53 protein-coding genes, 2 tRNA genes and 2 pseudogenes are annotated in these 56086 nt (G+C 62.2%); 30 read left to right on the top strand and 27 right to left on the bottom strand.

Features of this window, described 5'->3' with window-relative positions; all coding sequences use genetic code 11:
* Nucleotides 1-16 precede the first annotated feature (16 nt).
* From BBJ66_RS13005 to BBJ66_RS12995, 3 genes are all read right to left on the bottom strand, one after another.
* On the bottom strand, nt 17-544 hold the full coding sequence (locus BBJ66_RS13005) for a YidB family protein (RefSeq protein WP_071087512.1): 528 nt from the start codon (nt 542-544) through the stop codon (nt 17-19).
* 134 nt (nt 545-678) lie between these two features.
* The gene (locus tag BBJ66_RS13000) at nt 679-1020 is read right to left on the bottom strand and encodes a hypothetical protein (RefSeq protein WP_071087510.1); all 342 of its coding nucleotides are present in this window, start codon (nt 1018-1020) and stop codon (nt 679-681) included.
* A 202-nt stretch (nt 1021-1222) separates the two neighbouring features.
* The gene (locus BBJ66_RS12995; RefSeq protein ID WP_071087508.1) at nt 1223-1969 is read right to left on the bottom strand and encodes a glucose 1-dehydrogenase; all 747 of its coding nucleotides are present in this window, start codon (nt 1967-1969) and stop codon (nt 1223-1225) included.
* A gap of 107 nt (nt 1970-2076) precedes the next feature.
* On the opposite strand from BBJ66_RS12995, the gene BBJ66_RS12990 reads away from it, so the two are divergent.
* Nucleotides 2077-2421, top strand: coding sequence for an ArsR/SmtB family transcription factor (locus BBJ66_RS12990; RefSeq protein WP_071087506.1), 345 nt, complete (start codon nt 2077-2079; stop codon nt 2419-2421).
* A 56-nt stretch (nt 2422-2477) separates the two neighbouring features.
* Here BBJ66_RS12990 and BBJ66_RS12985 read toward each other — a convergent pair whose 3' ends face one another.
* Together BBJ66_RS12985 and BBJ66_RS12980 are read right to left on the bottom strand one after the other, a co-directional pair.
* Nucleotides 2478-2885: a GFA family protein gene (locus BBJ66_RS12985; protein ID WP_071087504.1), complete on the bottom strand. Its 408-nt coding sequence runs from the start codon at nt 2883-2885 to the stop codon at nt 2478-2480.
* Between the two features lie 199 nt (nt 2886-3084).
* A complete protein-coding gene (locus tag BBJ66_RS12980) occupies nt 3085-3573 on the bottom strand; it encodes a RidA family protein (RefSeq protein WP_071087502.1) in 489 nt (162 codons plus the stop codon).
* 196 nt (nt 3574-3769) lie between these two features.
* Here BBJ66_RS12980 and BBJ66_RS12975 point away from each other — a divergent pair, with 196 nt between their 5' ends.
* Together BBJ66_RS12975 and BBJ66_RS12970 are read left to right on the top strand one after the other, a co-directional pair.
* Entirely contained in the window at nt 3770-4468 is a 699-nt protein-coding gene (locus BBJ66_RS12975; protein ID WP_071087500.1) for a TetR/AcrR family transcriptional regulator C-terminal domain-containing protein, read from the top strand.
* A 438-nt stretch (nt 4469-4906) separates the two neighbouring features.
* Nucleotides 4907-6829, top strand: a complete 1923-nt coding sequence (locus BBJ66_RS12970) for an adenylate/guanylate cyclase domain-containing protein (protein ID WP_071087498.1) — start codon at nt 4907-4909, stop codon at nt 6827-6829.
* 235 nt (nt 6830-7064) lie between these two features.
* Here the strand turns inward: BBJ66_RS12970 and BBJ66_RS34745 are convergent, their stop codons facing one another.
* Entirely contained in the window at nt 7065-7241 is a 177-nt protein-coding gene (locus BBJ66_RS34745) for a hypothetical protein (RefSeq protein WP_161492675.1), read from the bottom strand.
* Between the two features lie 307 nt (nt 7242-7548).
* On the opposite strand from BBJ66_RS34745, the gene BBJ66_RS12960 reads away from it, so the two are divergent.
* The 3 genes from BBJ66_RS12960 to BBJ66_RS12950 all read left to right on the top strand — a co-directional run bounded on the left by BBJ66_RS12960 (nt 7549) and on the right by BBJ66_RS12950 (nt 11163).
* Complete coding sequence (locus tag BBJ66_RS12960; protein WP_071087494.1) at nt 7549-8046, top strand: DinB family protein; 498 nt, start codon at nt 7549-7551, stop codon at nt 8044-8046.
* 395 nt (nt 8047-8441) lie between these two features.
* The gene (locus BBJ66_RS12955) at nt 8442-10232 is read left to right on the top strand and encodes an ABC transporter ATP-binding protein (RefSeq protein WP_071087492.1); all 1791 of its coding nucleotides are present in this window, start codon (nt 8442-8444) and stop codon (nt 10230-10232) included.
* Nucleotides 10233-10425: 193 nt separating this feature from the next.
* Nucleotides 10426-11163 carry an NYN domain-containing protein gene (locus BBJ66_RS12950; protein ID WP_071087490.1) on the top strand — a complete coding sequence of 246 codons (738 nt, stop codon included), beginning with the start codon at nt 10426-10428 and terminating at the stop codon, nt 11161-11163.
* 152 nt (nt 11164-11315) lie between these two features.
* Here the strand turns inward: BBJ66_RS12950 and BBJ66_RS12945 are convergent, their stop codons facing one another.
* Nucleotides 11316-11846 (bottom strand): dihydrofolate reductase family protein, encoded by a 531-nt coding sequence (locus BBJ66_RS12945; protein ID WP_071087488.1) that lies wholly within the window; start codon nt 11844-11846, stop codon nt 11316-11318.
* 134 nt (nt 11847-11980) lie between these two features.
* Here BBJ66_RS12945 and BBJ66_RS12940 point away from each other — a divergent pair, with 134 nt between their 5' ends.
* Nucleotides 11981-12286, top strand: coding sequence for a hypothetical protein (locus BBJ66_RS12940; RefSeq protein WP_049735308.1), 306 nt, complete (start codon nt 11981-11983; stop codon nt 12284-12286).
* A gap of 234 nt (nt 12287-12520) precedes the next feature.
* Here BBJ66_RS12940 and BBJ66_RS12935 read toward each other — a convergent pair whose 3' ends face one another.
* Nucleotides 12521-12973, bottom strand: a complete 453-nt coding sequence (locus tag BBJ66_RS12935; protein WP_128146173.1) for a hypothetical protein — start codon at nt 12971-12973, stop codon at nt 12521-12523.
* Nucleotides 12974-13165: 192 nt separating this feature from the next.
* Here BBJ66_RS12935 and BBJ66_RS12930 point away from each other — a divergent pair, with 192 nt between their 5' ends.
* Together BBJ66_RS12930 and BBJ66_RS12925 are read left to right on the top strand one after the other, a co-directional pair.
* Nucleotides 13166-13843 carry a winged helix-turn-helix domain-containing protein gene (locus BBJ66_RS12930; RefSeq protein WP_071087580.1) on the top strand — a complete coding sequence of 226 codons (678 nt, stop codon included), beginning with the start codon at nt 13166-13168 and terminating at the stop codon, nt 13841-13843.
* A 6-nt stretch (nt 13844-13849) separates the two neighbouring features.
* Nucleotides 13850-15247, top strand: coding sequence for a sensor histidine kinase (locus BBJ66_RS12925; RefSeq protein ID WP_071087484.1), 1398 nt, complete (start codon nt 13850-13852; stop codon nt 15245-15247).
* Here BBJ66_RS12925 and BBJ66_RS12920 read toward each other — a convergent pair.
* Nucleotides 15190-16047 carry a glycosyltransferase family 25 protein gene (locus BBJ66_RS12920; protein ID WP_071087481.1) on the bottom strand — a complete coding sequence of 286 codons (858 nt, stop codon included), beginning with the start codon at nt 16045-16047 and terminating at the stop codon, nt 15190-15192. The two genes, BBJ66_RS12925 and BBJ66_RS12920, sit on opposite strands and share 58 nt — an antisense overlap.
* Before the next feature lie 141 nt (nt 16048-16188).
* Nucleotides 16189-16695 (bottom strand): hypothetical protein, encoded by a 507-nt coding sequence (locus BBJ66_RS12915; RefSeq protein WP_071087479.1) that lies wholly within the window; start codon nt 16693-16695, stop codon nt 16189-16191.
* 80 nt (nt 16696-16775) lie between these two features.
* On the opposite strand from BBJ66_RS12915, the gene BBJ66_RS12910 reads away from it, so the two are divergent.
* From BBJ66_RS12910 to BBJ66_RS35275, 5 genes and pseudogenes are all read left to right on the top strand, one after another.
* Nucleotides 16776-17696, top strand: coding sequence for a LysR family transcriptional regulator (locus tag BBJ66_RS12910; RefSeq protein WP_071087476.1), 921 nt, complete (start codon nt 16776-16778; stop codon nt 17694-17696).
* Between the two features lie 148 nt (nt 17697-17844).
* Nucleotides 17845-18318 carry a nucleoside deaminase gene (locus BBJ66_RS12905; RefSeq protein ID WP_071087474.1) on the top strand — a complete coding sequence of 158 codons (474 nt, stop codon included), beginning with the start codon at nt 17845-17847 and terminating at the stop codon, nt 18316-18318.
* A 389-nt stretch (nt 18319-18707) separates the two neighbouring features.
* On the top strand, nt 18708-19403 hold the full coding sequence (locus BBJ66_RS12900; RefSeq protein ID WP_071087472.1) for a class I SAM-dependent methyltransferase: 696 nt from the start codon (nt 18708-18710) through the stop codon (nt 19401-19403).
* Nucleotides 19404-19763: 360 nt separating this feature from the next.
* Entirely contained in the window at nt 19764-20966 is a 1203-nt protein-coding gene (locus BBJ66_RS34740; protein ID WP_071087470.1) for a hypothetical protein, read from the top strand.
* Between the two features lie 201 nt (nt 20967-21167).
* Nucleotides 21168-21359 (top strand): annotated as a pseudogene (locus BBJ66_RS35275) (kinase); the annotation flags it as partial.
* A 339-nt stretch (nt 21360-21698) separates the two neighbouring features.
* Here BBJ66_RS35275 and BBJ66_RS12885 read toward each other — a convergent pair.
* The 7 genes from BBJ66_RS12885 to BBJ66_RS12855 all read right to left on the bottom strand — a co-directional run bounded on the left by BBJ66_RS12885 (nt 21699) and on the right by BBJ66_RS12855 (nt 24181).
* A complete protein-coding gene (locus BBJ66_RS12885) occupies nt 21699-22292 on the bottom strand; it encodes a hypothetical protein (protein WP_071087468.1) in 594 nt (197 codons plus the stop codon).
* Between the two features lie 14 nt (nt 22293-22306).
* Complete coding sequence (locus tag BBJ66_RS12880; RefSeq protein WP_071087466.1) at nt 22307-22504, bottom strand: response regulator transcription factor; 198 nt, start codon at nt 22502-22504, stop codon at nt 22307-22309.
* A complete protein-coding gene (locus BBJ66_RS12875; RefSeq protein ID WP_071087464.1) occupies nt 22501-22797 on the bottom strand; it encodes a GcrA family cell cycle regulator in 297 nt (98 codons plus the stop codon). The genes BBJ66_RS12880 and BBJ66_RS12875 overlap by 4 nt, the downstream gene beginning before the upstream one ends.
* Nucleotides 22794-23189 carry a hypothetical protein gene (locus BBJ66_RS12870; RefSeq protein ID WP_071087462.1) on the bottom strand — a complete coding sequence of 132 codons (396 nt, stop codon included), beginning with the start codon at nt 23187-23189 and terminating at the stop codon, nt 22794-22796. The genes BBJ66_RS12875 and BBJ66_RS12870 overlap by 4 nt, the downstream gene beginning before the upstream one ends.
* A complete protein-coding gene (locus tag BBJ66_RS12865) occupies nt 23155-23520 on the bottom strand; it encodes a hypothetical protein (RefSeq protein WP_071087460.1) in 366 nt (121 codons plus the stop codon). Before BBJ66_RS12865 ends, BBJ66_RS12870 begins: the two co-directional genes overlap by 35 nt.
* A gap of 22 nt (nt 23521-23542) precedes the next feature.
* Nucleotides 23543-23794, bottom strand: coding sequence for an RNA polymerase subunit sigma-70 (locus BBJ66_RS12860; protein ID WP_071087458.1), 252 nt, complete (start codon nt 23792-23794; stop codon nt 23543-23545).
* Between the two features lie 153 nt (nt 23795-23947).
* A complete protein-coding gene (locus BBJ66_RS12855; RefSeq protein WP_071087578.1) occupies nt 23948-24181 on the bottom strand; it encodes a hypothetical protein in 234 nt (77 codons plus the stop codon).
* An 82-nt stretch (nt 24182-24263) separates the two neighbouring features.
* On the opposite strand from BBJ66_RS12855, the gene BBJ66_RS12850 reads away from it, so the two are divergent.
* From BBJ66_RS12850 to BBJ66_RS12840, 3 genes are all read left to right on the top strand, one after another.
* Nucleotides 24264-24911 carry a S24 family peptidase gene (locus tag BBJ66_RS12850; protein ID WP_071087576.1) on the top strand — a complete coding sequence of 216 codons (648 nt, stop codon included), beginning with the start codon at nt 24264-24266 and terminating at the stop codon, nt 24909-24911.
* Nucleotides 24912-25737: 826 nt separating this feature from the next.
* Nucleotides 25738-26001 (top strand): hypothetical protein, encoded by a 264-nt coding sequence (locus tag BBJ66_RS12845; protein WP_071087456.1) that lies wholly within the window; start codon nt 25738-25740, stop codon nt 25999-26001.
* An 11-nt stretch (nt 26002-26012) separates the two neighbouring features.
* Nucleotides 26013-26240: a hypothetical protein gene (locus tag BBJ66_RS12840; protein WP_071087454.1), complete on the top strand. Its 228-nt coding sequence runs from the start codon at nt 26013-26015 to the stop codon at nt 26238-26240.
* Nucleotides 26241-26266: 26 nt separating this feature from the next.
* On the opposite strand, the gene BBJ66_RS12835 is transcribed toward BBJ66_RS12840, so the two are convergent.
* Nucleotides 26267-26506 (bottom strand): DUF982 domain-containing protein, encoded by a 240-nt coding sequence (locus BBJ66_RS12835; protein WP_003580187.1) that lies wholly within the window; start codon nt 26504-26506, stop codon nt 26267-26269.
* Between the two features lie 280 nt (nt 26507-26786).
* Between BBJ66_RS12835 and BBJ66_RS12830 the strand changes: the two genes are divergently transcribed.
* A complete protein-coding gene (locus BBJ66_RS12830) occupies nt 26787-28370 on the top strand; it encodes a hypothetical protein (RefSeq protein ID WP_071087453.1) in 1584 nt (527 codons plus the stop codon).
* A gap of 110 nt (nt 28371-28480) precedes the next feature.
* On the opposite strand, the gene BBJ66_RS12825 is transcribed toward BBJ66_RS12830, so the two are convergent.
* A tRNA-Pro gene (locus tag BBJ66_RS12825) sits at nt 28481-28557 on the bottom strand.
* Nucleotides 28558-28822: 265 nt separating this feature from the next.
* On the opposite strand from BBJ66_RS12825, the gene BBJ66_RS12820 reads away from it, so the two are divergent.
* The gene (locus tag BBJ66_RS12820) at nt 28823-29230 is read left to right on the top strand and encodes a hypothetical protein (RefSeq protein ID WP_003587995.1); all 408 of its coding nucleotides are present in this window, start codon (nt 28823-28825) and stop codon (nt 29228-29230) included.
* 400 nt (nt 29231-29630) lie between these two features.
* On the opposite strand, the gene BBJ66_RS12815 is transcribed toward BBJ66_RS12820, so the two are convergent.
* Nucleotides 29631-32606, bottom strand: a complete 2976-nt coding sequence (locus BBJ66_RS12815; RefSeq protein WP_071087451.1) for an NAD(P)-dependent oxidoreductase — start codon at nt 32604-32606, stop codon at nt 29631-29633.
* A 259-nt stretch (nt 32607-32865) separates the two neighbouring features.
* The gene (locus BBJ66_RS12810) at nt 32866-33813 is read right to left on the bottom strand and encodes an IS110 family transposase (RefSeq protein ID WP_071087449.1); all 948 of its coding nucleotides are present in this window, start codon (nt 33811-33813) and stop codon (nt 32866-32868) included.
* Nucleotides 33814-34448: 635 nt separating this feature from the next.
* Between BBJ66_RS12810 and BBJ66_RS12805 the strand changes: the two are divergent.
* Nucleotides 34449-35645 (top strand): annotated as a pseudogene (locus BBJ66_RS12805) (TCR/Tet family MFS transporter); the annotation flags it as partial.
* 233 nt (nt 35646-35878) lie between these two features.
* Here the strand turns inward: BBJ66_RS12805 and BBJ66_RS12800 are convergent.
* The 3 genes from BBJ66_RS12800 to BBJ66_RS12790 all read right to left on the bottom strand — a co-directional run bounded on the left by BBJ66_RS12800 (nt 35879) and on the right by BBJ66_RS12790 (nt 40380).
* Entirely contained in the window at nt 35879-39274 is a 3396-nt protein-coding gene (locus tag BBJ66_RS12800) for an acyl-[ACP]--phospholipid O-acyltransferase (protein WP_071087445.1), read from the bottom strand.
* A gap of 94 nt (nt 39275-39368) precedes the next feature.
* Nucleotides 39369-39650, bottom strand: a complete 282-nt coding sequence (locus BBJ66_RS12795) for a YiaA/YiaB family inner membrane protein (protein ID WP_071087443.1) — start codon at nt 39648-39650, stop codon at nt 39369-39371.
* A gap of 43 nt (nt 39651-39693) precedes the next feature.
* Entirely contained in the window at nt 39694-40380 is a 687-nt protein-coding gene (locus tag BBJ66_RS12790) for a PspA/IM30 family protein (protein ID WP_071087439.1), read from the bottom strand.
* Nucleotides 40381-40491: 111 nt separating this feature from the next.
* Between BBJ66_RS12790 and BBJ66_RS12785 the strand changes: the two genes are divergently transcribed.
* Entirely contained in the window at nt 40492-41139 is a 648-nt protein-coding gene (locus tag BBJ66_RS12785; protein WP_071087436.1) for a TetR/AcrR family transcriptional regulator, read from the top strand.
* Between the two features lie 374 nt (nt 41140-41513).
* Nucleotides 41514-42296 carry an SDR family NAD(P)-dependent oxidoreductase gene (locus BBJ66_RS12780; protein ID WP_071087434.1) on the top strand — a complete coding sequence of 261 codons (783 nt, stop codon included), beginning with the start codon at nt 41514-41516 and terminating at the stop codon, nt 42294-42296.
* Here BBJ66_RS12780 and BBJ66_RS12775 read toward each other — a convergent pair.
* Nucleotides 42287-43120, bottom strand: coding sequence for a DUF3037 domain-containing protein (locus BBJ66_RS12775; RefSeq protein WP_071087432.1), 834 nt, complete (start codon nt 43118-43120; stop codon nt 42287-42289). The two genes, BBJ66_RS12780 and BBJ66_RS12775, sit on opposite strands and share 10 nt — an antisense overlap.
* Nucleotides 43117-43854, bottom strand: coding sequence for a HipA family kinase (locus tag BBJ66_RS12770; protein WP_071087430.1), 738 nt, complete (start codon nt 43852-43854; stop codon nt 43117-43119). The genes BBJ66_RS12775 and BBJ66_RS12770 overlap by 4 nt, the downstream gene beginning before the upstream one ends.
* Nucleotides 43855-44102: 248 nt before the next feature.
* Here BBJ66_RS12770 and hsdR point away from each other — a divergent pair, with 248 nt between their 5' ends.
* The 5 genes from hsdR to BBJ66_RS12745 all read left to right on the top strand — a co-directional run bounded on the left by hsdR (nt 44103) and on the right by BBJ66_RS12745 (nt 52463).
* Nucleotides 44103-47513 carry a type I restriction-modification system endonuclease gene (gene hsdR, locus BBJ66_RS12765; RefSeq protein ID WP_071087429.1) on the top strand — a complete coding sequence of 1137 codons (3411 nt, stop codon included), beginning with the start codon at nt 44103-44105 and terminating at the stop codon, nt 47511-47513.
* Nucleotides 47514-47578: 65 nt separating this feature from the next.
* Nucleotides 47579-49114 carry a class I SAM-dependent DNA methyltransferase gene (locus BBJ66_RS12760; protein ID WP_071087427.1) on the top strand — a complete coding sequence of 512 codons (1536 nt, stop codon included), beginning with the start codon at nt 47579-47581 and terminating at the stop codon, nt 49112-49114.
* A complete protein-coding gene (locus tag BBJ66_RS34100) occupies nt 49111-50631 on the top strand; it encodes a restriction endonuclease subunit S (protein WP_116429633.1) in 1521 nt (506 codons plus the stop codon). The genes BBJ66_RS12760 and BBJ66_RS34100 overlap by 4 nt, the downstream gene beginning before the upstream one ends.
* Before the next feature lie 31 nt (nt 50632-50662).
* On the top strand, nt 50663-51532 hold the full coding sequence (locus BBJ66_RS12750; protein WP_116429632.1) for a GIY-YIG nuclease family protein: 870 nt from the start codon (nt 50663-50665) through the stop codon (nt 51530-51532).
* 7 nt (nt 51533-51539) lie between these two features.
* A complete protein-coding gene (locus BBJ66_RS12745) occupies nt 51540-52463 on the top strand; it encodes a restriction endonuclease (RefSeq protein ID WP_071087421.1) in 924 nt (307 codons plus the stop codon).
* Nucleotides 52464-52665: 202 nt separating this feature from the next.
* Here BBJ66_RS12745 and BBJ66_RS12740 read toward each other — a convergent pair.
* A tRNA-Gln gene (locus BBJ66_RS12740) sits at nt 52666-52739 on the bottom strand.
* Nucleotides 52740-52905: 166 nt separating this feature from the next.
* On the opposite strand from BBJ66_RS12740, the gene BBJ66_RS12735 reads away from it, so the two are divergent.
* From BBJ66_RS12735 to BBJ66_RS12725, 3 genes are read left to right on the top strand one after another with little or no spacing between them, the layout of a single operon-like run.
* Nucleotides 52906-53814 (top strand): MBL fold metallo-hydrolase, encoded by a 909-nt coding sequence (locus tag BBJ66_RS12735; protein WP_071087419.1) that lies wholly within the window; start codon nt 52906-52908, stop codon nt 53812-53814.
* A 21-nt stretch (nt 53815-53835) separates the two neighbouring features.
* Nucleotides 53836-54285 (top strand): thiol-disulfide oxidoreductase DCC family protein, encoded by a 450-nt coding sequence (locus BBJ66_RS12730; protein ID WP_071087417.1) that lies wholly within the window; start codon nt 53836-53838, stop codon nt 54283-54285.
* On the top strand, nt 54282-56003 hold the full coding sequence (locus tag BBJ66_RS12725; RefSeq protein ID WP_071087415.1) for an SDR family oxidoreductase: 1722 nt from the start codon (nt 54282-54284) through the stop codon (nt 56001-56003). Before BBJ66_RS12730 ends, BBJ66_RS12725 begins: the two co-directional genes overlap by 4 nt.
* The last annotated feature ends 83 nt before the right edge of the window (nt 56004-56086 follow it).

Raw genomic sequence — 56086 nt, 5'->3', positions numbered from 1 at the left:
GCCCCTTAGAGCAAACCTAAATTCCACCCGGCCGCGACGTGGTCGAATTGCTCGCCGACGACAAAAAATCCTCTTCTGGTGTCGGCAGCTTCCCCTCGGGCGTCAGGTCGTCGACGGCTTTGGGGAGATCGCGGCTCAGCCGGCCGAGAATCTCCTCTCGCGACAGGCCGGTGTTCCGCGCGATCTCGTTCAGCACATCCGGGCCGAGGGCTTCGGCGAGCTGGCCGTCGTTGATGTCGGCATTCTGCCCGGGTCTCACCCATGAGTCGATTTTGTCGCCATGGCCGTTCTGCTGGAAGGTTTTCAGGAGATCGCCGAGGCCGCCGCTGACGATGCTGCCGGAGGTCAGCCCGCCGAGAAGTCCGCCTAAACCACCGGAGCCGCCGAGCCCGCCGAGGATGCCTCCAAGGCCGCCGGGCTGCTGGCCTCCGGGACCCTGCTGCGGGTTCTGAATGCCGCGCAGGAGTTCCCCGATCTTGTCTCTGTTCTGGTAGCCGGCAACGGCAAGAACGGCGAGAAGCGCCTTCAATTGACCGCTCATCATGATGAATCCTCCCATGGTTCAAAGACTGCAGCCGACCCATGCAGAGCGCTGCATGGGCAGCAATGTCCGGCGCGCCCAAAGGTTCCGCGCCGGGCTCGCAAACCCGGCCCGTCCATCTTGCCGCTCACGCCATATCAGATTTGCGGGCAGCCGCGCCGGTTGGCAAAGGTCATCCGATCCGGTCCCCGGCGCGTCATCCCCTGGACGACGATTGCGCGCGGCGACATGCGGACGATCTGCGCCCGGCGAAGTCCTTCGCTGCGGGCGATATCGAGCGCATCGTCCGGATCGCAACCGCGCCGACCGCGGCGGTCATATCGGTCATAACGATCACGGTCGCGATCGCGATCGTAAACACCGACGCCGCCGGGGCCGACCCGCAATTCCAGATCTTGCGCAGCCGCGATCGTCGGCGAGATCGTCAGGCCGGTCATGGCTGCGAGGCCGACCAAGATGAATTGAAGAGATTTCCGCATGAGTTTCTCCCAGGATTTTGCGCTGTATCGCAAACCCAACCTCGCCATGCGGAGTTTGTTCCTGAAATCTGAGGGCCCGGGCCTTTAGTCGGAATGTGCGGAGGGCTTACCCCATGCGGGGCTTCTGATTGCCACGGGGAGTGGAAAGCTCTCTCCGGCGGGGAGCGCGCGCCCCGTAAAGACGCGCGCCATCAACCAACCCTTAGCGGAAACCGCCGCTGGCATTCAGCCGTTCGCCGGTCAGCCAACGGGCGTCGTCGGAAGCGAGGAAGACCGCGACGCCGGCAATATCGTCCGGCTGGCCGACGCGGGCAAGCGGCGTCTGGGCGACGATGGTCTGCTCGAAATCCGAGCCGATAACGCCGGCCGTGTGCGTTCCCTCGGTCTCGACCACTCCCGGCAGGATGGCGTTGACGCGGATCTTGCGCGGGCCGAGTTCCTTGGCAAGCACGCTGTTGATGCCATCCACGGCGCCCTTGGTGCCGGTGTAGACGGCAGAGGCGGGCGGCGCCACGCTGGTGACCACGGATGAGATGTTGATGACGCTGCCGCCCTCGCCGAGATGTTTGACCGCAGCCTGGGTGGTCAAGAGAACGCCGAGAACATTCACGTCGAACATGCGGCGATACTGTTCCTCGGTTACCTCTTCGAGCGGCGCGAATTCATAGACGCCTGAGTTGTTGACCAGCACATCGAGCTTGCCGAACTGCTTGACCGCGGCATCGACCAGGCCCTGCGCCTGCTCGGCCTTGGAAACGTCGCCCTGCACCGCGATCGCCTTGCCGCCGGCCGCATTGATTGCCTCAACCACGGCGTCTGCCCCGGCCTTGCTCGAAGCGTAATTCACCACCACGTCAGCACCTTCGGCCGCAAGCGCCTTGGCAATCGCGGCGCCAATGCCTTTGGAGGCCCCGGTGACCACAGCGACCTTTCCCGTAAGCTTAGCCATATCCAATTCCTTCTGATCCGGACTGCCGTCGAAACTGGCGGCTTTGTTCCGTAGTTCAGAAATTCGGAACTGTTGATCTTAATGTCAAGGGTCGCTATATAAAATTCATGAGACCGCTCTTTCACCCAGCCCTAGAGGACATCCGGCCCGAGGCGATCCTTTATGCGCTTTCCGATCCGGAGCGCGCCGCAATTTTCGCCTGGCTTTCCGGTGCCGGCTGCGGCGGGACCTGTTCGGCCCTTGGCCAACTCGGCGAGCGCGTCATCCCGAAATCGTCACTGTCGAACCATTTCAAGGTGCTGCGCGAATCCGGCCTGATCCTCAGCGAGCGCCAAGGCGTGGAGATGCGCAACCAGACCCGCTGCGCCGAACTCGACGAACGCTTCCCGGGGCTGATCAAGGCCATTCTGACGGCCTACGGGCAGCTTCCCGGCCAGCCGAAGGCGGATTGAACCGCCGGCACGCCGTTTGCCAAACCGCGTGCCCTGCCCGCGATGATCGAGCAAATTCACTCGTCGGCATGACGCTCGATCGCCTCGGCCAGACCGATCCAGTGCGGACGACTATTCCACCAATGAACATGATCCGGCGCGGGAAAGGATGGATCGGCAAATGTGCCGCCCGCGATGACGACCCAGCCCGGGAAGTACGCTCCGGATTTCGAAAATCCACCGCCGCCGCAGATCCGGCAAAACGCTTTCATCACATCAGCTGTGCTTTCGCCCTGCGGATACCATACGGAATAGTCTCCGGAAACGACCCGGACATTCTCCTCGCGGAACCATACATTGTGGGAAAGCGCGCTGCCGGACGCACGCTGGCAACGTCTGCAGGTGCATATGTGGTTGTGCAAAGGCTCGCCATCGACCTCCAGGGACAGGGTGCCGCAGCTACACTTGGCATGAAAGATCGGCATGTGATTGTTCCGTGTTGACAGACGGTTGTCGATCTTACGGTTCTGCAATCGACAAGGTCCATCGGAAATTTCAAGCCTTTCGATGCGAGGTCGTCCGTCCCGTACATCCCCCGCAGCAGTGCACAATTTCATGCTGCCCGCGGGCTGGTCCGCTCGCGAGCTTGCTTCGCTTTCGACCTGGCGAACTGCCGTCCCACCGCTACTCCAGAACAACGACGGCTTCGACCTCGAAGAGCATCGGGTCGATCGCCAGCTTGGGGACGGGAATCAAGGTCTGCGCCGGCAGCGCTGCGCCGAACATCTCTTTGACGTTCTCTGTCAGCACTGGAAGCTTGGACATATCGTGATCGACCACGAAGACCGTCAGCTTGGCGACCTGATCGGGCCTGGCGCCAAGCGCATCGAGGGCGCTGCGCAGATTGGCGTAGGCCTGCTTCACCTGAACGGCGAAGTCGGGCGACAAGGCGCCGGTACTGTCCTGGCCACCCTGCCCGGAAATATAGGCCAGCCGTCCTTCCCTCGGCACGATCACCGCCGTGCTGTAGCCATTCGGCGAGGGATCGTAGAGGTTTTTCGGATTGACGATAGTCAGCGTGAGATTGGCCTCGCTGGCGGCGGTTTTCGCAGGAATTCCAATGGTCATGAAGATGAGCCCTCCGATGAGCAGATGCGTGATTGCGCGTGGCATGATTTTCTCTTGAGCGTTGAAGACTGCGGGCCACCTCGCCGCGGCCGGCAGGATTGAACGTCGGTTTGTCGCCTCTACGATTGACTCGTACAGTGTACGATTAACTTGCATCGTACATCGTACGAGTCAATCCGTCAGCATCGACATTCATCGCTTTGTCGGATTAAATCGGCAATCTGATCAGTAGGGAAAACGGATGGCAGCCAAACGCAGCGGCGCCGGGAATACGCGGCCTCAACGGAAAGCTCCATCGCCCCCGTCCGGGCCGGAGCCGCGCAGTGAACAGGCCCTGTCGCCGGAACGGATCGTGGCGACCGCCATCGAGCTGCTGGATGCCGAGGGGCTCGACGGATTGAAGATGCGCCGGCTCGCCGATCGCCTCGGCGCCGGCGCGATGAGCCTTTATTGGCACGTCGGCAACAAGGAGGAAGTCTTCGACCTGGCGCTCGATTCGGTGCTGGCATATCGCGGCCCGGCGCCAGGGGATGTCTCTCAGGACTGGCGCGGGGACGTCGTTCATCTGCTCAAGGACTGGCGCGCCGCCATGCTGCGCCATCCCTGGTCGGCATCGCTCTTGCCGCGCCGGGCGCTCGGCCCGAACATCCTTGCGCGCCTGGAACTGCTGAGCAGCACCCTGTCGAGAGCCGGTGTGGCCGACGCCGATCTGAACGTCGCGATCTGGTCGCTCTGGAACTATGTGATCGGCGCCACCACCACCCGGGCAAGCTTCGACCTCTCGGACGAGGACAGAGCCGCCGGGCAGCAGCGCCTGACAGCTCTCAGTCAACACTACCCCACCATCGAACGCTCCCGGCTGCTGCTCGACAATGACTGGGACGGCGCCTTCAGCAAAGGCCTCGACTTCCTGCTCGATGGCCTGGTTCCAGAACAATGAATTTGTCGTCCGCCGCTGGTGGGGCCGGCGTGGATCCTCGGGTCAAGCCCGAGGAGGACGGAGGGTGGGGTGAACTCAGTGGCAAATCCAGCGCTGTAAGGCGCAAGAAAAGGGTCATTGCCCGCTTGGCTCTCTCCTCAACCTCCATTGCCTCCGGTCCTGTCGGCGCCCCGGCGGCGTTTGGCGAAACCGCACCCCCCACTCTCCGTCTTCCCAGGCCTTGAGCCCGGGATCCATGGCGCCGCTGGTGGAGACGGCGCGGATCCTCGGGTCAAGCCCGACGAGGACGGAGCGTGGGGTGAGCCTTGTGGCAAACGCAGCGATCACCAGCTTGTGCAAGCCTTCAAAAAGCAGTTAGCTGGCATCGTTGGGTAGCGCATGCCAGACAGACCTTGCGCTATCCGTGCTGAGACGTGTCCGCATTTCGGGGGAAATCGCGTGCGCTGGTCCAAACCGCTCAGACTGCACCTCGGCGTCCTGGTCGTCGCGTCGTTGCTGTGCACGTCGGCGCCGATCATCTGGATGGCGTTCAGCCGCGGAAGCGATGCTGCGGTCAGTGCAGGCGCGCAGCAGATGCGGGCGATGAGTTTGCGGCTGATCGAGGGATACCGCAATACACTGCAGGGCGTCACCGAGGCGGTGGCGCTGGCATCCACCCTGCCGCAGCTGGTTTCCCTGCCGCCTCAGGATATCAAGGAAAAACAGCAGTTCTTTCAGGAGGTTCTGCGAAACGTCCCCAACGCCACCAGCGTTTACGCCGGCTACCCCGACGGCTCCTACCTGCAGGTGATCAATACCGCCCGGCGCGACGCTCGCCAGACGCTTGCCGCACCCGATGGCACGGCTTTCGCGATCAGAATGATCGCACGGAGGCAGGGCCCCGACATCATCTCGACGCTGCGTTTTCTCAACAGCGATGCTGAGGTGATCGGGGAGCGGAATGTCGAGGATACATCCTTCGATCCGCGGCAACGCCCATGGTATCGATCGGTCGTTCAGGACGGCGTGCCGGTTTCCGTCGGCCCCTATGTCACCGGCACCCTCAATGTTCCGACGCTGACGATCGCAGCCCCGATGCGGGACGATGGAAAAGTAGTGCTCGGCATCAACATTCACCTGCTGACCGTCAGCCGCCTGCTCGACGCCGGGGAGATTTCGCCAAGGGCGCGGGCCTATATCATCGATGCCAACGGCAATCTCGTCGCCCATTCCGACCCTGATATCATGAGCAGGATCATCGGCTTGTGGTCGAGAACATCAGGCGCCTTTGGCGCGACGGCAAACCGTTTCGACCCGAGCCTCGAAACCGTGACGCGACTGAGGCAGGATCCGGCCTTTGCCGGCGGCGGCCTGGCACGGGTCGATTTCGATGGCGAAACCCATCTGGTGCAGATCGCTCCGGTCAGCGTCTCCGGCCTGTTCACGGGAAGCGTGGCTGCCATCATCGTGCCGCTGGCGGATCTGGTGGCCGAGGCCAATCGGCTGCTCCGGCGCAATCTGTTCATTGCCGCCGCGTTCCTGCTCGCCGGTGTCGCCGCCTCGGTGATGCTGTCGCGCATGGTCAGCCGCTCGCTCTACCGGCTGGCCGACGAGGCGCGCAGGATCGGCGATCTGGAGGTCGGCGAGAAACCGATGTCCCACTCCTGGATCAGCGAGATCAACACGCTGGCGAGCGCGCTGTCGGCCAGCCGTCATGCCATCGGTCAGTTTGCGCTTTATGTCCCGCGCGAAGTGGTCCGGCAGATCGTCGATCCCGAGACGACGATCGTGGGAGCGAAGCGACAGGAGGTGACCGTACTGTTCACCGACATCAAAGACTTCACGACCATCTCCGAGCAACATTCGCCCGAGGAGGTGGTGGACACGCTTTCTGCCTATTTCGAACTGCTGAACACCATCGCCGAGCGCAACGGCGGCACGGTCGTGCAATATCTCGGCGATTCCATTTTCGTCATGTGGAACGCCCCGGTCGACGATAGCAGACATGCCGAACACGGCTGTCGATGTGCACTCGCCATGAAAGCGGCGGTCGACGGCTTGAACGAAGCCAATCTCAGGAATGGCCGCCCGGAACTCCTGACGCGATTCGGATTGCACACCGGCCCGGCCGTCGTCGGCAGCTTCGGCGCGATTTCGCGTCAGCAGTACACGGCCATGGGCGATACGATCAATGTCGCGTCACGGCTCGAAGGCATGAACAAGGCGCTCAACACATCGATCCTGGTCAGCGCCGCCACCCGCAACGCCGTCCCCGACCGCTTCACCTTCCGCCCCTTCGGCCTCGCCCCGGTCAAGGGACGCGCCGAGAAGGTCGACATATGGGAGCTCGTCGGGGAAATCGGCGCCGAGCCGCCAAGATGAGGCGTGCCGAGGAGATGATGCTGTGCCTTGTAATGGCAGCGCAGCAAGATAGACCAAGGCTGACGGCTGAGTTTGGCGAAACCGCACCCTCAATCTCCGTCATCCCAGGCCTTGAGCCTGGGATCCATGGCCCCGCTGGTGGCGGCCGACGTGGATCCTCGCGTCAAGCCCGAGGAGGACGGAGGGTGGGGTGAGGTTCTGGGCAGGTACCGCGCGGTATTTTCCCAAAGAGAATTTAATTCTGGCGGTTGGCGCGCCTTCTCGCAGCTACCGCGGCATTGCCTGTCAGCATCTTGCCCGTCGATGCCTCATAAATAGGGGCGTCTTCCGCTTGCTTCGTCGGCGCGGAGCAGCACATCTTGTCAAGCGTGCAGCGTATCAAACCGGTCTGGTCGCGGATACCTTCAGCCAAGCAGCGATCCATATGTCGTTTGACCATAGCCTCCCGCTGTTGAGGGCTGAGTTTCCCGGGGTGTCCGCAGGCTGTGAGAGCAAATGCGATCGGGATTAGAAGTGCCAATTTATATTTCATGACCGCCTAATGTCGAAACTATCAGCGCCCTTATAACCAGGGGCGACCCGCTTACAATCAGACGATGTAAATCAAGCTTGACGAACAGTGAAGGTGGCCTAGATCCATTCCATCGGCCTCAGCCCCTACGGGTTTTCTCTGCGTCCGCCGATCTCCCCAACACCGCTAACCATCGGAGTCCGAGACAATGATCTCAGCCGGATACTGCCGACTCATGGCCCGTTACAACAGCTGGCAGAACAGCTCGCTGGTCACCGCCGCCGATAGGCTGACGCATGCGGAGCGCTGGAAGGATCGCGGGGCGTTCTTCCAATCGATCGCAGCGACGCTGAACCATCTTTATTGGGCCGACGCCCTGATCCTCGCGCGGTTGAAGGGCAATGAGCGGCCCGAGGAAACCATCACGCACTCGCTGACAAGCCCATCCGATTGGGATGCATTCAAGAGCCTGCGTCTGCAACGGGATGCCGAAATCGAAGCCTGGGCGAGAGAACTGCGCGACGCCGAGCTCGACGGCATGCTTGTCTGGTATCCCGGCGACGGTGCAACGCGGGTCCAGAAGCCGAAGGCGAACTGTGCGATCGAACTCTTCAACCACCAGACCCATCACCGCGGCCAGGTCCACGCGATGCTGACGGCAGCAGGCGCAAAACCGGAGCCGACCGACCTTTCGCGCCTGCCATAACGTGTCCGGCACCGGCTCGGCGAACCCGGCAAGAAACGGCGGCGCGTAAACCTGCACGTTATAGATTGTGGCGTTTTCGCATCACTTTCTGTCAGGTTGCAAATTCCCGGTTGGCAAGGGCCGTTGCCTTCGCTACAAGAAGCTCACCGCGTCAGATCGAACAAAAGGGAGGCGTTGCATGACATCATCAGCAATCACCAAAATCCTCCCGTGTGGAATGTCCCGACACTAGGTCATTTCCATTCGCGGCCCGCCTCAAGCGCGCCCGACATGCGGTTTTCACTCCCTTCATAGCCCGATTGATCTGACGGGATTATTTCGTCTCCCGCTTGGGCTGTGCCAATTAACGCTCGATTTTGAGGACCGGTTGCCGATATGCGGCCGGGTTGGTTCAAATGACTCGCAAGAAGCTCGATTTCCGCGCCGATGCCTATCGCAACGTGCTCGGCTTTATCTTTCATCACTGGACCCACCGGCCTGGTTTGGTGGGGCTGATCATCGTGCTGGTGATAGCAAGCACGCTGGCCGAAGTCATGGTGCCGGTCTTTTCAGGCCAGATCGTCGATGCCATCGCCGGCGGCAATGCGGCCGACAGCGCGCTTAGCGCCTTCGTCATCGTCGTGACATTGGGCTTCACCAGCGTGGCGCTGCGCTATTTCATCTTCAACGGCATCATCCGGCTGACGCTGCGCACCATGGCGGATGTCACCAATGGCGGTTTCCACAAGGTGCAGCGCTTCTCGACCGACTGGCACGCCAACAGCTTTGCCGGCTCGACCGTGCGCAAGATCACCCGCGGCATGTGGGCGCTGGATTCGCTCAACGACCTGCTGCTCGTCGCTCTCTTGCCGTCGATCGTCATGCTGGTCGGCGCCAGCATCGTGCTCGGCAGCTATTGGCCGGTGATGGGACTGATCGTCAGCCTGGGATCGCTGGTCTATATCGGCGTCACCGTGGCGCTTTCCATGGGCTTCGTCTCGCCGGCGGCAAGGCTTGCCAATGCCTGGGATACCAAGCTCGGCGGCGCGCTGGCCGATGCGATCAGCTGCAACTCGGTGGTCAAGGCGTTCGGCGCCGAAAGCCGCGAGGAGACCCGGCTCGGCCGGGTGCTCGGCACCTGGGACAGCCGCACGCGGCGGACATGGAAACGCGGCACGTTGAGCGGCACGATCCAGGGCTTCATGATGGTCTCGATGCAGGCCGGCATTCTGGGAACCGGCCTCATTATGTGGCAGCAGGGGCTGGCGACGCCTGGAGACGTCACCTTCGTGCTGGCGATGTTCTTCGTCCTGCAGGGCTATCTGCGCAATGTCGGCCAGGACATCCGCAATCTGCAGCGTGCCGTCAACGACATGGAAGAGCTGGTGCTGCTCGACAAGATGCCGCTGGGGATCGAGGACAGGCCGGACGCCACAGCGATCAATATCGGCAGCGGCGAGATCGTCTTCGACCGCATCACCTTCCAATACGGCGCGCATCCGACCCCGCTCTATGAGGACTTTTCGGTCACCATCAAGCCGGGCGAGCGTGTCGGCCTTGTGGGGCATTCGGGTTCGGGCAAGACGACCTTCGTCAAGCTCATCCAGCGCCTCTACGACGTCAATTCGGGCGCGATCCGCATCGACGGGCAGGATATCGCCAGGGTCCGGCAATCGAGCCTGCGCAGCCAGATCGCCATCGTCCAGCAGGAGCCGATCCTGTTTCACCGCACGCTGGCCGAGAATATCGCCTATGCCAGGCCGAACGCCTCGCGGCGCGAGATCGAGCAGGCGGCGAAACAGGCGAGCGCCCACGACTTCATCCTCAGCCTGCCGAAGGGCTATGAGACGATGGTGGGAGAACGCGGCGTCAAACTATCGGGCGGCGAGCGGCAGCGCGTCGCCATCGCCCGCGCGTTCCTGGCCGATGCGCCGGTGCTGATCCTCGACGAGGCCACATCCAGCCTCGACAGCGAGAGCGAAGTGCAGATCCAGCAGGCGATGGAACGCCTGATGGACGGCCGCACCACACTGGTCATCGCCCACCGGCTGTCGACGGTCAGGGCGCTCGACCGGCTGCTGGTCTTCGACAAAGGCCGGATCGTCGAAGAGGGCGACCACCAGGCCCTGATCCGCCGCCATGACGGCATCTACCGCCGGCTGTTCGAGCAGCAGGCGCTGGAGCTGACCAAGGGCCTGGTGGCCTGAACGGAGACGCCAGGGTTTTTGCTCTGGCGTTTCCTTTTTGTGGGTGAGTCAAACTTGTCGTTGGCTTCGCGCCGTGTGGCCCCCTCATCCGCCCCTCCCCTGCTTCCACCGCTATAGACCGCGACGAAAACTTCTGGTTGAAATAACGGGCCATCTTGAGTTTGGGACCCATCAATCGCCAGGGAGCTTCGACATGCCTGAACCACGCTCGCCACGTCTCGCGGTTCTCATCGATGCTGACAACGCCTCGGCAAAGATCGCCGACGGCCTGTTCGAGGAGATAGCCAAGATTGGTGAAGCGAGCGTGCGGCGCATCTATGGCGACTTCGCCAGTGCGCGCTCGAAGCCATGGATCGACCTCCTCGCAAAACACGCGATAATCCCTCAGCAGCAGTTTCCCTACACCACAGGCAAGAACGCGTCCGACATTACGCTGGTCATCGATGCGATGGACCTACTGCATAGCGGCCGCTTCGACGGTTTCTGCCTGGTGTCGTCCGATAGCGATTTCACGCGCCTCGCCTCACGCATCCGGGAACAAGGGATCGACGTCTTCGGCTTCGGCGAACAGAAGACACCGGAGAGCTTCCGCCAGGCATGCCGGCGGTTTATCTACACGGAAAATCTGGCTCCTTCGGTGGCCTCGAACGAAGCGGACGCCGTACAGGCTGCATCGTCACTGAAGCCGCCGAGCGCCGCAACACCGATCATCAAAAGGATGATCGCGCAGATTGAGACCGAGGATGGATGGGTCCCGCTTGGCGCCGTTGGAAGTCGACTTGCCAATCTGGCTCCTGACTTCGATCCACGGACTTTCGGATTCAAGAAATTGATCGATCTGGTGAAGAAGACGAACGCCTTCGAGGTGGATCACGCCGAAGGCCGTCCGCCTCGTATCCGGCTGAAGCCTCCACCAACCAAAAAAGCGTGAAACCGAGCATCAGCAGATGACCGCGAAACTGGGATGGGATGGCCGTCCATCAAAACGAAAAGTGCCATCAACCCTTCGCAGTGTTGATGCTTCCGGATAGAGGGATCATCATTGGCACGCCTTTCATGATCGCTCTTCAGCTGCCTTCCCGATCACGCAGGCACATATGTCAATCGCACCGCATCCCCGCCGATCCGATCGCTGGCGACAAGGCGGAGCGGCGGACGGGGGCCGGTGAAGAAGGGCTTGCCGTGACCGAGCACGACGGGGTGGAAGTAGAGCCGATACTCGTCGATCAGGCCAAGCTCGGTCAGACCACCCGCAAGCTCCGGCCCGGCGACTTGAATTTCCCCGGCAAGCCCGGCCTTCAGCCCGCGGATCACCGCCTCGACATCCTCCGAAACAAGCGTGGCATTGGGGCCGACCGAGGCCAAAGAGCGCGACACGACCCATTTCGGCTGGCGCCGCCAGGCCACCCCGAAATCGCGCTGCTCCGGGCTCCATTCCGGATGGTCTTCGTCCCAGTAGCGCATGATCTCGTACATGCGGCGGCCGTAGAGGCTCCCCGTCAGGCCGCGCACCTGCTCGATCCAATGACGAAAGAGCACGGGATCGGGCGCAAATTCCTGGTAGTCGACATAGCCATCCAGGGACAGGTTCATTCCGAAGACGAGCTTCGCCATGCCATCATCCTCCACCCGGGACATCAGGATAGCTCAAGCCGCCATCGACAGCCAAGGCTCCTCACAAAGTTAGGGTTGACCGCTTTCGATGGTGAGGCGACAGTTGCACCTGCAGCAAGGCAGGAGGCAAAGCGATGGACGAGGCAGACCGCTGGCGCAGCATGGCCAGCGCACCGAAAGACGGCAGTCGGATCCTGGTGACGATCCGCCCGTCCGAACAGGGGCCGGCAGAAGTTGATCTCGCCTATTGGTCGCATGGCGATCAGTTTGGCGCAGAAAGCTGGCGCGCCTCCGATTCCTCGCCCGGGCAGATCATCGAATATGCCGAGCCGGAATTGAAGTGCTGGATGCCGCTGCCCTCGGCCAATCTCACCCGCCTCTCGATGCCCTCCCCCTGGGAAGGCGACGACGCCGAGCAGCTCGACGGATCGGGGATTTAGGAAAACGGGCCGAGTAACAAGCGTCGATAAGGCCAAGGTCGGTCAGGTTTCCCGAGAGGTCGGATTCGCGACAAGTGTCGAACCGGGACCGGCTGCCTTCGGCTTAGTCTTGGCTCTGATGGGGATTCTCAAGCCTTGTGTCGGCTGCGGCCCGTAGCGCTTGGCGAACCATTTCCTGTCAAGAACGGACGATATCCTGCGCCTCGCGCAACAGGCCACCGTCGAGAGCAAAAATCACGTTTGGAAAAAGCTTATCTGATAATCTTCGAATTCATCGGGCGATTCCGGCTGAACAAACTCCACGACGAATGTACGATCAGGAAATTGCCACCCAAGCTTTGCGATGTAGATTTCGCGCAGGCGTTCGCCCAGGATCGCCAGCTTGTCGCCGGCGACATCTATGCATGCCGAGTGCTGAATGTCAGCGATGTGAAAATGATTCATGACCCATTCGATAGACTGGCGCGTTGCCTCAGCATTTCGTTCAAAGGATCGTAAGCCCTCCAAATTGAAACCATCAACGAGAATATATTTTTCAAACGCGACGAAGCGAGGCCAGAATATCTCTGAATAGCCTACGGCGAGCGAGAAGTTCCCGCTGTTGGCGGTCCAGTCTCCGAGGCTGATCCCTCGACCATCATTCCAGGCGGCGAGCTCTGATTTCATACTATCTGGAATGTTCGCCAATCGTCCCCTCCCCGTCATGTAAACGTACCGAGACGAGAAAAGCCTAACTCGCCGCGTCTTTCAAGGAACGGTGGGAAACTCTTGGCGTCCGGTTGCGACGTCGACCCACGCCCCCACCTTACAAATCCGTAAGTTGTCGCCCAGCCGCCCGCTCCGCTAGATTGCCCCGCCATACCGGGAATGATCGGGCTGATGCGGATCCTGCTTATCGAGGACGATCGGAAGACGTCGGATTATATCGCCAAGGGCCTTTCCGAGGCAGGCCATGTCTGCGACGTGGTCGGCGACGGGCGCGATGGGTTGTTTCAGGCGCAGCGCGAGGCCTATGACGTCATCGTCGTCGATCGCATGCTGCCGGGGCTCGATGGGCTGGCGATCGTTCGGTCGCTCCGGGCTGCCAAGGTCGGCACGTCGGCGCTGTTCCTGACCTCGATCGGCGGCGTCGACGACCGGGTCGAGGGGCTGGAGGCGGGCGGCGACGATTATCTCACCAAGCCCTTTGCCTTCTCCGAGCTTCTGGCCCGCGTCAACGCGCTTGGCCGCCGGCCGCCGGTGCAGGAGCAGAAGACGGTGCTGAAGGTTGCCGATCTCGAGCTCGATCTGATCCGTCGCGAGGCGCGGCGCGCCGGCCAGGTGATCGAGCTGCAGCCGCGCGAATTCACCCTGCTCGAAGTGCTGATGCGCGGCGAAGGCCGGGTCCTCACCAAGACGATGCTGTTGGAGCGGGTCTGGGATTTCCACTTCGATCCGAAGACCAGCGTCGTCGAGACCCATATCAGCCGCTTGCGGGCGAAGGTCGACAAGCCGTTCCAGGCCCAGCTTCTGCACACGGTCCGCAACACCGGATACAGCCTGCATGCGCCGCGTTAGAAAGGGATGATTTTTCCCGACCGCACACGCTTTTCGGCATCCTTCTCCAGCCTACGCCGGAGCACGCCGTTCCGGCTTGCCGTCACCTTCGGCGTGCTCTTCGTCGTCACCTTCTTTCTGAGCGGCGCGGTCATCTATCACATGCTGGACCTCGGCCTTTCCCGCGATCTCGAACAGTCGCTGACCGAGATGAATTCGCTCATCGTCTCCACCTACGAGCCCGGTGACACCCAGGATCTGGTCAACACGCTGAACAATTATGCGAGCTTCCAGTCGACCTCGGACGGGCTTTATTCGCTGACCGACCATGCCGGCAAAAAACTCGCCGGCAATTTCGCCGCACCGCCCATCCCGAACGGCGTCTATACCGTCCGCTCGCGCGATGTCGGGCTGAAGGGGCATGAACGTTACCGCATGCAGGTGTCGACGATCGGCCCCTACAGCCTGGTGGTCGGCGAAAACTTCAACGATGTCGACGAGATGCTGCGGATCGTGCTCGAAAGTTTCGAATGGGCGGCAGCGATCGTCGTGGCGACGGCGATCGGCGGCGGCGTGTTTCTCGCCGTTCGCGCCCAGGCGCGGCTGGACAGGGTGGCCCTCACCATGAACGATGTCTCCCACGGCGCGCTCGACGCCCGCATTCCGATCAGCGGCAATGGCGACGATCTCGATACGGTGGCGATCCAGATCAACGCCGCGCTGGTGCGGCTGCAGACCCTGGTCGAGAGCATGCGGCAGGTGAGCACCGATATCGCCCATGATCTGAAAACCCCGCTGAACCGGCTGCGGCTGACGCTCGATGCCGCGGTGGCGGGCAATGACCGGCAGGCGGATGTCTCAGCCCTTCTCGACGAGGCGAGAAACGAAAGCGACCGGATCAACGCCACCTTCGAGGCGCTGCTGCGCATCTCGCAGATCGAGGCCGGCGCCCGCAAGGAGCGTTTCCAGACGACCGATCTCGACGCCGTGCTGGCGGTGATTTCCGAAGTCTATGTCGATGTCGCCGAAGATGCGCAGAAATCGCTGCGGATAACGGCCCGCACTCCCGCCATCATCCGCGGCGACCGCGATCTGCTGACGCAGCTGATCGCCAACCTGGTGGAGAATGCGATCAACCACTGCCCGGCCGGAACGGTGATCACGGTTTCGCTGCGCAGCAAAGCCGATCGCGCCATCCTCTCCGTCGCCGATAGCGGCCCCGGCATTCCCGCCGGCGAAAGGGAAAAAGTCTTCCGGCGGCTCTACCGGCTGGACAAAAGCCGCACGACACCGGGAAGCGGACTCGGGCTCAGCCTCGTCAAGGCGATCGCCGAGCTGCACGCGGCCGAGATCACCATGGCCGATAATCACCCCGGCCTCATCGTCTCGATCGCCTTTCCGCTACTCCCGGCGGAGCGGTCCTGACCCCCAATCCTCGACGCCGCGAGACGGCGGAAGCGGGCGGCAAAGCGGCGGATTTCGGCCGCCGCGCGATAGGGCAGAACGCTCCACGGCCGGCGGCGGCCGAGCCGGTAGGCCGAAAGCCCCGCCTGGATCTGCGAGCAGGCATCCGCCCGCTGGCTGACCGGCAACGGATCGACGAAGCAGGCGCTCAGGCCCTCGTCGAATTCCAGATCGAAGGCGAGATCATAGGGCAGCCGCATCGGCAGCAGTGCCCCGACAATCCAGCCCGCCGCCTTGCGGTTGATCAGATAGGCGCCGGAGCCCTTCTCGCGGGTCAGCGCAATGGCAAGCGAGCGCGAAGCCGTCAGCGGCGCCACGTGATGCTTGCGCCCGGTATTGACGGTGGAAAGACGCAGGATGTCCCAGCGCGTCGGATGCTGCAGCGCCGCCTCGAGCACCTCGGCGAGATCATCGTCGAAATCGAGGTCGTCTTCCAGAATGAGCGCGAATTCGGCATTGCCGGAGAGGAAGCGCCTGGCGCATTCGACATGGCTGAAAAAACAGCCGATCTCGAAAGGGTTCGGCCGCCGGCCGTGCCGGCTCAGATAGGCGGCTTCATCAAAATCCGGATGCGGCAGGCCGAGCCCGGCACCATCCACCGCCGCCACCCGCTCGAAGGCAAGGCCGATACGCTCCAGCAGGCGCTCCATGCGAAACCGGCGCAATGGCGCGCGGTCGAGATTGATCAGATAGGTATCGACCCGCAGGCTGACCGGATGGATCGCCGGCATCAGGGCGGCGGGCGTGGCGCGCATGTTCATGAAAGCTGGCCTTCGACTTGGCAACGACTGCGCCAAACCTGCGCCGCAAATCTCACCGGCACTTCGCCGGGGCTATACATTTTCGTAAGGTGGCGGACCTGCGCAAATCGCCGGTCCGCCATGGCTCTCGCTGGTCAGGCTTCAAACAAGGTGGGCGACGAGCCAATAGGCCACCGGGATTGCCAGCGTAAGATTGGAGAAGACAAATTTCGCCCGGGTGAAGATGCTCGCCGCCCGCACGGCGGCGTCGAGCCGACCGGGAAGCGCGGCGAGAACCCGCATCAAAAGGATGTTTTCGATGTAGTCGCTGGCGCCGGCGGAAATCGCGCAGCCGACGCCGGCCGCTGCCCAGACCGGACTTGCACCAACCCACCGCGTCCATTCGAGCGTCAGCAAGGCGAAGAAGGCCGCGTAAACGCCTGGAAATACCATGTCGATCCACAGCAGCCGCCGAAAATGGGCAATGCCGGCCGGGCCGTAGAGGGCGAGCAGGCGGTAGGTCTCGTCGGGTTGGTAGCCGAACCGAAGGTCCGGCGAAGCCTCGCCGCCGCCCATCCGCCTCAGCGCCGGCACGCCGAGAGGCGTCAGCCAATAGAGCGCCATGATCCCTGCGAACAAGGCGCCCAAGATCCAAATTTCCACTGCCATGGCTGCGCTCCGCGTTTCAACTGCGGCTTTTCTCGCGCATCGCTCTTCATAAATCCAATTCATTATTGTAATTTACTAACATGAACCAAATTGATCTTCGCCGCGTCGATCTCAACCTGCTGGTGGTGTTCGAGACGCTGATGCGGGAACGCCATGTCGGCCGCTCGGCCCAGCTTCTCGGCCTGACCCAGCCGGCGGTGAGCCACGCCCTGTCCAGGCTGCGCCACCTGTTTGGCGATCCGCTGTTCAAGCGCCATGTCGGCGGCATCAGGCCGACGCCGCGCGCCGAAGCGCTGGATGCGCCGATCGCCCACGCGCTGGCGGCGGTGCGCGCGGCCCTCACCGACGGCAGCGAGGCCGCTTTCGATCCTGCCCGCGCGGTTCGCACGCTTTCGATCGGGGCCTCGGACTATGCCGATCTGGTGCTGATGCCGCGCCTGATGGCCGAGTTGCGGGTCGCCGCGCCCGGGATCGACATCCGCCGCCGGTCGACCAGCCGGCAGACGCTGCTCGACGATCTGCGCCGCCGCGACATCGACCTGGTGATCGGCCCGCTGGCGGCAGCGCCCGAGGCCCTGGCTCTGACGCCGCTTTTCACCGAGCGTCTGGTGCTGGTGGCTCGAAAGGGCCACCCGGTGCTGGCCGCCGAGATGAGCCTGCAGACGCTCGCCGGGCTCGACCACCTGCTGGTGTCGCTCGGCGGCGATATGGCCGGCAGTCTCGACGACAGCCTGCGCGAAGCCGGACTCTCCCGCCGCGTCGTCATGACGCTGCCGAACTTTCTCGCAGCACCGTTCATCGTGGCGGAAACCGACCTCGTGACGCTGCTGGCCGAGCGCGTGGCGCTGCGGCTCGCCGACGCCGCCGCCATCGCCATCCATCCGCAGCCGCCCCCGCTTCCCGCATGGACGATCGGCCTGGCCCGCCTCGCCGGCGCAGCGCCGGACCCGGCGATAGACTGGCTTGCAGGCGCCGCAGCAAAGGTCGCCGCGACGATTTAAACGTCCCTTGACGAAACGAATGGCTCGCCGGGCGACCGGAGAACGATTGCCGCGATTCCGATCGCCGATCCTCAACCCAATTTGCAGCCCTTGGAAATCCCGCCGATTCAAGACAAAATCGTCCCGCTCTAACTCTTGGGGGACTCTGATGGAAAACCACGAGCCGTTTTTACGCGAGGCGATTGCGCTCTCGAAATCCGCGATGGACCGAGGCGACGAACCCTTCGGCTCGGTGCTGGTGAAGGACGGCGAGGTCATCCTGCGCGCCGAAAACAGCGTCTTCACCGGCCATGATATGACCAACCACGCCGAGATGAACCTGGTGAAATCTGCGGCGCAGCATTACGATACCGGTTTTCTCGCCGACTGCACGCTCTACACCAGCACGGAGCCGTGCGCGATGTGCTCCGGGGCGATCTACTGGTCGGGCATCGGCCATATGGTGTTTGCGTGCTCCGAGACCCGGCTTGGCGAGATCGCCGGCATCGGGTTGAACGTGCCGAGCCGGGCAGTGCTGCAGACCGGCGCACGCATTGTCACCGTGGTTGGCCCGACGAACCTCGAAGCCGAAGCCGCCGCAGTGCATCAGGAATTCTGGCCGAAACATCTGGGCAAGGCTTAGCCTCAGGGATTTGGCGAAACCGGGTCCCCGATCTCCGTCCTCCCAGGCCTTGAGCCTGGGATCCATGTCCGCTGCTGAGAGGGTCGTTTGGGAAAGAAATGCTTTCCTCGAACTGGGAGATTGCCGCGCGCTCCTCATCCGGCTGCCGCCACCTTCTCCCCGCTCGCGGGGCGAAGGGGATATGCCGCAACCTCTCCGTCCCTCACCAGCGTCTCGCAGGGCACGTCCCCTCTCCCCGTTTTACGGGGAGAGGGTTAGGGTGAGGGGCAGCCATGCGCTCTGCGGCGGCTTGCATCTACCAGCGTTTCTCGCAAAAATGGTACGGCTGCCCCTTAGTCAAACACGCATGACCGAACGCAATCGTCCGACACCCCACGGAAAGGCAAACCATGGCCGAAAATGACTATGATGCCTTCGCGGCGGCCTATGACGCGGATAATGAGGCCAATGCCTGGAATGCCTATTACGAGCGGCCGGCCATTCTTGCCTTGGTCGGCGAGGTCGCCGGGCTTTCGGTGCTCGATGCCGGATGCGGCGGTGGGGCGCATGCGGCAGCGCTCGCCGAGCGTGGCGCCGTGGTGACCGGGATCGATGCCAGTGCCGGCATGCTGCAGATCGCGCAACGCCGCCTGGAAGGACGCGCACGTCTGTTGCAGGCGGATCTCGGCGAAGCTTTGCCCTTCGAGGATCAAGCGTTCGAGCTGATCCTCGCCTCGCTCGTCCTGCATTATCTGCCGGAGTGGTCGGGGCCCCTCCGGGAATTCAACCGGCTGCTGCCTCAAGGCGGCCGCCTGGTTTTCTCCACCCATCATCCCTTCATGGATCACCCGTCGAGCGGCCGCGACAATTATTTCGAGACCTACAGCTTCGACGAGACCTGGCAGCGCGGCGGACAGGAGATCGCCATGCGCTTCTGGCACCGGCCGCTGCACGCCATGTTCGACGCACTCAAGACGGCCGGATTTCAGATCGATATCGTCAGCGAGCCCCAGCCCGATCCCCGCGCCGCCACGCTGTTTCCGCAGGCCTATCGGAGCCTGACGACCACGCCGCGGTTTCTGTTCTTTTCGGTCGTGAAAGCGTGAAAATTTGGAAGACGAGAATTTCTCTGGTGGCGCTCGGCTGCCTATTGAGCGCATCGGGGGTGGTGTTCAGACCTTCCTGGTTGCCCGAATGGGGCCTGCCCACCTTCATCTTCCTGGCATGGCTGATCTCGAGCCTCGGTTTCGGATGGGGAGGAAAAGACAAGCTATACTCGATCAGCTTCGGGCTCGTCTGCGGCAGCGGCATAGCCCTCGTGCTTCTGGCAACAACCTACATCCACCTTATGCCGGGCTTGGCCTATTGCTCGGCCTCCTTTATCTCGGCGCCAGAACGAAATTCTTCGAACGCTGGAGCTGGAGCAGCCACATTCCACTACTCCCGCCTACCCATGAGATCTGACAGTGACGATTGACCCTGCAATCAAGGCTGAAGCCGACAGACTTCGGGCAAAAGCGGATGAGCTGAAAGCTTGGCTTTTGGCTCATCCGCCGCAAGTTGCGGCGGTGATTGCGACGCGGGTGGGGTTTAGAGCCCTCCCGTTCGTGATCGCCATCACTCCCAAGGGCCGGTTTGGAAAGAAGGAGCGGCATCAAATCATCGCCGCTTTTCGCTATCTGGCACTTGCCAGGCTCTCTGCCATGTCCCCTGGCACAGCTCTCAATGAAACGTGCACCGCCCTCAACACGGTGGCCCCTACGTCAGGTAACGCTGCAAAGGCCACGATCGTTGAGGCGTCTTTTGCTGCTGTGGCCCTCGCTCAGGTAAAAGGCAGCGGGGCTGGCGCGGCGGCCATGCATCCAGCCAGCGATGCCAGTTACGTGGTACGGCTGGCTTCATGCATAATCGACACGGGATGGCCTTGGCACGCCGTCGAGACTGATTTGGCTTGGATCGAGGCAGGCGGGCGTCCAATCTCGCTCTTGAATGAGCGGCTCTGGCTGGATCGGAAGCCGTCGGACAACCCACCGGAGCCTAACCATACCACCTGGCACCGGCTGCGCAGCATTCTCATCAGCGACGACGCAAGCTGGAAGATCTGGACCGACTGGTACGAGAGTTGCGTGACAGGCCAGCCTCCGCAATCGGACGAGATAGAGTATTTTCGGCTGACCCTCGTTCACAATGCCCACGTGAAGGCCCGCGACAACTCGCAGGCGGGCCAACATCTTTGGCGGCAAGCGATGAATTCGAACCATAAGCTACTACAAAACGATGCCCGAAAAGCCAATCGACTTGTTGAGAAGTTCATATTGCAAAGAGCGAGCGAAGAACGACCGGTGCACGAACCCATCGTCGATAAGGCGCCTCTCATGAACCGGCTTTTCATGCTTTCCAAGCCGCAGTTTTTGTTTTTCTCAAGCATGACGCCGTCGATGGCTGTTCTATTGGTGTTGGGCTTGTTGTTGGCGGTATCGGGTGTGTGGTATCGATCTTTCTGGCTGTCCCAAGGAGGCCGATACACCTTCGCCTACCTGGCATTGCTGATCATGGCCGTAGTTTGGGACTGGGGAGGAAAAGACAAATCGGACTCCGCCCGCCTCGGACTCACATTAGCCAGCGGCGTCGCTCTGGTCCTGTTGGCCATACTCTACATCAACCTCTAAGTTGGGGTGAGCGTGTCGCTCGCACTCGTTTGTCTTGGTGACCCTTGAAGACACGCAGCCCGAAGAAGTGGGATCCAGCGCGACTGAGCAGAATTTTCCGTCCACTCGGGAACAAGAGGCTCCGCAGATCGTAAGTATTATGGGCCGTGTGGAGGTGCGTCATAACACAGCCATGCACTTCGATACTCTGCGCGGCCCACTCCTGTTACACGCCATAACAGAAGCGCGTCACATTCTTTCAGCGGCGCGCCCGCCCTCATCCTCCGTCATCCCCTGGGCGAATACGCCAGCCGCGCGCAGGAATGGAGAAGCGAGGCCGTCGGCTGGATCGCGCGGGAAGCCGATTTCCTCAAGACCTGGGAGATGGAGCGGTTTGTCGATCGTCTGTTCTGATTTCGGTTTTGGTCAGGGGAGTCTTCACGCAAAGGGGACGGAATAAGTGGATCGTCGTTGGCGCTGTGCCGTGCGGCCCCCTCATCCGACCCTGCGGGCCCCCTTCTCCCCGCTGGGGAGAAGGGGGGCAAGGCGCGCCGAAACTGCCCAAGTGAACCCATCTTTTTAAAGGCACTTCGTTCAATAGGGCCGACGGCGAAGCGGCATTCTCCCCTCTTCTCCCCAGCGGGGGTCCGAAGGACGGGTTGAGACCGGTGGCTCAACCCCGGGCGGTGGCCCGAAGGGTCGGATGAGGGGGCTGCACGGCACGGCTTTCCCTATCGCCCTACCGCCACCCCATCACCCACCCTTCGCCGCGCGCAGCGCGATCAATCCCCGCCGTAGCCAGAGCAATTGCTGCGGCGGCATCTGGCGCAGATGTTCGTAGTCCATCACCGTGACGTTGTAGACGGTGCTGCGCACCTGCGGGCCGTCCTGGCAGCGCAGCAGGATGGCCTGCAGCGCCATCATGCGGTTGCTGGCTTTGCGGGCGCGGTCGGCGAGGCTTTCGGTGACTTCGCCTTCGTGGCCCTTGACGGAAAAGAGTGATTGCGCCCTCGGGCTCGGGGCCGGGATGCCGGTGGTCTTGTGGTAGCGGGCCATGGCTTCGGCATAGTCGTCGCCGGCCTGGCGCTGCTCTGCGGAAATCAGGCCGTCGAGGAACATGCGCCCCAGCGTATAACCGGCAAACGGGCTCTTGACCGTCTCGTCGTCAACCGTTCGGCCGAAGCCGTGGATGCGGCGGCGGGCTGCTATGGCGACGCTGATATTGTCCTTCTCGGTCTCGAAAGGCTTGATCTTGCCGCAGGGAAAACGCTCGACATTTGCCTTGCGCGGCCGGCCGGCGCCCTTGTTTGCCCGTGCTGTCTTTATCTTGGCTGCTTTGCCACCCATGCTGATTGTCCTTCCTATCGAATGATGCCGTTGCGCAGTGCGGCGGCAACCAGTGCGGTGTCCTTGAAGACGCCGAGTCTCGCCTTGGCGTTGGCGATGTGCGTGTTCACGGTGATGGGGGAGATGGCGAGAATGGCGCCGATCTCGGCGGCGGTCTTGCCGGCCGCCATCCAGCCGATGATTTCGGTTTCGCGCGGGGTGGGCTTGCTCATGATGATGCCGGCCCATCGATGCAGGGCACCCGCGGCATCGTCACCTCAGCCCCCGACAAGGTCACCCGCGTGACGCGATCGGGGTGGCGGATCGGCGCCGGCGCCTCGCAGGTCTCGGGCGGCGGCCGGGTGACCTGCCGTGCGGGGAACCTGTCGCGGTTGCGGTGCGTCATGTTGATGACGGTGTTCTTCTTCGAGCCGAACAGGTTGGCGATCTCTCTTGCCGAGAGCCCCTGCTGCCAGAGCTTCTGCGCCTTGACGATCTTGTCTTCCGTCCAGAACAGGCTTCTCACCTCAATGCCTCCTCGTGTCGTGTGGCTCGTGCAATGATCGGGTTGTCGGGAAACATCTTCGCCAGCTCCCGCCTGGCGCTGCGGCTGCCGTTCGCCGCGTCGCGCAGCAGCTGCATCTTGTAGGCCGCGACTTTCGGCTGCGGCGGCTCGGGCACCCGCTCGACGCGCGGGCGGCTTTGCGCCGCGATGGCCGCCTGCTGCCGGCGGCATTGCTCGGCGAAACTGGCCGAGCTCGGTGCAAAGGCGCGGTTATGGTTCCTGACCTTTCCTGAAATGAAGAGTTTGGCCGCCTGCCAGACCGCCTCCAGCGGGATGCCGTCGATGGCCAGCAGATAGGCGCGGATCTGCATGTCGGGATCAGTGCCTGCGGATGCCGGGAAACCCGAAAGCATCCCCGCTATGATCTTCACCGGAGAGGAAATCTCTTGCGGCATCCACTGTCGTCCTTCTCGTGCTGCTGTTGATCGACCCGGCTTCCCTCGCCTTCTCCTTGAGGTACCAGTCGCATTTGATCGCCTGCCAGCCGCGGAAGATCTGCATCTCGGCGGCACCGGCCGGATCGCCGGTCAGCAGATATTCCCTGGCCTGGATGCGGGCGGCATAAGCCGTCAGCGGTTTCCTCAGCGTGCGCTTGCGATGCTCGATGACGGCTGCCGCCAGCTCCTCCCCCAGCACCGGGCTGAGGATGTCCATGATGTCCTTGCTCATTGTGTCCTTCGCCATGCCGTTTTCCTTTTTCGGTCGCTCAAACGCACCGCCGTTGCCCGCCGGCAAAATTGACCGGCGTGCCGGGCTTGATGCGGTGGGGAAACCGCCGGATCTCTGCGCTGGCATGATCCTGCTGGACCGTGTCGCCCTTCTCGGCGCTTCGAAGCCGGTGGATCTCGATTTCCACCGAAGGCACCGACAGGCCGAGAATGGCTGCGATTTCGATATAGTCCCTGCCGGTGCGGAAGAGTTCGAGCGCGTTCATGCCGATGTGATCCTTCTTGTCCATTTCGAGCGCAGAACGCCGTTGCCGCCGAAGCGGGCGCTGCCCAGGTGCTTCATGTGAATTCATCGGCGGCGCTCCAGTCGTCTGCCGAGGCCGCCCGGGGGATAGCTGCCGGCGTCGCCGAGGGAGGGCGACGACGCCGGCCACCGATAGCCGTCAGGGAGGGGTGAGGCTGTCGGGATTGGCGAGCGGCGACGCGCCGGGATCAGCGATCGGCCGCATCTCTTTCGGGCTGGTCTGCCGGCCGCAATTTTCGCAATGGCGCTCGATCACCTCGGCGATCGACAGTGCCTTGCCGCAGTTCGGGCAGCCGGTGTAGCGGCAGCTTTCGCGCTGGAATGGGCCGACTGCTGCCTCTGTGGAGGCGTTGGTGTTTTGGCTGTTTGTCATGCGCATAGGGTACATTTAATACCCTGTACGTCAAGCAGAAAAAAGCATGACATATACCCTGAAATGGGGTATTTTTTATATCATGTTGAAAGATCAGGAACAATTTGAGCGCGAAGAACGCGCAAAGCGGCTGGTCATGGCCAGAAAGAACGCCGGCTTTGCCGGGCCGAAAGCGATCGTCGATCAGTTCGGCTGGAATGCGAATGTCTACAAGGCGCATGAGTCCGGCCGCAACGGCTTCGGCATCGCCGATGCGAAGAAGTACGCCCGCGCCTTCAAAGTCAATCTCAACTGGCTGCAGTTCGGAACGGGCAATGCGCTCGATCCGGATGAGCTGCCGGTCTCCGTCGCCGACGTGCCGAAGATCTCCTGGGTCAGCGCCGGCCAGTTGAGCGAGCAGGCGCCGATCACCGACTTTTCCGAATTCCCGACCGTCGCCGCCCTCGATCTGCCCGATGGCGAATGGATTGCGCTCGAGGTCGAAGGCAATTCGATGAACAAGATCTCGCCGCCGGGCTCGATCATCTTCGTCAACCTGCGCGACAAGCGCCTGGCGCCGAACGCGCTTTATGTCGTCGCCGACGAGACGGGGGCCGCCACCTACAAGCGCTATCGCCCGAACGACAACCCGCCCTTCCAGCCCGCCTCCTACGAGGATGTGCCGCCGCCGGAATTCCAGGGCGCCGTCACCATCGTCGGCCGCGTCCGCCGATCGATCATCGAGATGTAGGGATGAGATGCTTGTTGCGGATAATCCATATTTATCAAGGAAACCAAGATGATCCGCCCTTCCTCGCGCGCCGGTAGAATCTGGTTTTACATCGCCACATCAACGATGCTTCTCCTGGCCTTCAGCGCCGCGCGCGAGATGTACGGCCTGTAGGATCTCGCTCCGACCTCCCCATCCGTCGATCGGGATCACCGAGAGCGATCGGGATCACTCAGGGCGATCGGGGCGCCCCTCCTCTGAAACGAGACATTGCGAAACTCCGGACACCACCCGCACGCCATTACCGAGGGGAATATCCTTCGGCAGCCCTCACCCACGAATCGAAATTCGGCGACCCCAAGGTCCGGGCTCGATCACCGCATCGGCGATTCCGATCTCGTTACGCCCTCCCGTTTTTCTTGCAGCACCAGACTCCAAGATAACGCTTGTTTTCTATCTCTCTGTCTTCGCTCCTGAAGGCTGGTGAGGGAGGGTTCCGGCCAAAGCTTCCCCCTACCCCATGAGCAAAGCCCATGAAGCCGGGAGAGCATTGGCCAGGGTCCTGAAGGCCGGAGCCGGGATGGGACACGTGCCAGAGGGGCCATTCGCTTCGCCCTCGTCCTGATTTTCTGACAGCGCACTTAAGGACTTTCGCTTCCCGCGCCGCTGGGCTTCGTCAGCTCGGGAGTTGCACCCGGTCGCCCAATCACTGGCGACAGACATACGCCTATGATTCGTACCTCGTCAATCCGTAAGGTATTTTTTATACCCTTTACGATTGACGCGATTGGGTATTATATATACCTTACTTGCATAGGCCGATCAGAGCGCTTGAGAGGACAGGGCGATGCAGCACATCCGCAATATCGAGACCGAGGAAAGCAGGCGCGACGCCCGCTGGAATGGCGCGCGCGGGATTGGAGACTGCAGCGCCTATATGGCGATCGAGGCCCAGCGCATGGGCGCCCTCGGCTTTGCTTTCCTCCGCCGCCCCGAACATTCGGTCCGCGGCCCCTCCTGGCTGCGCGGCGCCCGCGCCTCCGTCGAGGAGCATTACCGCTATGCCCGTGAGATTATGGGCATGACCGATCACGATCAGCTTTACGCCTGAGGGGAGCCGAGATGTCTGCCGATTGCATCGTCAAGGCCTTTTCCGGCTGCGCCTGCCGGCCGGGTGATTGCGCGGAAAAGCCCCTCACCCCGGCGCCGACAAGCTTCATCTCCTGGCGCAAGCAGGCCATCACCTGCCTCGCCTTCGGCTTCCTCGCCGCGATCGTCACGGCCGCCTGGATGGAGACGCGATTCCAGAGCGAGGACCTCTGCAATCAGGAGCAGGTGTCATGGAAGTAAGCCCAGGCTTTGCCCAGCACCGCCGATCAGGAACTATATTTGATGTCGCTCGCCTTGGCCGCGGTAATGAAGGCCCGGCGCACCTGCTCGGGCTCGGCGGCATCGTTGAACACATCAAGCACCAGCCGCTCGGCCACCTTGGCCGCCGGCGTCTGGTCGGGCCAATCGTTCAGCAAAGTGTTGCCGGCCTGGACGACATTATAGACCGTCCTCACCTTGCCATTGATGGTGATCTTCACCGGTTTGAAGCTTCGTCGCTTGCTCATGGCGCAGTATCTCACACCGAACGCGACTCAACGAATCACTTTGGGACTCGTTCCGGTTGATTCGAAAACCGGCGCATCAAACCTCGATCTGGCAACGCCGAGGCCACCACGCTGCTGCTCGATCGCGTCGTTATAACTTTCCTGCAGAAAAATTATAATTGGAGAGAAGCGCGAACTGGCGATGCCCTTCTCCGGCAAGGGACCGATCTGAAGCTGATCTAAACCCTACATCCCAAATGAGATCGTGATATGGTTGACTTCTGAGGCGGGAGAAAGAACTATGCTGAAAAATCATATAGTTCTGGCGGTTGGCGCGCTTATGGTTTTTGTGAGCCACGCAGTAGCCATTGCCGATCCGCTTCCCAAAGGTTTTGAACGCCACAAGTTCAATGGATCGGTCAGACCGGAGGTCAAGGACGGCGTGACCCGGTTTGAGATATTCGACCGTCAATGTTCCAATGTCGACTATGGAGATGGACGCGGCGAAAATGATTGCCGCAATGGCAACGTCCGCTCAACGATCCGCTATACGCGAGACATGAAGGTTGGCGAAAGCGTCGAATACAAGTTTGATTTCCGGCTCGATCCGACTTTTGCCTACAAAGGCTGGCACAACAACTCCGCCAACGGCTTTTATCCCGATGGCTGGGACAGCCATTTGCGTTTCGCCTCCTGGGAAGGACCGGCAGTCCACAATTTCATCTACATGCTGAAAGCCGACACGCGCAACGGCGTGAACTTTCTCGCCCGCCAGTGCCAAAAGCCGGAAGATTTCGGCAAATGGGCGACATTCTCGCTGAAAATCCGATGGGCAAATGATGAGAGCGGATGGGTTGCGGCCAGCTGCGACAACAAGGTGATCTACGCCGCCGAAGGCGAAGCGACCAACCAGGCCCCGCATTGCTGGGAATCGAACGAGTGCGAGCCGCAATCGAACCGCGACCCGAAATCATTCAACTTCATTCTCGGCCCGGTGATGATGGGTTGGGGGCATGACTGGAAGACCTATGACCATCATACGTCTCAGTTTGACGTGGTGCAGCCGGAGGGTATCCGCATCGATGTCCGCAATGTCAGCGTGACCCGCGGTGTCAGCGACTATTCGGCCGAACAAGCAGGTTTGCTCAAGAGGCTGCAGCAGCAACTGGCTCATTTGGGCTGCAAGCCGGGAAATGTCGAGGGCAAGCCTGACAAGGCAACACGGCAAGCCGCGCTTTCCTGCCGCAAGTTCGACAGCGGTTCGCTTCCCGAGGCGCTCAACCTCACGACGCTGCAGGCCTTCGCTGACGCCTATGCCAAGCCGGAGACCGCAAGTCTGCCTTCAGGCAACGCCGCGGCTGGCGTCGAAAACGTTTCGTCAAAACCGAGGACCTATATCAAGCTGGGCGAAATGCTTGCCATGAAGACTGGCAAGGACACCAAGGTGAATTCCAACTTCTTCGGCAAGATCAAAGGCGCCAAGAACGGGCAGAACGAGCTGGACTTCATTATTCTGGGTCAGTTCGACTACACGGACAACAGTTTCAGCCAGCTGTCGTTTCTCCTGCAGGACAATCTCTCCAAGGCCGAAGTGAATGCAGCGGCCAAATGCGGCTATGGGACGATCAGATTTCCAGACGGCACAGATCATTTGGAGATCGGCATGCAACGTTCAGGAAACACCTTCTCGTCCCCGCCAAGAACTGACTGCTTGATTCAAGCACTCGGCAAACGACCGGCATCGCAGGTTCCCTACCTCACCACAGGGTTTGCCGATCTGGCGAAATCAATGGTGTCCGACGGCGGCTGGAAGAAACTGAGGCATGAAGGTTTGAAGATTTTTGTGAAACGTGTTGCGGATGGCGAGATCACAGTCGGCGGCTGAGATCGAAGCACAGTGCCGCACGTTCCTCCCTCACGGGTTGGGGAACATGCTGGGGATTTTTTGCTGATATCAGCGGAAACGAAAAACCCCGCCGGAGCGGGGTTTCTAGCTGGTCGGAGTGGAGTGATTCGAACACTCGACCCCCACGTCCCGAACGTGGTGCGCTACCAGACTGCGCTACACTCCGTGACCAGCGGCGCTTCTATAGAACAGCCTATCTGGTTGCACAAGCACCAAATTCCAAAAATCCGGTGGAATTTTTGACGGGTTGATGACAGGGCTTGGCGAAGGGGTGCTGCTGCAAAAAGACACACCCGGAGCAAATCGTCTGGAAGTGCCACAGGGGCAATTTTCTTTTGCCGGGTTCCGCGCTAAAGGGCTCGACGGGACAGGCGAAACCGCGCGTAAACAGCCGATTCGCAGCCACTGCGCTTGAGATCAGGGACGACACGATGAAACTCCGCACCATCACCGCGGCCGGGCTTGCAATTGGGCTTGCCGGATGCACCACCATACCTTCCGCCGGCAATCCGATCGAGGCCCGCTGGGTCGGCAAATCGGCCGGCATCTTCTTTGCCGCTTACGGGCCGCCGATCAGCGACAGCGAGCAAGGCGCCACCACCGTCTACACCTGGCGCGGCGGCTACAAGACCGTGCGCATTCCGGCAAAATATGCCGAAGGCGCCGACGGCAAGCGCGGCAAGCAGATCGCGTCCGCCCGCACCGCCTATCTGCGCTGCCAGGCCGAAATCACCACCAGCTCGGATTACACGATCCGCGACATCCGCACCGTCGCCGACATTCCTGGTGTCAACGGCCCGTCTTATTGCGCCGAGTTCCTGGCGCCGGAAGAGAAGTAACGGGCAACCTGAAGACACGAAAACAGGCGGCCGATGTGCCGCCTGTTTTGTTTTGGGCTCCACAAGTTCAGCCTCAAAGCATCCGCACGGATGCAGGCGAACGGCCTCGGGCACGGAGTCACGGAACGAATGATGATGTTAGGTTGTGCCGTGTGGCCCCCTCATCCGACCCTTCGGGCCACCTTCTCCCCGCTGGGGAGAAGAGGGAGCGAGGCGCGCCGACAGTGGCAAACGAACCCGCCTGCTCAAAGGCACTCCGTCCAATGAGATCGATGGCGAAGCGGCATTCTCCCCCTTCTCCCCAGCGGGAAGAAGGTGGCCCGCAGGGTCGGATGAGGGGGCTGCACGGCAGGGCGTCAGCGACGAGAAACCATCGCCACTCGCCGAGCCGTCGATAGCCTCACCCTTCCGCCGGCCCATAGAGGCCGAGCTGGTCGAGCAGCGATCGCTGCCGGTCGGCGCTTTCGACCAGCAGGCTGGTATAACGCTCGACGATCCGGCCGCGGTGATCCCGATCGGAAACGGCCGCCAGTGCGCCGGTGATGGCGGCGATCTTTTCCGAGGCCTGGCGCAGTTCTTCCAGAAGCTCCGCCTTGCGGCCGGCCTCGGCGACGACCTGCTTCGTCACCTTGCCGATGCCGGCCGGCGTGCGGCTGCCAGCGGAAACGTAACCCTCAGGCAGGTCGCCCTTGAGATTGACGACAGACTTGAAGCGGATGACGTCGAAGATCTGGTCGACCGCCTGCCTGGCGCCGGTCACCCGCGAGGGGTGGTCGGTGTCGGCGGCCGCATGCGGCAGCAATTCGAGCCTGCCCTTGTGACGCGCTTCGAGCGGCAGGTAGGGCAGCATCGGGCCGCTGAGCGTGCCGGTCGCCGCATCCCTGAAGAGGTCGGCGTCGATCGCCGCATGGGCGATCTTGCCGGAGGCAAGTGCTGCATCAAGGGCATAGGGATCGACGACTTCGCCGCGGTCGTAATTGACCAGCACCGCGCCGTTTTTCATGGCGCCGAGCACCTTGGCATCGACGGTGCCGGCATTGGAATAGGTGCCGGTCGTGGCATCCAGCCGGCCGAGGCCGATATGGACGGAGAGCACGTCGGCGCCGCTTGCCGCTTCCACAGGGCTTGCGGCATAGTCGAAGCCTTCAGCCTCGATCCAGCGCTTGTGATGCTCACGGGCATAGATCGCCACCTTCATGCCGAAGGCCTTGGCGAGCTTGGCGACTTCGCGGCCGATATTGCCGTAGCCGAGAACGGCAAGCTTGCGGCCCTCGAGTTTCGCCGTCGGGAAATCCTTCAGCTGGCGGCCGGTATCGAAATCGCCGCCGGCGACCATCCGGTGCAATCTATCGACCGGCAGGTCGGGAACGACCTTCAGGATCGCCTTCACAGCCATCTGAGCGGTCGCCCGGCTGTTGATGCCCGGCGTATTCATCAGCGCCGCTTCGCCGCCCTCGCCGTTGCCGCCGCCCCAGGAGGCCGAGCCCATATTGCCGGTGCCGGCGCCGATGCGCACGCCGCCGAGCGGGAAGACCGAGCCCTTCGGAATGAAGGTCGCCGCCGCGATCAGCGCGTCATACTGGCCCTTGTCGGTCTGCGGCAGGATCTCCGCCTCGGTGCTGAGGTTCGGCTGATAGAAGAAATGAATGCGGCCCTTTTCGAGGCCGGCGCGATCGCCGAGCGAGCCGAGATGGAAGCTGCCGCCCTTCTCCTCGATATACGCCTTGACCTCGCTGTAATCTGGCTCGCCGCCGGCGCCGAAACGCAGGCCGACGAGATCGGCGATCAGCACCGTATAGGCGCGGTTCGGATCGTCCTTGCGCACGGCGCCATCGGCCTTGACGGGGGCCTCGAAGGTCACGCCGTGCTTTGCGAGCTCCTCTTCGAGCACGACGATCTTGGCTCTGAGATAGGCATATTGCAGGTTTTCCAGGAGGGCGACGACATCGTCCGGCTCGCGGATGCCGCCGACCCAGGCGCGGTAATCGCCGGGGGTGCCGGGGAACGCATTGACGTAGCGGGCGGCATCGAGGCCGGGCTCGTATTCGCCGTTCGGATGGGTGATGCCCTCATAGCCGAGCAGTTGCTTGGAACGGGCGATGATGCGGGCGTGGATGCCGGCATCGGTGATGCCGTCGTCCTCGACCTTCAGAAGCGTCACGGCGGCGCCGCGGCGCTCGGCATCGGTGACGGTCAGCGACAGCAGCGGATGCGACTTGACCCATTCGTCGATCACGGCGCGATTGGCGGCGGAGCGGCGGTTGAGCTCGACGATGGTGCCGACCCGGGCTTCCGACTGCAGCAGGCCGAAGGTGGTCTCGGCAAAGGCGAGCGCGCTGTAGGTGTTGATGACGCCGCCGAGCATGCGGTCTTCGCCGGCATCGTAGAACGGGCCGGCATCGACGGAGCGCTTGGCCGAAAACGGCTGCCGGGGATCGATCGGCGGGGCGATCTTCAGCTGGCGCGGGATCGCCCAGGCCGGATCCTGCTGATTCTCTTCGATCAGCGCCAGCGCATGCGGCGTGAAGGAGGCGACGAAATAGCCGGAGATACCGCCGATCGCCTTCTGGAACGGCATGAACAGGCAGCACTTCGCCATCACGGCGCTGACCAGTTCAGGCTCCCACGGCATGGCGCCGAGCATCGAGGTGGCGTCGAACACCGCATGGCGGTTGGCCGGGTCGCCGTCGAGCCAGCTCAACAGTTCGCGGATCTCGGCGCTGGTATAGGCATTGGCGCCTGTCGTCTCGTGGCCGACGCCGACGAAGATCGAAACGCCGAGGCTGGACAGTTCGGCCGCCGTCGGGATCACGCCCTCGGAGGCGGCGAAATGGATGCGGCTCTCGCAGCCCTTTTCGGCGAAACGCTGCATCTCGATCAGCTGCGTCGCCCAGGACTGGCGGAAGAAGCCGGCGGCCTTGGACGGATCGCTCTCCGGCCGCGGCGTATCGACATAGACGCGCTGGGCGGCGTCGTTGGCATTCATCAGATGCTGGATGCAGACGGTGAAACCGCTATGGCCGCCGCCGAGCCCGACCGCCATGCGGTTCGTCTTGGGAAAACCGAAATAGCGATGGATCGCCCGCATCATGTCGGTCAGGATCTTATCGGCCGGATAGCCGCGATGCATACTGCGGGAGATCTCGGCGGTGGTGAAGCCGCCGATATCGTTGCCGCGGTCGTCGAACTTGCGATAGGTCTTTTCGATCCAGGCGTCGAAGGCGATGCGCCGCAGGCGGCTATCCACCTCATCGGTCGTCGCATCGGTGATCGGCCCGACGCCGAAGAACGGGTTGGACGGCAGTTTCGGCGCGCCCGACGCGGTCTGTCGAAGGGCGTTCAATCGCTGTTCCTGCATCTGCGCGATATCTGTCATAGCCTGCCTGTCTCTGTCCGGAGCTGAAGTTCCCTTCATGGTGAAGCGACTGTTCCGGCGAGACAACCTCATATGCGCCGAACGGCAGGCGAAACGCGCCATTGGGGGTGCTGCGGTCTTGTTGGCGCGTTTGGCAGGCGACACGCACAACGATTAGCCCTCATCCTGAGGCGCCCCGCGAGGGGCCTCGAAGGACGAGGGCGGGTGGCTGCGGTGGCCAGCCCCGTCCTTCGAGGCTTCGCCCTCTGGGCTACGCACCTCAGCAACCGTGTTGTTGGGGCTCGTTCCAGGGTGTGTTTCTTTTAAGGATGGTGTTGATCATGATGATGAATTTTCGCATGGCGGCGACGATGGCGACCTTTGGCGGTTTGCCGGCGTCGCGCAGCCTTGTGTAGAAGGCCTTGATGGCCGGGCTGCAGCGGATGGCCGAGAGCGTTGCCATGTAGAGGGCGCATCTGACGGTGGCGCGGCCGCCGGCGATGTGGCGTTGTCCGCGCCAAGTGCCGCTGTCGTGGGCCATCGGTGCGACACCGACGAGGGCGGCGAGCTTCTTGTCGTCGATGGCGCCGAGTTCGGGCAGTTCGGCGATGAGCACGGCGGCGCCGACCTCGCCGATGCCCGGGATGGTCAGCAGCAGGTCGCGGCGTGCGGTCATATCGGGCTCGGCGTCGATGGCGAGCGCGATGGCGGCATCGACGCGGGCGAGCTGGGCCTTGAGAGCGGCGAGGGTCTCGGCAATCAACACGGCGACGGCTTGAGGGGCATGTTCGAGGCGGTTCTTCTCGGCGACCGCCATGTCGACGAGCTGGCGGCGGCGGGTGACGAGGGCAGCAAGCGCGATGCGGCCGTCGTCGATATGGGGGATCTGTGCCGGCCGCATCGCTCTGGCGAAGTGGCGAATGACGCGGGCATCGACCTGATCGGTCTTGGCCAGACGTCCGCTGGCCCTGGCGAAATCGCGGATCTGGCGGGGATTGACGACGGCAACGGCAATGCCGGCGGCCATCAGTGTCCTGACGATCGCCATCTCGTAGCCGCCGGTGGCTTCGACGACGACAAGCTCTGCGCCGATCACCGCGGCTGCGAGTGCGGCACAGCCTGCCGCATCGTTGTCGAAGCGGACAACGGCGGCTTTACCCTCGATGGCCACATCGAGATGGGCCTTCGAGACATCGATACCGACCATGAAAGTTTTGGGGGCATGCATGGGGTGCTCCTCCTTGCAACGCGGGCTCAAAGCCCAACCAACCGTTCGAGCGAAGATATGGCGACGGAGATGCTTGCTGAGGTACGAGTTCAAAACCCAAGGATGACACGCATCCCCGTCGCACAGCCCCATTATACAGCAACGGCAACGTACAAGGATGAGGCTGGAGAGAGGGTGTGCCGGGCCGCCCGCCCCTCATCCGGCTGCCGCCACCTTCTCCCCGTTTTACGGGGAGAAGGGGTTATCCCGCGACCTTTCCGTCCCTCTCCAGTGTCTCGCATGGCACGTTCCCTCTCCCCGTTTTTACGGGGAGAGGGTTAGGGTGAGGAGCAACTTCGGGTTTCATTTCCTGACATCAGTCTGCCGCCCCCGCACAAAACAGACTTGCCGCACGCAACCATTCGGCGTATGTCTTTTCAGTCGCGAAAAGCGACTGCCTCCCTTGATCCGCTCAGTGGCGGAGTAAACAGGTGGACGAATGGGTCGTCCAGGCGGTCGAGCACACGCCAGCCATGCGCATCAGCCATGGTTCGGCCAGCACCTCCCAGAAACCAGTGCCTGACTGAGATCAGGCCTCATCGTGAGCCTTCGGCGCACTCTGTCGGCGCTGCGCGCTCGCGTCGACCCGGAACGCACCCATGACCAGATCCCTTATCGTCATCTTCACCGCCATTGTCCTCGATGCCGTCGGCATCGGGCTGATTTTCCCGATCCTGCCGTCGCTGCTTGAGGATATCACCCATGCCGAAAACGTCGCGCCCATTATCGGCACGATGACGGCGCTCTATGCGGCCATGCAGTTCATCTTCGCGCCGATGCTCGGCGCTCTCAGCGATCGGCTCGGCCGCCGCCCCGTGCTGCTGATTTCGCTTGGCGGCGCCGCCGTCAACTATCTCTTCCTCGCCTTCGCGCCCAATCTTGCGCTGCTCTTCATCGGCCGAGCGATTGCCGGGCTGACCAGCGCCAATATGTCGGTCGCCACCGCCTATATCACCGACATTTCGCCGGAAGAGAAACGCGCCCGCCGCTTCGGCCTGTTCAACGCCATGTTCGGCCTCGGCTTCATCATCGGCCCGGTTCTCGGCGGCGTGCTCGGCGATTACTGGCTGCGGCTGCCGTTCATCGCCGCCGCCGCCCTCAATGGCGCCAACCTGCTGCTCGCCGTCTTCATCCTGCCGGAATCGCGGCCGGGCAGCCGCGAGACGATCGATCTGGCGGCGCTCAATCCGCTGAAACCGCTGCGCTCGGTGCTGGCGGTCAAAAGCCTGCTGCCGATCGTCATCCTGTTCTTCATCTTCAGCGCCACCGGCGAGGCCTACGGCACCTGCTGGGCGCTGTGGGGCAGCGACGCCTTCCACTGGAACGGGCTGTCGATCGGACTTTCGCTGGGCGCCTTCGGCATCTGCCAGACGCTCGCCCAGGCCTTGCTGCCCGGGCCGGCGGTGAAACTGCTCGGCGAACGCGCGGCGATCCTCGTGGGTGTCGCCGGCGTCTCACTCGCGCTCACGGTCATGGCCTTTGCCGGAAGGGGCTGGATGATCTTCGCGATCATGCCGGTCTTCACCCTCGGCGGCATCGGCGTGCCGGCGCTGCAGTCGCTGGCAACCCGGCAGGTCGACGAAAACAGCCAGGGCGAGTTCCAGGGCGTGCTGGCCTCGGCCGTCAGCCTCGCCTCGATCATCGCGCCGCTTGGCTTTTCCAGCCTCTATTTCCTCTTCCGGCAGCAATGGCCGGGCGCCATCTGGCTCTCGGTCGTCGCCGTCTATGCGCTCACCGTGCCGCTGGTTGTCGGTCTCAGGCTGAAGGTGCTGAAGCCGGCGTCGGCGGGATGAAATTGTTGCGCTGGTTGAGGCCGCGGCTTCGCCCAGGAGATCGGCGAAGCCTGCCCCTCATCCGCCTGCCGGCACCTTCTCCTCGCACGCGGGGCGAAGGGGGCAAGCCGCAACCTCTCGGTCTCTCACCAACGTCGCGTAGGGCACGTCCCCTCTCCCCGTCAGAACGGTGAGAGGGTTAGAGTGAGGGGCAGCCATTGGCGCCAACTGGACGGCGAGAGTTCCGCGCCCGCCTACGCCGCCTCCCCCGCCTGCACCGCACCTTCCGCCAGCTTGCGCGCCGCGACGAAATCGACCTTGCCGGAGCCCAGCACCGGCACCTTGCCGATGTTGACTTCGGCCGGCACCATCATGTCCATCGCGCCCTTGGATTTGGCGAAGGCGAGGAATTCGGCGCGAGTGGCGGTTTCGGCTTCGGTGAGCAGCACCAGGCGCTCGCCCTTCTTGGGGTCGGGGAGCGAGGAGACGACCGAGAGCGCGCCCGGCCAGAGTTCGGCGGCGAGTGTTTCAACGGCGGCGAGCGAGATCATTTCGCCGCCGATCTTGGCGAAGCGCTTGGCGCGGCCGCGGATCTTGACGAAGCCGTCCTCGTCGATGGTGACGATGTCGCCGGTGTCGTGCCAGCCGTCGGCGAGCGGCTCCAGCACGCCGGGCTTTTCGGCACGGAGGTAACCGGCCATGACATTGGCGCCGCGCACATGCAGCCGGCCGCCCTCATCGATGCCGGGCACCGGTTCGAGCTTCCACTCCATACCCGGCAGGATTTTGCCGACCGTGCCGGAGCGGTTGTACATCGGCGTGTTGATTGAGATGACCGGCGCCGTCTCGGTGACGCCGTAGCCTTCCAGGATGCGCAGGCCGAATTTTTCCATATAGGTGTGGCGGGTCGAGGCCTTCACCGGCTCGGCGCCGGAGAAGATATAGCGGATCGAGCGGAAATCATAAGGATGCGCGGTCCTGGCATAACCGTTGAGGAAGGTATCGGTGCCGAAGATGATCGTGGCGTTGGAGACATAGATCAGCTCCGGCACGATGCGGTAATGCAGCGGCGAGGGATAGAAATAGACCGGCACGCCTGAAATCAGCGGCAGCACGGTGCCGGCGGTCAGCCCGAAGGAATGGAAGACCGGCAGGATGTTGAACACCTTGTCGCCGCTGTGGAAATCGATGCGGGCGGCGGCCTGGGCGGCGTTCGACAGGATGTTGCGGTGGGAGAGCACCACGCCCTTCGGCGTGCCTTCCGAACCCGAGGTGAAGAGGATGACGGCCGGATCATCCGGCCGGCGCTTCACCAGCGGCCGGCCCTTGCGCAGCAGACCGCGGATCTTGTCCAAAGCGCCGATCTCGGCCCTGAGATCATCGAGCCAGACGATCGTCACCTGCTTTTCCAGTTCCTCGACGACGGGGCCGAGCTTGGCCTGGGCGACGAAGGCGCGCGAGGTCAGCACATGCTTGATCTCGGCGGCCTTGCAGGCGGAGAGGATATTGGCGGCCCCTGCGGTGAAATTCAGCATGGCCGGCACCTTGCCGGCGCTCATGACGCCGAGAATGGTGGCGGCGGCGCCATTGGCATTCGGCAGCATGACGCCGATGTTTGCCTCCGGGAAGCGGGCGCGGAACTTGGCGCCGAGCACGGCGGCCCCGGTGAGCAGCTTGCCATAGGTGAGGCTGCCGGTGACCGGATCCTCGACGGCGAGCTTTTTCATGCCGAATTCGTGGGCCGCCTGAATGACGCGGCCAAGCACGGTCGACGAGGTATCGGCGGTCTCGAACAACAGGTTCGACATCACCTGATAAAGGGCAGCGCCTGCCGCCGTGCGGCGCTTGCGGCCTTTCAGCTCGGCCGGCACCTCAAGCTTCACCGGCTCGAGAATGGTGACCTTGACCTTGGGGAACAGCCGGCGGCGGATCTTGCCGTTATCGAGATAGGAGAGATAGCTCTTCTCCAGCCCGTCGATCTTGACCGGCACGACCATCGAGCCTGTCTTGTCGGCGACCATGGCGGCGCCGTCATAGACCTTCATCAGCGTGCCCGTCACCGTCAACCGGCCCTCGGGGAAGATGCCGATCGGGTTGCCGTCCTGCACCACCTTGATCAGCGAACGCGTCGCCATCGGCTTTGTCGGGTCAAGCGGCAGGAACTTGCACATTTTCAGGAAGGGCCGCACCCACCAGGCCTGGGCGATCTTGTAATCGACGGCGAAGGTCGGCTCCTCCTCGGTGATGGCGAGCGCGAGCGCGCCATCGAGCAGGCTGACATGGTTCAGGGCGATGATCGGCGCCCGGCCGGCCTTCTTGATGTTCTCCAGCCCCTCGACCTCGAGGCGCATGAAGGCGCGGAACAGGATCGAGATGAAATCGCGGAAGGCATTGGTCGGCAGCGTCTTCAGCATCAACCAGGCGACGGCAAAATTGAGGATGCCGAGGCCGATCAGGATCTGCGGTATGGACGCGCCGAGCTCCTGGATGAGCGCGACGAGGCCGAGGCCGACGGTGATGAACAGCGCCGACAGCACGTTGGCGGCGCCGATGACGCGGGCGCGGCGGTCCTCATGGGCCCAGGTCTGCAGCGCGGCGAAAGTGGGAACGGCGATGAAGGCGCCAGAGATCGCCATGCCGGCGAGATCGATGGCGACGCGGATGGTATTCTCACCGGCAAAGAAAGCGAGGATCGTCGTCGCATGCGCAGTCGAGGCCAGGCCCCAGAGGTTCCAGGCGAGATCGAGGCTAAAGAGGCCGAGCAGCGCCGTGCCGACAGGGGCCGGCAGCAGCACGATGCGGCCGGACGACATCCAGGCGGCGATGCCGGAGCCGACGGCGACGGCAATGGCGAAGACGGTGAGATAGGCCGGCACGACGAGCTCGGAGCCGCCGAGCAGCTCGGTCACCATGGTCGGCAGGATCGACAGCACGAAGGCGCCGACCAGCCAGAACCAGCAGTTCATCAGCGCCGAGCGCCAAAGGCGCTTGTCGGCGCGGATTTCCATGACGAGGTTGTAGCTGGAGCGGATGACATTGCGGTCGATCTGAAGATCCGGCGCCTTCGAGCCGGTCGGCGGGATCATCCGGCTGGCCAGCCAGCAGAGCAGCGACAGCCCCATCATCATCGAGCCGAACAGCAGCACATTGTCGCCGCTGGAGAAGGCGAGGGCTGATATGATCGTGCCGGCGAGGATGGCGATGAAGGTGCCGCCTTCGATCCAGGCATTGGCCTTCGGCAGGTCGCGGCGCTCGAGATGATCGGGCAGGATGCCGTATTTGATCGGCCCGAACAGCGCCGAGATGACGCCGAAGCCGAAGAGGGCCGCCATCAGCACAAAAATGGAGGAGAAGCCGAGGCCGACGACGGCGAGCGCCGCAATACCGATCTCGCATCGTTTCAGCAGTTCGGCGATTTTCGCCTTGTCATGTTTGTCGGCCAGCTCGCCGCCGAGCGCCGAGAGCAGCAGGAAGGGCACGATGAGGATGACGCCGGCGAGCGTCACCAGCGCGGCGCCCTCGTTCGCCGACATCTTGAAGAGAATGAGGAACACCAGCGTGTTCTTCAGAAAATTGTCGTTGAAGGCCGTGAGGAACTGGGTCCAGAACAGCGGCGCGAATTTTCTAGACGTCATCAGATTGTGTTGCACGGCGGGAGTCCTTCTTTAGGCCTGCAGAGAAGGCCACAGAGTTGTTACCCATTGGTTGAATGCGGCAACAACTCTGCGCTGTGGTTAAGGAAGATCAATCTTCATCGCTACGATTGAATTTGACGAGCAGTTTTTCCGTGCGGGCATCCTCGACCTTGCGGATCAGCTTCTCGGATTCGGCATTGTCGCGCAGCGTCTTGGTGATGTTCACCGTGGTCTGCACCAGCATCAGGATGCCCATGGCGAGATAGCCTTTGCCCCAGAGATCGAGCGGCATCATGTAAAGGCCGAGCACCAGCATGAAGGCGGCGGCGCCGAAGGAGATGTAGGAGAAGCTGACCCAGCTGGCGGAGTGTTTCTGGAAACTGTCGTTCATTGCAGTGATCCTTCAATTTTGAGGGGTGAATGGTTGGATGAAATCAGGCGGCCGGCGTGATGCGGCTCTTCAGCCGGGCCAGCACGTCATCGGCCGATGAGGTGAGCGGTGCGCCGCAGCCGGCATTGGCGAGCTTTTCGATGATGCCGGCCGGCCGGGTGGTGCTTTCCATGTCCTTCAGGGCGGCTGATGTCAGCTCGTTCTGGCTCTGGCGCAGGCGAAGCCGCGCCAAGGTCTCCTCGGCCTCGTCGAGTGTCGCGAGGCCAGGGCCGGCGACCGCGACATCGAGCTTCTGCGCCTGCTCGGTGGCCCGCGCCAGCCGCTCGCCGCGCTGCAACTCCTGCAGCCGCGCCTCGGCGGCCCGGACAATGCCCTTCAGCTTGGCAATCGCAGTGGTGAATTGGGCCTGCGCCTTTTCCGATGCATCGCGCTCGGCTTCGAGAAAGGCGATCGCCTCGGCCGCTTCCCGCGCCAGGCCGTCGTTGCCCTTGCTGAGCGCCGCGATGGCGCGGCTTTCGAGATCGGCGATGCGGCCGACGATCGTCTGATGCTGCGCCCGCTCCTGCTCGTTCTGGGCGATGGCGACGGCGACGCTGCGGCGGGCCGACTGGATCGCCTGGGCGGCATCGCGGATCTGCTGGGCGAGCAGCGGCACGGCGTGGCGATCGGCAAACGCCTGCTCGGCATCATGCGCCCTGCCCCGCAGCAATGTGGAAATCAATTTGAACATTTCTTTCCTCCGGTTTATGAACGTTGTTCACGAGTGCTGTTATGGCAGAATCATGAACGACGTTCAAGATAAATTTTGAACGTCGTTCAAAAAATCGAAGTGGAATGGTGAATGGCCGGCAGACGAGAAGAAAAACGCGAGGATTTGAAGGCGCGGCTGATCGAGGCGGCGCGCGAACGCATCGCCCGCGACGGGCTGACGAACTTGCGCGCCCGCGACATCACCCAGGACGCCGGCTGCGCCCTCGGCGGCCTCTACACCGTCTTCACCGACCTCGCCGAGCTCGTCATCCACGTCAATTCCTCGACGCTGAAGGCGCTGGAAGCCAGGCTGACGCTGCCCGAGGCCCGCGACAAAAGCCCGACCGATCGGCTGCGCAACCTCGCCCAGGGCTACCTCGCCTTCGCCGTCGAGCACCGCAACCTCTGGAAGGCGCTGTTCGACCACTTCCCCCCCGATACCAGCCCGACCCCGCAATGGCACCTCGACGAACACCTCTTCCTGATGGACGTGATCGCCGAACCGCTCGCCGAACTGCAGCCCGACATGCCGCCCGAAGACCGCGCCATCCGCGCCCGCACCCTCTTCGGCGCCGTCCACGGCGTGGTCAGCATCAGCCTGGAGGGACGGTTCGTGGGATTGCCGCTGGAGCGGCTGGCGCGCGAGGTGGATGAACTGGTGCAGACGATTGCGGCGGGGGCGGAGCGCCGGAGGGAGCGGGTGAGTGAGTGCGGCCGGCGGGCTGACGGCCGGAAGTAGGCGCGTGAGCGGGTGGGTTTGGCAGCAACGCTCCCCCACCCTCCGTCGTCCTCGGGCTTGACCCGAGGACCCATGCCCGCCGCTCATGGAGCTCCGCCCAAAAAACTGCCCCTCACCCTAACCCTCTCCCCGTAAACGGGGCGAGGGGACGTGCCACATAAGACGTTAGCGAGGGACGGAGAGCTCACGGCATATCCCCTTCGCCCCGCAAGCGGGGAGAAGGTGGCGGCAGCCGGATGAGGGGCTGCCCCTCCCCGATCGTCTGCGTCGAATGTCGCACTCAAGACCCTCCCCTCTCCGTCGTCCCCGACTTGACCCAAGCACCCCTCCCCAAGCACTCTGCGCCCACCACGCCGCACGCGAAAGGAACCCCCATGAGCCGTATCTTCATCACCGGTTCCACCGATGGCCTCGGGCTTGCCGCCGCCCGCACCCTCATCAGCCAAGGCCACGACGTCGTCCTCCACGCCCGCTCCCGCGAGCGCGCCGCCGCCGTAGCAGACACATCACCCGCCGCCCTCGGCCTCGTCATCGGCGATCTCGCCAGCGCCGCCGAGACGCGTTCCATCGCCGAGCAGGTCAACGCCATCGGCCGCATGGACGCCATCATCCACAATGCCGGCATCTACCTCGAACGCAGCCGCGGCGAAACGCCCGAAGGCCACGCCAAGACGCTGGCGGTCAACGTGCTCGCCCCCTATCTCCTCACCGCCTGGATCACCCGCCCCGACCGCCTGATCTACCTCACGAGCGGCATGCACCGCAGCGGCGCCAGCAGCCTTGACGATATCGACTGGAAGCGGCGGCCATGGAACGCCAGCCAGGCCTATTCGGAAAGCAAGCTCTACATCGCCACCCTCGCCGCCGCCATCGCCCGCCACTGGCCGGATGTCTTCAGCAACGCCGTCGACCCCGGCTGGGTGCCGACCAAAATGGGCGGCGCCGGCGCGCCGGATGATCTGGAGATGGGGCATCTCACGCAGACGTGGCTGGCGACGAGCGATGATGGCGCGGCCAGGGTGAGCGGCGGGTATTGGTATCACCGGCAGCAGCGGGAGGCGGCGGCGGAGGTGGGCGATCCGGGGTTTCAGGATGCGCTGGTGGAGAGGATGGCGGAGTTGACTGGAGTTCGGTTGTTTGAAGTGCCTCAGCCGTGAACTGCTTCCAACAACTCACGTTCCTTTGTCGCGTCGACCACCTGGATGTCGCTCGCTCTGAATTGTTCGATCGCCTCCTGAAATGCCTGTCGCCGAAGCGATTGGCCTGCCGGTCCTTCAACAGCGAAAACGATATCGCGCGGCAGAAGCTTCTTCAGGCGGTTAACGGTGAACAACCACTTATTACCATGATCAAGGATGCGGCTCGGATCCTCTTGACCGAGGTAGATCGGCTTCAGAATTTTGACGGGTTTATCATCGGCGAGTTCGACAAAAGGAAATGTCGCTGAATATACGCCGTCATTGAACGAAAGCCGCTTGAAATTTCGATCGATCTCTCGAAGTTTAAGCATGGTTCGAACATGTCGCTCCAAGAGTCCTTCGCGATAGGTCGAGCTCGCGAAATTCCTTCTCACATAGTGAGCGAAGAGTTCATCGAGTTTATTCCTGGGATCCTCGGTCATCGCAAAGCGGACTTCGCTGAACCGAATTATACCTTCACGATCCTTGGTCAGCGCATAGAAGAGATGCTCGGCGTTGTCAGTGATTTCAAACTCGAACCGAGCCTGCCCGCTACCATTGTGGCCGGCGATATCTCTGATCCGCTTCAGTTCCGCGTAATAGTTTTTCAGCACCGACCGGATGGTCGTCGCTTCAACGCTGTCAAAGAAGCTGGTCAATCTGCCAAAGCGCTTGGTCTCGAGCCGAAAGTCGAGGTAGCCCATTTGCGGTGCCAGCAGCACTATTCCAATGTTGGCAAACTCTTCCGTCTCAGCGTGCGGCCGAAAACGGATTATCGCATAGCTTATTGCTTGCCGTCTCATTTTCGTTTCCAAAACGCCTGCACTTCATATCGTCTCAGCACAGCCTCAACATCTTTAAAGGAGAAGCTGATCTCGATCGTCTCGGCATCGTCTACATAGTGCCACCTGGGTGGGATGTCATCAATGATCTTTAGTAGATCAGACAAAGCCTCTTTGAACTTCTCATTGTAGTGGGCTTGGAGATCTGCTCCATCGCAAATCTCCTCCAACGCGCTCGCGAAAATATGACCCGTTAGCTGTGAACGAAGCGTTACGCCCTCATCAAAAGCCAAATTGTGATCGATTATGGCAGGTCGTTTCGTACTCTCAGACCACAAGATGTTTGGGTTACCACCCGCTTGGGAAAGAGTTCTGTCACCGTTTTTCACCCACCAATCGAACGCCGCAATATCTCGTTTCAATTCGGCCGGAAGAGAGCCGGCGTTCAAAACCGTTAACTCGTTCGAATTGGGTATCTCTTCGGAGCCAAACAATGGTCCGAAGCCAAGATCGCGCAAGTTGCCATTCCGCCCGGCTTCATAGAGTTCTCTGGGAACATAAACCAGATCGAATGGCGCTATGGGCAGGCCAAAGCGGCGAGCAAGATTGCCGGCAACCCATTCCTTAACGAGGGAGTCATACCCGGCACCCCTGCCCTTAACGTAGTACAGCTTATCGTTCGTTCCCCGACAAATGTAAGGCGCTGTTGCACCTTGCTCAGAGCGTCGCAGCACTTCCTCAATTTCAATCGGCATCGGTCCACACGCGCGACATAATCAGGAGCCGAGTTAGATCACACCATATAGTCAAGTCCAAGAGCATCGTTGTGCCGCCTGACCTGTAGTAGAGATCTTCACGACACGGTCGACCAGCTTCCCGCTACATCTTCAGCACTTAATCTATCCGAAATAATTTCCGCTCAACAATTTGTAGGAGTCATTTGCCCGCACCCAGAACGTGTGGCATGTATGCCAGCGGGGATCGGGGGCATTAGGTAGAGCAGTTGTCGGCGAATTTTGATCATCTCAGAGAGATTAGTCCCGAGCTCCACCGACTTGGTGTCCTGGCAGAGCGTTTCTTTTCGGAGGACGCCAATACCTCACTCATCAAAAGCCGTCAGTTCGGCGAATACATGGTCAAGGAAATCGCGGCTCTTTCCGGCGTCTATGATCCGACTGCACGGGAGACGGCGAACGATTTGATTCGGCGGCTTTCGGCCTCGCAGGTGCTACCCAAGGAAGTGTCGGATATCTTCCATGCGATCCGCAAGCGCGGCAATGATGCGGCGCACAGTCTGGCTGGATCGCCATCGGAAGCGCTGGCTGCGCTGAAATTCTGCCGCGCGCTGGGCGTTTGGTATCGCCGCACCTATAGTCGCGATGCCGGCTTCAAGCCGGGGCCGTTTGTGCCGCCCAAGGCTTCGGCCGCAATAGATGAGACGACCAAGTCGGAACTGGAGGCGCTTCGTCGCCAGGTGCAAGAAGCCGAAGCGCGGCTTGCCGCAGCCCACGCCTCGGCGGAAGAGCTCACCAGAGCACGCGCTGCCGCCGAGGAACTCGCTCGTCAGGCAGCAGCCGACAGCGCTGTCTTGGCGCAAACCGCCGTGGAGATGGAGGCCAATCAAGCCGAACTCGCACAAAAACTTGCCCAGTTGCAGAAAGAGGCTGAAGCCCAGCCACAACAATTGCAGATGGAGTTCAAGCAAGCGGGCCTGCAGGCCGCGAGCCGCCTGGAACTCGATGAAAGACAAACCCGGCGCCTCATCGACGTGCAGCTTGTCGACGCCGGCTGGGAAGCCGACAGCAGCACACCCGTCCATCAGAAGGGAGCGCGGCCGGAGGAAGGCCGGAACCTCGCGATTGCCGAATGGCCGTCGGAGGGTGGACGAGCCGACTACGCCCTTTTTATTGGGCTTACCTGTGTCGGTGTCATCGAGGCAAAGCGCGAGAGCGTGGATGTACCGTCGACGCTGCATCAGGCGGAACGTTATGCCCGGACGATCGAGCTTCCACCGGAGCACCAACACCGAGACGGCCCTTGGAAATATGGGATTGCAGATCCTTTCCGCGTGCCATTCGTCTTCGCCACTAATGGTCGCCCTTTCGTCCGGCAGTGGCAAACTAAGTCGGGCATTTGGTTCTGCGACCTGCGCCGTGACAAAAACCATCCGCGGCCGCTCACGACATGGTTCTCGCCAAAAGATTTGCTCGACATCCTGGAAACTGATGTCGACGCAGCCGCGCAGGGTCTGGCCGAGGAAAGCTTCGGCAATGGCAAGATGCGCCCCTACCAGGAAGAGGCAATCGCCGCGGTCGAGGATGCGATTGTCGCCGGCCAGCGTGATGTCCTCGTCTCCATGGCGACCGGCACCGGAAAGACTCGGACCAGCATTGCGTTGATGTACCGGCTGCTCAAGCACAAGCGGTTCCGCCGCATCCTCTTCCTCGTCGATCGTAAAGCGCTTGGCAAACAGACGAACGACGCGCTGGAAACGACCGAGATCGAGGGCATGTTGAACTTCGCCCAGATCTACAAGGTCGCCGGCCTGGAGAAGAAAGTCCCCGAGAATGAGGATCAGGTACAGGTCGCGACGGTCCAGTCGCTGATTGCCCGCATCTTGAACGAGCCGGACCCAGCTAAGCGTCCGACGCCCGGCACCTTCGATTGCATCATCGTCGACGAAGCCCATCGCGGCTACACATTGGATGCGGAGCTGAGAGAAAATGATATCGGCTTCCGCAATCTTGATGACTATCAGTCAGCCTACCGGCAGATCCTCGACTATTTTGATGCGGTGAAAGTGGCGCTGACCGCGACGCCCGCGCTGCACACCCGCGAAATCTTCGGGCACCCGGTCTTCCATTATGGCTACCGCCAGGCCGTGGTCGAAGGTTATCTGAACGATCACCTGCCGCCGAAGCGTATCACCACGGCACTTTCGGAAGCGGGCATCCATTTCGATGGTGGCGAAGAGGTCGAGATCATTGACCGCAAGACCGGTCAGATCGATCTGTTTGAACTGCCGGATGATATCTCACTGGATTACGACGTCGCCGATTTTAACAAGCGCGTCTATTCGGAAGCCTTCAACCGCATCGTCTGCGGTGCCATCGCGACGGAAATTCCTCCGAACAAGCCGGGCAAGACGCTGATTTTCGCCGCCCGCGATGCCCATGCCGATGACATTGTGCGCCTGCTGATAGAGGAATTGCAGGAAGAACATGGCAAGGACGCAGTGCCGCACGCAATGGTGATGAAAATCACCGGCAATGTCGACAAGGTTGACGATCTGATCCTGAAGTTCAAGAACGATCCCTATCCGAAATATGTCGTCACCGTCGATCTCTTGACCACCGGCGTCGATGTGCCCTCAATCTGCAACCTCGTCTTTGTTCGCCGCGTGAAGAGCCGCATCCTTTACGATCAGATGATTGGCCGTGCGACACGTCTTTGTACTGAGATCGGTAAAGAGCATTTCCGCATCTTCGATGCCGTTGACCTCTATGCCGAACTGCAGGAGGTGACGGACATGCGCCCCGTCGTCGTCAAGCCGGATGTCTCGCTCGGTCAGTTGGTCACCGATCTGCAGAACGCCGAGACGGAAGAGGACAAGGGCTGGGTCGCAGGACAGGTGATCGTACGCATGCGCGCGATGAGCAAGCGTATGGATGCCGAGACTCGCGAGAGCTTTGAGCGTCATACTGGCGAGAGCCCGGAGATGGCCGTGCAGCGGCTTGCCACGTGCCGCGGCGCCGAACTGCAGGACTGGCTCGCCGCCCATCCCCGCGCCATCGAACTCCTGGAGCGTCGACCGGTGCAGGCGGCAAGGGGCGACGACGGTGTCATCATCTCCACCCATGAAGACGAGTTGCTGCGCATCGAAGAAATCTTCGGCAAGAACACCACGCCAGAGGATTACATCACCGGATTCGAGCGCTTCGTCCGTGAGAACATGAATCAGGTTCCGGCGCTGATTGCCGTCACCCAGCGCCCGCGTGACTTGACCCGCAAGGAACTGTCGGAACTCGCCGGCCTTCTGGACGAGAGGAATTATTCCGAAGCGATGTTGCGCGCCGCCTATGGCAAAGCCCGCAATGCCGATATCGCTGCCCATATCATTGGCTTCGTGCGGCAGGCAGCCCTCGGCGACCCGCTGATTCCCTATGAAAAGCGCGTGGAAGACGCCATCCTGAAGATTGAGCAGTCACGGCCCTGGACGCAGAAGCAAAAGGAATGGCTGCGCCGCATTGGCCGCGCACTGAAGGACAAGCCCGTGGCGGATCCGACCCTGCTCGACCACGGCGTCTTTGCCGATAAAGGCGGCTTCAAGCGGATATCCCAGGAGTTCGATGGCGAGTTGGACGACGTCCTCCACACCTTCAACGAAGCAATCTGGGCACCACCTGCCGCCTGAGTTGACGCGAGCCTCACGCCCGTTACAAACCCACCCACCGACCCGCGATCAGAAAAGACTCAGCCATGAATGCCAATGCCATCGTCCAGAAACTCTGGCGCCTTTGCACGGTCCTGCGCAAGGACGGTATCACTTATCAGCAATATGTGACGGAACTGACCTATCTGCTGTTTTTGAAGATGATGGCCGAGCGCAACCGCGAAACGGGCAGTCTGCCGAAGGGTATGCGCTGGGCGGATTTGGTGGCGGAGAACGGCCTACGCAAGCTGGAGCATTACCGAAAGGTGCTGGTCACGCTCGGCGCCACCAGCACCCGGCTTGGGCATGACGATGCTCTTGTGTTGCAACTTGGCGAGAACGCTACGCCGGAGGAGCGCAAGCGGTATGGCGATGCTCGTCCCCTGCCGGAAATGGTGCAGGAAATCTTCGACAACGCCTCCACTTTCATCCGCGAACCACAGAATCTCACCACGCTGGTCACCGCCATCGACGAACTGGACTGGTTCTCCGAAGAGCGCGACCAGTTCGGCGATCTCTACGAAGGCCTGCTGCAAAAGAACGCGGAAGAAACCAAGCGTGGCGCCGGGCAGTATTTCACTCCCCGCGTGCTGATCGAGCTTCTGGTGCGTCTGATGCAGCCCAAACCCGGCGAAGTGATCCAGGACCCTGCCGCCGGCACGGGTGGCTTCCTCATCGCCGCCGATCGTTTCATGCGCGCCCGCACCGACAATTATTTCGATCTCGGTGAGAAGGAGCAGGAATTTCAGAAACGCCACGCCTTCCATGGCATGGAGAACGTCCCGGGCACGCTGCGCCTGCTCCTGATGAACCTCTATCTGCACGACATCGACAGCGACCATGTCGATCTGGGAGACACTCTCTCGGACAAGGGCAAGGGTCTCGGCCGCGCCAATCTCATCCTCACGAATCCGCCCTTCGGCCCGGCGGGTGGCGCGCCGACGCGCGACGATCTCTCCGTCACCGCAACGATTTCCTCCTACCAGCTTCCCTTTGTCGAACATTGCATCCGTGCGCTTCAGCCCGGTGGCCGTGCCGCCATCGTCGTGCCGGACAATGTGCTATTCGAAGACGGACGCGGCAAGCAGCTTCGCCAGATGATGATGGATTGGTGCGACCTGCACACCGTCCTGCGCCTGCCGACCGGCATTTTCTATGCGCAGGGCGTCAAGACCAATGTTATCTTCCTGACGCGCGGCAAGACCGAGACCGGCAACACGAAGGCCGTTTGGATTTATGACTTGCGCGCTCAGATGCCGAAATTCGGCAAGACCACGCCGCTAACGCAGGCCCATTTCGAAGCGTTCGAGGAGGCCTTTGGCGCAAGCCCCTACGGCACCGAGCGCGGGCCGGAAGAAGGCGAAGCCGGTCGCTGGCGCAAATTCACCCGCGACGACATTGCCAAGCGTGGTGACAATCTCGATATCACCTGGCTGCGCGAGGCGGAGGAAGAGGCGGACGAGGGCCTGACCGAACCCGACGATATCGCCGCCGCCATCCTCGGCCATCTGCAAGCTGCGACGCTGGAGATCGAGGCGCTGATGGCGGAACTGGCCGATGAGCTTCCGGAGGCGGCGGAATGAGCCCGGATATCTCCAGCATGCACATCAGAGGCAAGGCTGGGTTGGCAGTTAACAGGCCTGTGGAATCAGTCCCACCCGGTTGGGCATGGGTACCCCTGAATAGCATCGCTCGTCAGGAGACGGGCCACACTCCCAGTCGGTCGCACCCCGAATGGTGGGAAGGGGATATTCCCTGGATAGGGATTCGGGATGCAAGGCTTCACCATGGAGGTGTCATATACGACACGCTACAGACTACCAATACGCTTGGACTGGCGAACTCATCAGCGCGCTTGCTGCCGAAGGGCACGGTATGTTTGTCACGAACAGCTTCTGTTGGCTACGTGACGATTATGGGTCGAGAAATGGCGACCAGCCAAGACTTTGTCACATGGACCTGCTTAGAGGCGCTGGTCCCGGAGTTCCTGGTCAAGGCGTTGATTGCTGAAGGCGAGGGATTGCGAAAATTTGGGAAAGGGACAACCCACATTACAATCTACTTCCCCGAGATCCGTGCCTTGCATATTTGCCTGCCACCTCTGGCCGAGCAAAAGCGCATCGTGGCCAAGCTGGATGTACTGAACGCGAAATCCGCCCGCGCCCGCACCGAACTCGCCCGCATCGAAACTCTCGTCTCCCGCTACAAGCAGGCCGTGCTCAGATCCTCTTTTCTGGGAATTCTGACCTCAGACTGGAGGGCCAAGAAGCCGGAACTCGCGACTGCGTCCGATCTGATTGAAAAGACTCCAACACCCCCGCAGCCTAGAGGTGGCAGGGAAGCAACTGACAGAGTAATCCAAGGGCAGGCAGCGTTGGCGGTCAACACCCCGTCTCGCGAAGCTCCCGCAAAGTGGCAGTGGGTACCGCTAAACCGCATCGCGCGGCAGGAGACGGGCCACACCCCAAGCCGATCACATCCAGAATGGTGGGACGGTGACATCCCGTGGATAGGCATCAAGGATGCAGGCGAGCATCATGGAAGGGTGATTGAAGACACAATCCAGAACACGAACGAAGACGGTTTAGCCAACTCTTCAGCACGCCTGCTGCCCGCGGGAACCGTTTGCCTGTCTCGAACGGCGTCCGTCGGCTACGTGACGATCATGGGCAAACCCATGGCAACAAGCCAGGATTTCGTCACGTGGACCTGCACTGAAGCCCTCCTGCCAAGATTTCTGATGTATGGATTAATGGCAGAGGGGGACGAGATCAGGGAATTCGGTAAGGGAACCACACACACTACGATCTACTTCCCGGAGGTTCGTGCGATGCAGATTTGTCTCGCCCCCCTCGAAGAACAACACGAAATCGTCCGCCGCATCGAAGCGGCCTTTGCCAAAATCGATCGGCTGGCGGGGGAAGCAAAGCGCGCGCTGGAACTGGTGGGCAAGCTCGACGAGGCGATACTCGCCAAGGCTTTCCGCGGCGAACTGGTCCCCCAGAACGAAGGTGACGAGCCCGCCGAAAAACTGCTGGAGCGCATCCGCGCCGAACGCGCGGTGGCCCCCAAGGCGAAACGCGGACGGGGGCGACGTTAGCAGCGATACGGAACCACGAAGGGAGGGGAGCATGCCGAAAGTCTTTTTCACCTATGTCTGGGGGCCGCCGGGTGATCCCTGCTGGCCATTGACTTTCGGTTCCAAGGCAGCCCGCACGCAGGCGAAAAAGACACTGGACGAGGGAGATTACGTCTTCACGGTTGGTACGAGGGGAGAGCCAACTTCGTCAGACTACCGGGGCCGTGTTTTGGGTCTCTATCAAGTCTCGTCACTGGAAGTGAACACAGTAAACTATATCAACCAGATCGCCACCAACGGCATCACGGAGCGCGCGGCAAGCGAATTTCCCTATGCGCTTCATCCGATTTCAGTCTGGGAAATCACGTCACAAGAGAACGTCTTTTCGCGCCTCGTGGGGCCATTGACCGGCGCCCATCATCTGCGGGCGCAATCAACCGTTGTTGAACTCGATCCGGAAGCGTCAGCACCGCTTCTGGCGCTCGAGCGCCGGCCGGTCACGCTAGCGGAACCCAAGACATTGCTTGGGCGCGGGCTGGTAGCCCAGAAGAACAGCAAGCTGGCGCCAAAGCATGAAGGCGAGTTCAGCGGCCGCTTCGGCGACCATGCGGTGTGGTTTGTCTATGCCCTTGCCCTGAAGGATCAGCGCGGGCGCGATCTCGCCTTCAAGATCGGCTATGCGAACGATCCCGCCATACGGCTCGCAGCCTATCAGGCGCCGATGGCAGCAGAAGTCACCGGCCTGACCTGGGACCTCGCTCTGAAGCAGCCGACGGGCAGCGAGGACGAGGCACGAAGGATCGAGCAAGCCCTCCTGGCACACTTTGGCAAACACAGGCTGGCAAGCAACGGCGAAATCATCAAGGGGCCTTCCCAGTCGGACATCGTGTCCACCATGGCCGTCATCCTGCGCAAGAATTGAAGCGACCATGATCCCTGACTACCAGACCCTCATGCTCCCCGTTCTGCTCCTTGCTGCAAAGGGCGAAACCCGCGTCGCCGACGTCGCAGAGCGGATCGCTGACGATCTGGGTTTGACGCCGGAGGAGCGGGACGAGCTTCTGCCGAGCGGACGCCAGCGCCTGCTTCACAATCGCATCCACTGGGCGAAATTCTACATGAGCAAGGCCGGGTTGATCGCATCGCCCGCGCGTGGTCGGTTTGTTGCGACCGACAAAGGCAAGGCGCTGCTGGCGACTGCGCCGGAACGTATTGATGTAGCTCTCCTGATGCGGGAGCCGGAGTTCCGCGAGTTTTACAGGAACGAAAGTGGCACCACCGAGCAGGTCGGCGCCATCGCAAAATCGCTCGACACGGCCTCGCCCCGGACAACACCGGAGGAGCAGATCGATGCGGCCCATGCGGCACTCCAAGCTGCGCTCCGCGACGAACTGCTTCAACGCATCCTCGCGAACAGCCCCGCCTTCTTCGAGCAATTGATCGTCGATCTCCTAATCGCCATGGGCTATGGCGGCAGCCACAAGGACGCGGCAGCCCAGCTTGGACGCTCCGGTGACGGCGGTGTCGATGGCATCGTCAACGAGGATCGCCTCGGCCTCGACCGGATCTATGTCCAGGCCAAACGCTACACGCCCGGTAATCCGATCAGCCGCCCGGACGTCAACGGCTTCGTCGGCAGCCTCGTCGGCCTCGGCGCCACCAAAGGCGTCTTCGTCACGACTTCAACCTTCAGCCAACCGGCACGCGATTACGTCAAGCACCTCGCCCAGCGGGTCATACTGATTGATGGCCGCGAACTGGCTGACCTCATGATCGAGCATGACGTGGGGGTGCGGGGGTATCGTACCGTAGAATTCAAGCGCTTGGATGAGGATTTCTTCAACGAGGAGTGAAGGTGTGACGATAAAGTCGTACAAGTACGATCCTATGGCGGCAATGCTCCGCCCGATAAAGATATAAATACAATCGTATAGTTATCTTTATAATGGTGAACGGCCGAAACAGCCAATGCCGCTCTTGACCCAGGCGACCATTCCGCTCCGTCGAAACTCCGCGTGAGCCGGGAAGAATAGAACCGAGGAAAGCGATAAAAACTGGCTGGGGCGCCTGGATTCGAACCAGGGATGACGGTACCAAAAACCGTTGCCTTACCGCTTGGCGACGCCCCACCAGAGCTTTCGGCGCAAAGCGCCGGCTCAAATCGACGCCTGATTAGCAAAGCTCTCCGTCTGTCACAATGACTAAGTTGCGCCTCGCGCAGATTTATGCGCTGCAGAGTGCCAAGGCCCATGCTAGGAATGGGCGGTGTCATCGGCATCGAGAGCATCGTCCCGCATGGAAAGCCCCGCATTCGACCTTGCTTTCGAGCCGGCCTATGGGCGCGCCGTGCCGGTGGCGCCAGGGGTCGCGCGGGTCACGGCTGAGAATCCCGGGCCTTTCACCTTTTACGGCACCAACAGCTATATCGTCGGCGCTTCCTCGGTCGCGGTCATCGATCCCGGGCCGGAGGAGGAGGCGCATTTTCAGGCGCTGATGACAGCGCTTGGCGGGCGGGAGGTGACGCATATCTTCGTCAGCCATACGCATCGCGACCATTCTCCGCTCGCCCGCCGGCTGCAGGCGGCGACGGGGGCGGTGACGGTGGGGCAAGGGCCGCACCGGCCGGCGCGGCGGCTCAGGGATGGCGAGATCAATCCGTTTGCCGAAAGCTCGGATCTGGACTTCGTGCCGGATATCGCGATCGGCGACGGGCAGACCCTATCGGGCGATGGCTGGGCGCTGACGTCGGTGCTGACGCCGGGGCATACGGCCAATCATGCCGCCTTCGCGCTCGAAGGCCGCGATATCCTCTTCTCCGGCGATCATGTCATGGCCTGGTCGACCTCGATCGTCGCGCCGCCGGATGGGTCGATGGCGGATTATATGGCCTCGCTCGAGCAGCTGATCGCGCGGGAGGATCGCCTGCTGCTGCCCGGCCATGGCGGGGCGGTGACGGAGCCGGCGAGTTTCCTGCCGGCGCTGAAAGCGCATCGGCTGAAGCGCGAGCGGGCGGTGCTGGCCCGCATCCGGGCGGGCGACCATCAGATTTCCGCGATGGTGAAGGCGATCTACAGCGATACCGATCCGAAGCTGCATGGGGCGGCAGCGCTTTCCGTGCTCGCCCATATCGAGAATCTCGTCGAGCGTGGCGAGATCGCGGCGGATGGGCCGCCTTCTCTTGCCGCCACCTACCGGCTGTTGTAAGCGGGAGATGGGGAGTTTACCATGACGCGCACCGCTTACAGCTATCGCGATGATGCCGATGTGCCGGATTTTGCCGATGACCAGCCGCTGATCATCTTCGATGGCGAATGCGTCTTCTGCTCCGGCTGGGTGAAATTCGCGCTGAAGCACGACAGGCAGCGGCGCTACCGCTTCCTCGCCGCCCAGTCGCCGCTCGGCGCAGCCCTCTACCGGCATTACGGGCTGAACGAGCGCGATTACGAGACCAATATCTTCATCGAGAATGGCCGCGCCTTCTTCAAGTCCGACGGGTCGATCCGCATGGTGGCCGGCCTCGGCTTTCCCTATTCGCTGGTGAAACTCTTCCGGCTGCTGCCGCGCCGCGTCGCCGATACGCTCTATGAATTCATCGCCCGCAACCGGCTGAAGATCGCCGGCCGGCAGAGCTGCATGGTGCCGACGGCGGAGCAGCGCAGCCGTTTCATCGCATGAGCGGCGAGCGGCTTTCGCTGCTGATCATCGGCGGCTACGGCACGTTCGGCGGCCGGCTGGCGCGGCTGCTTGGCGATGAACCGCGCCTCAGGCTGTTGATCGCCGGGCGCTCGCTTGAGAAGGCCGACGATTTCGTTGCCGATCTCAGATCGCCGAAAGATGGATCCGAGGGCCTGGGCAGCAGCAATCTGGGGGCGAGCCTGCAGGCCGTGCGCTTCGATCGTGACGGCGATCTCAGCGAACAGTTGATGCGGCTGCAGCCCGATCTCGTCGTCGATGCCTCCGGGCCGTTCCAGAGTTTTGGGCAAGACCCCTATAAGGTCGTGCGCGCCTGCATCGGGCTCGACATCGATTATGCCGATCTTGCCGACAGCACCGGTTTTGTCGCCGGTATCGGCGGGCTCGATGCCGAGGCGAAAGCGAAGGGCGTTTTTGCGCTTTCCGGCCTCAGCAGCCTGCCGGCGCTGTCCTTCGCCGCGCTCGAGGTCATGGCGCCGCGGTTTTCCGGGATCGATGCGGTGGCGGCGGGCATTGCCCCGTCGGCGCATGTGAAGATCGGCCTCAATGTCGTCAGAGCGATCGCGAGCTATGCCGGCAAGCCGGTCTCGGTGCTGCGCCAGGGGCGGCCGGCGCAGGCGGACGGGCTGATCGAGGCGATGCGGGTGACGGTGGCTCCACCCGGCGTGGCGCCGCTCAGGAGCCGGACTTTCCTGCTGGTGGATGCGCCGGATCTGGCGCTGCTGCCGGGCCGCTTTGCCGGCCTGCAATCGAGCTTCACCGGGGTCGGCACGGAGCCGCAGGCGCTGCAGCGGCTGCTCGGGTTTGCGGCGGGTCTCACGCGGCGGAAGCTGCTGCCGTCGCTCACGCCGTTTGCGCGGCTGATGCAGCGGGCGAGCCACGGCCTGGCGATCGGCGAACACCGCGGCGGCATGTTCGTGCGCCTGAGCGGCCTCGATGCCGCCGGCAAACCGCTTGCCTGCGGCTGGCATCTGATTGCCGAGGGGGATGACGGGCCGTTCATTCCGGTCACCGGCGTGGCGGCGCTGGTGCGCCGGCTGCTGCGCGGCATCAGGCCGGAAAATGGCGCGCGGCCGGCGACGGGGGAATTGCGGCTGGAGGATTTCGAAGCGGAATTCCAGCGGTTCTCGATTACCACCGGGATCAGGGTGGAAAGCGAGGGCGCCGGCCTGCCGCTTTACCACAGGGTTCTCGGCAGCGCCTTCGAGCGGCTGCCGCCGGCCATATCAGCCATGCATGCGGGCGGCGCGCGTGTCGCCTCCGGCCGGGCGCGGATCGAGCGCGGCAGCGGGTGGCTGGCGAGGATCGTCGCCCGGCTGATCGGCTTTCCCCCGGCGGGTGAGGATGTGCCGGTCACGGTGCGCTTCGCCGCCGATGGCGACAACGAGATCTGGACGCGGGATTTCGGGGGCAAGAGCTTCCACAGCCTGCAGCTCGAGGACAAGGGCCGCGACCGGCACCTGCTGGCGGAGGTCTTCGGGCCGTTCCGGGTGCTGGTGGCGCTGGTGCCGGAGGGGGCGAAGCTGCGGCTGGTGGTGCGCGGCTGGCGCTTTTGCGGGATCCCGCTGCCGCTGTTTCTGGCGCCGGGTGGCGAGACGTTCGAGGAGGAGCGTGAGGGGCGGTTCCATTTTCACGTCGAGATCGGCGGGCGGCTGACAGGGCTGGTGGTGCGGTATACGGGGTGGTTGGTGGTGGAGTGAGGTCGTTCTTCCTCACCTGAGCCTGCCTGCCGTGTGAGCCCCCCTCTGCCCTGCCGGGCCCGGGGCGAGCCACGGGTCTCGCC

This window comes from Rhizobium sp. RSm-3 (genome assembly GCF_001854685.1).
GTDB lineage: Bacteria > Pseudomonadota > Alphaproteobacteria > Rhizobiales > Rhizobiaceae > Rhizobium > Rhizobium ecuadorense.
The sequence above is the reverse complement of the archived record's forward strand: the minus strand, read 5'-3'. Positions and strand labels throughout refer to the sequence as shown.

Bases quoted from the DNA above. Each gene is read 5' to 3' on its own strand.
- BBJ66_RS12885 (WP_071087468.1), bottom strand. From the start codon at position 22,292: ATGGGTGGCAAAGCAGCCAAGATAAAGACAGCACGGGCAAACAAGGGC.
- BBJ66_RS12960 (WP_071087494.1), top strand. From the start codon at position 7,549: ATGATCTCAGCCGGATACTGCCGACTCATGGCCCGTTACAACAGCTGG.
- BBJ66_RS12990 (WP_071087506.1), top strand. From the start codon at position 2,077: ATGAGACCGCTCTTTCACCCAGCCCTAGAGGACATCCGGCCCGAGGCG.
- BBJ66_RS12840 (WP_071087454.1), top strand. From the start codon at position 26,013: ATGTCTGCCGATTGCATCGTCAAGGCCTTTTCCGGCTGCGCCTGCCGG.
- BBJ66_RS12980 (WP_071087502.1), bottom strand. From the start codon at position 3,573: ATGCCACGCGCAATCACGCATCTGCTCATCGGAGGGCTCATCTTCATG.
- BBJ66_RS12865 (WP_071087460.1), bottom strand. From the start codon at position 23,520: ATGGCGAAGGACACAATGAGCAAGGACATCATGGACATCCTCAGCCCG.
- BBJ66_RS12925 (WP_071087484.1), top strand. From the start codon at position 13,850: ATGATTTTTCCCGACCGCACACGCTTTTCGGCATCCTTCTCCAGCCTA.
- BBJ66_RS12995 (WP_071087508.1), bottom strand. From the start codon at position 1,969: ATGGCTAAGCTTACGGGAAAGGTCGCTGTGGTCACCGGGGCCTCCAAA.
- BBJ66_RS34100 (WP_116429633.1), top strand. From the start codon at position 49,111: ATGAGCCCGGATATCTCCAGCATGCACATCAGAGGCAAGGCTGGGTTG.
- BBJ66_RS12920 (WP_071087481.1), bottom strand. From the start codon at position 16,047: ATGAACATGCGCGCCACGCCCGCCGCCCTGATGCCGGCGATCCATCCG.
- BBJ66_RS12975 (WP_071087500.1), top strand. From the start codon at position 3,770: ATGGCAGCCAAACGCAGCGGCGCCGGGAATACGCGGCCTCAACGGAAA.
- BBJ66_RS12735 (WP_071087419.1), top strand. From the start codon at position 52,906: ATGGAAAGCCCCGCATTCGACCTTGCTTTCGAGCCGGCCTATGGGCGC.
- BBJ66_RS12745 (WP_071087421.1), top strand. From the start codon at position 51,540: ATGATCCCTGACTACCAGACCCTCATGCTCCCCGTTCTGCTCCTTGCT.
- BBJ66_RS12785 (WP_071087436.1), top strand. From the start codon at position 40,492: ATGGCCGGCAGACGAGAAGAAAAACGCGAGGATTTGAAGGCGCGGCTG.
- BBJ66_RS12835 (WP_003580187.1), bottom strand. From the start codon at position 26,506: ATGAGCAAGCGACGAAGCTTCAAACCGGTGAAGATCACCATCAATGGC.
- BBJ66_RS12950 (WP_071087490.1), top strand. From the start codon at position 10,426: ATGCCTGAACCACGCTCGCCACGTCTCGCGGTTCTCATCGATGCTGAC.
- BBJ66_RS12910 (WP_071087476.1), top strand. From the start codon at position 16,776: ATGAACCAAATTGATCTTCGCCGCGTCGATCTCAACCTGCTGGTGGTG.
- BBJ66_RS12780 (WP_071087434.1), top strand. From the start codon at position 41,514: ATGAGCCGTATCTTCATCACCGGTTCCACCGATGGCCTCGGGCTTGCC.
- BBJ66_RS12795 (WP_071087443.1), bottom strand. From the start codon at position 39,650: ATGAACGACAGTTTCCAGAAACACTCCGCCAGCTGGGTCAGCTTCTCC.
- BBJ66_RS12860 (WP_071087458.1), bottom strand. From the start codon at position 23,794: ATGGACAAGAAGGATCACATCGGCATGAACGCGCTCGAACTCTTCCGC.
- BBJ66_RS12770 (WP_071087430.1), bottom strand. From the start codon at position 43,854: ATGCCGATTGAAATTGAGGAAGTGCTGCGACGCTCTGAGCAAGGTGCA.
- BBJ66_RS12940 (WP_049735308.1), top strand. From the start codon at position 11,981: ATGGACGAGGCAGACCGCTGGCGCAGCATGGCCAGCGCACCGAAAGAC.
- BBJ66_RS12915 (WP_071087479.1), bottom strand. From the start codon at position 16,695: ATGGCAGTGGAAATTTGGATCTTGGGCGCCTTGTTCGCAGGGATCATG.
- BBJ66_RS13000 (WP_071087510.1), bottom strand. From the start codon at position 1,020: ATGCGGAAATCTCTTCAATTCATCTTGGTCGGCCTCGCAGCCATGACC.
- BBJ66_RS12750 (WP_116429632.1), top strand. From the start codon at position 50,663: ATGCCGAAAGTCTTTTTCACCTATGTCTGGGGGCCGCCGGGTGATCCC.
- BBJ66_RS12870 (WP_071087462.1), bottom strand. From the start codon at position 23,189: ATGCTTTCGGGTTTCCCGGCATCCGCAGGCACTGATCCCGACATGCAG.
- BBJ66_RS12760 (WP_071087427.1), top strand. From the start codon at position 47,579: ATGAATGCCAATGCCATCGTCCAGAAACTCTGGCGCCTTTGCACGGTC.
- BBJ66_RS12900 (WP_071087472.1), top strand. From the start codon at position 18,708: ATGGCCGAAAATGACTATGATGCCTTCGCGGCGGCCTATGACGCGGAT.
- BBJ66_RS12945 (WP_071087488.1), bottom strand. From the start codon at position 11,846: ATGGCGAAGCTCGTCTTCGGAATGAACCTGTCCCTGGATGGCTATGTC.
- BBJ66_RS12905 (WP_071087474.1), top strand. From the start codon at position 17,845: ATGGAAAACCACGAGCCGTTTTTACGCGAGGCGATTGCGCTCTCGAAA.
- BBJ66_RS12790 (WP_071087439.1), bottom strand. From the start codon at position 40,380: ATGTTCAAATTGATTTCCACATTGCTGCGGGGCAGGGCGCATGATGCC.
- BBJ66_RS12725 (WP_071087415.1), top strand. From the start codon at position 54,282: ATGAGCGGCGAGCGGCTTTCGCTGCTGATCATCGGCGGCTACGGCACG.
- BBJ66_RS12810 (WP_071087449.1), bottom strand. From the start codon at position 33,813: ATGCATGCCCCCAAAACTTTCATGGTCGGTATCGATGTCTCGAAGGCC.
- BBJ66_RS12820 (WP_003587995.1), top strand. From the start codon at position 28,823: ATGAAACTCCGCACCATCACCGCGGCCGGGCTTGCAATTGGGCTTGCC.
- BBJ66_RS12985 (WP_071087504.1), bottom strand. From the start codon at position 2,885: ATGCCGATCTTTCATGCCAAGTGTAGCTGCGGCACCCTGTCCCTGGAG.
- BBJ66_RS12930 (WP_071087580.1), top strand. From the start codon at position 13,166: ATGCGGATCCTGCTTATCGAGGACGATCGGAAGACGTCGGATTATATC.
- BBJ66_RS12830 (WP_071087453.1), top strand. From the start codon at position 26,787: ATGCTGAAAAATCATATAGTTCTGGCGGTTGGCGCGCTTATGGTTTTT.
- BBJ66_RS12880 (WP_071087466.1), bottom strand. From the start codon at position 22,504: ATGAGCAAGCCCACCCCGCGCGAAACCGAAATCATCGGCTGGATGGCG.
- BBJ66_RS13005 (WP_071087512.1), bottom strand. From the start codon at position 544: ATGATGAGCGGTCAATTGAAGGCGCTTCTCGCCGTTCTTGCCGTTGCC.
- BBJ66_RS12730 (WP_071087417.1), top strand. From the start codon at position 53,836: ATGACGCGCACCGCTTACAGCTATCGCGATGATGCCGATGTGCCGGAT.
- BBJ66_RS12850 (WP_071087576.1), top strand. From the start codon at position 24,264: ATGTTGAAAGATCAGGAACAATTTGAGCGCGAAGAACGCGCAAAGCGG.
- BBJ66_RS12775 (WP_071087432.1), bottom strand. From the start codon at position 43,120: ATGAGACGGCAAGCAATAAGCTATGCGATAATCCGTTTTCGGCCGCAC.
- BBJ66_RS12855 (WP_071087578.1), bottom strand. From the start codon at position 24,181: ATGACAAACAGCCAAAACACCAACGCCTCCACAGAGGCAGCAGTCGGC.
- BBJ66_RS12955 (WP_071087492.1), top strand. From the start codon at position 8,442: ATGACTCGCAAGAAGCTCGATTTCCGCGCCGATGCCTATCGCAACGTG.
- BBJ66_RS12845 (WP_071087456.1), top strand. From the start codon at position 25,738: ATGCAGCACATCCGCAATATCGAGACCGAGGAAAGCAGGCGCGACGCC.
- BBJ66_RS12815 (WP_071087451.1), bottom strand. From the start codon at position 32,606: ATGACAGATATCGCGCAGATGCAGGAACAGCGATTGAACGCCCTTCGA.